We start from the raw sequence: 47,419 nt of genomic DNA, 5'->3' as shown, positions 1-47,419 counted from the left end.
GATACAAAAGGTAGTGCTGCTGATTTAGCATTAAAGGCACCATTAGCTTCACCAACTTTTACTGGTACGGTAACGGGTGTTACTGCTGCGATGGTAGGTTTAGGTAATGTGGATAATACTTGTGATTTAAATAAACCAGTATCTACTGCTACTCAGACGGCTTTAGATGCAAAAGGCAGTGCTGCTGATCTAGCCTTAAAAGCGCCTTTGGCTTCGCCAACTTTTACAGGAACAGTAACAGGTGTTACTGCTGCAATGGTTGGTCTTAATCAAGTCAACAATACTTCTGACTTGGCTAAGCCAATCAGTACTGCAACGCAAGCTGCCTTAGATGCAAAAGGTAGTGCAGCTGATTTGGCGCTAAAAGCACCTTTGGCTTCACCAGCTTTTACTGGTACTGTTACAGGTGTTACGGCTACAATGGTTGGTTTAGGCAACGTTGATAATACCAGTGATGCTAATAAACCAGTATCTACTGCTACTCAAATGGCTTTAGATACAAAAGGCAATGCAACTGACCTAGCTTTAAAAGCACCTTTGGCCTCACCAGCTTTCACTGGTACTGTTACAGGAGTTACTGCTGCAATGGTTGGTCTTGACCAAGTGAACAATACTTCTGATTTGGCAAAGCCAATTAGTACTGCTGTTCAAGCGGCTTTAGATTTAAAGGGCAGTACTGCTGACCTTGCACTAAAAGCATCTTTGGCTTCACCAACTTTTACCGGTACGGTAACGGGGGTTACGGCTACGATGGTAGGTTTAGGTAATGTGGATAACACCAGCGATGCTAATAAACCAGTATCTACTGCTACACAAGCAGCTTTAGATGCAAAAGGAAGTGTAGCTGATCTTGCTTTAAAAGCGCCCTTAGCTTCACCAGCTTTTACTGGTGCGGTAACGGGTGTTACGGCTACAATGGTAGGACTTGGCAATGTGGATAACACTAGCGATGCTAATAAACCAGTATCTACTGCTACACAAGCGGCTTTAGATGCAAAAGGTAGTGCTGCTGATTTGGCGCTAAAGGCACCTTTAGCTTCACCAATTTTTACCGGTACGGTAACAGGTGTTACTGCTGCAATGGTTGGTCTTGGCGATGTGAGCAATACTTCTGATTTGGCAAAGCCAATCAGTACCGCTACGCAAGTAGCTTTAGATGCAAAAGAGCCATTGATCACGACGGGAACTTCTGCACAGTATCTTAAAGGCGATAAGACTTTGGGAACGTTTGATAAAGTCGCAGTTGGTCTTGGTAATGTTGATAATACTTCTGATCTGGCAAAACCAATCAGTACTGCAACTCAGACAGCTTTGGACTTAAAAGGAAGTGTGGCTGATCTTGAATTAAAAGCACCCTTGGCTTCACCAACATTTACAGGGGTAGTAACTCTTTCATCTGGAGCCGTAGGAGTAACTCAAATTGCGGGCAATAATAGTGTAGCTATTGCTACTACAGCTTATGCTGATGCTGCTGTTACAACATCAGCAGCTAATAAACAAAATATGTTAACCAATTCTGCAGGACTTGCAGGGGCTTTATCTGATGAAACAGGAACTGGGCTTGCAGTTTTTGCAACTTCACCAACATTAGTTAATCCAAATTTGGGCACGCCGATAACGTTAGTAGGGACTAATATTACCGGTACTGCCGCAGGATTAACGGCAGGGACAGTAACAACAAATGCAAATTTAACTGGTGAAGTTACTTCAACTGGCAATGCATCCACTATATCCAATCCCGCTGTTATAGGTAAAGTGCTAACTGGCTATACTAGTGGAGCTGGTGTTATTGCTGCAACAGATAATATTCTTCAAGCTATTCAAAAGTTGAATGGGAACAACGCGTTGAAAGCACCTTTGGCATCTCCAACTTTTACGGGGGTGGTGACTTCTCCAACCCTGGAATTATCAGCAACATCCAATCAAATTGAACTTCAAAGTGCAGGAGTTACAGGTACCTTGTCATGGACTCCAACCACAAGTAATAAAGTTATTACCCTGCCTAATGTAACTGGTAACGCTGAGGTCTTTGAAGCAACAACCGCTATGGGGACAACTTCGCAGACAATAACGCCTGATGGTTCTTCGATCTATACAATGACACCATCAGCAAATGCGACTCTTACATTCAGTGGAACTAGTGCTGCTATCGGTTCTAGGGTTTATTTATGTTTTACAGCTACTACAGCGAGTAGGACTATCACTTTTGCTGGAAATTGTAAAAAATTGTCAACTCTTGCAACAGGTACCACCAGTGGTAGAACATTTATGGTATGCTTTATTTTTGATGGAACTAACTGGATTGAGTTTTCAAGGACTGCTGCTTTACAATAGACTCACATTAATTTATGATAAAAAAAATAATACTAATAGTAGTAGCATTTGCTCTATCTTTCAATGTTAAGGCCCAAATCCGACAAGTTAAGCCATTGGTAACAACACCAGTAAAGTTAGCCATGGCATCAGACTCCCTTCAGTATACCCTGGGAGCATTCCTTGGTCAATGGATTATTAATAACGGCTTCACAATAACGAATCCTGAATTATTCCGCAAAGGAATGGATGATGTATTACTCAATAAGGATTTGCTTGTAGATGCATCCTCAGTTTCTGCCCGTTTGGATGCTTATCAGAAAAGACTGATTTCGGAACGAAGTACCCAGCAGGAAAAATTATTATTCGAAAATGTAAGAGGTAAAACAGGGGTAGGGATGCTGCCAAGTGGAGTGGCTTATGTGATATTGAAGGCTGGGAATGGTATTAAACCTCGGGCTACCGACTCTGTGTTCCTTAATGTAAAAGGTTATCTCCCAGATGGGAAATTGTTTGAAGACACCTACGCGAAGAAAAAAGTGTTGACTGGAAAGCCTTTAACCTTTATACCAGGGATGAATGAGATTCTACAAATTATGCCGGCAGGATCCACATGGCGTGTATTTATTCCATCGGCGCTGGGGTATGCAGAAAGAGGTGTCCCTGGATTAGTCCCTGCATATTCAGCATTGATTTTTGATGTGGAGCTTTTAGATAGTCCAGGAATGCTTAAAAATTAAGTGCAATGTTATACGCCAAATACTTTTTTGACTAAAATTTAAACAAGAGACACATGCACAATTAGAATGATCCCTGAGGAATTAAAACAACACATCCTTTTAAAAATAGGATTAACGAAGGTTACTTCCAGAGATTGTAAAAAGATTGCTTTAGCCATCAATCAATCACTAAATAGGAACACTAGTGTAACAACCATAAAAAGAGTATTTGGCTTTGCTAAAAGTAACCATCAACTCTCTAAGTATACCCTCGCTACTTTACACGATTTTGTAGTTGAGCTTGCGCCTGTTTTACCATCTTGTATATCAGGGGAGCAAGTAGTTTCATCTTTTCTCATTAAACATGAAGCTCATCTTTTTGAATTAAATGATCAAGTCGGACTGCATCCCGAAAGACTGGTTATTGATGCCCTGGAAATACTATTCAACCAAGATCATGAGTTCTTGCCTCTTGTAATAGAGGGTAAATGTGTTGGGATAATTTATCTGAGAGATTTGACCTATTTTCTTACACGAGACGAAAAAAAGTTTGGGGCACTTTTCCATAAATTTAATTTCACCTTGGAGTGTGCAATTGATATGTTGAAAGATATAAAGTAACATCGTTGGAGAACGTTGCTTGTCAGAATTTTGTTAAGTAGTTTATAATTGTGCTGTTTTTGTTAAAGTGTTGGTTTTTAGGTGATTCATTGTTTGTTTTCGTATTTTTGATAGCATGTGAATAGTGCTGTAAAATAAGATTCTAATGAACTACATGAAACTAACCTTGGGCGAAAAGCTGCAGTTTTTAAGGGAAAAAGCTAAAAAAACTGAAACGGAAGTAGCAGAACAACTAAAACTGAATTTAACTACTTATCAGAAAATGGAAGAAGATTTTTTATACCCTGCAGATCATGTGATCAGTAAGGTGGTAAGTCTGTATGATATGACCTATGAGGCATTTCTGGCTGTAGGAGAAGACTAATTTTGAAAAACATTTTCATTTGGCGGTTTAAATACTTTTATTTGGAAACATAACCGAACTTTTTATCGAATTGCAGACTTTAGTTTGCTCGATAATTAAAAACCAATCATGAAGAAAATACTTTTTTTAAGTCTCGTGGCAATGCTGAGTGTACAGCTTGCTTTTGCAGCGAAGGTAGATACGGTACTAACCTATAGCGTAGCAATGAAGAAAAATATCAAAGCTGTAGTAATTACGCCAGATAGCTATAGGCAGGGTAAACCTCTCCCGGTAGTTTACCTTTTACATGGTGCAGGCGATTCTTACGATGGGTGGATTAAAAAAGTCCCTGCCGTGCAGAAATACGCAGATGATTACCAAGCTATAATTGTTTGTCCGGATGCAAATGTAACCAGCTGGTACTTCGATAGCCCTATAGATCCGAACTGGAAGTATGAAACCTATGTAGCCACTGAACTGGTCAACTGGATGGATAAAAACTACAAAACCATAAATGACCGTAAAGGAAGGGCAATTACAGGATTGAGTATGGGCGGACATGGTGCCTTGTATCTTTCTTTCAGGCACCAGGATGTATTTGGAGCCGCGGGAAGCATGAGTGGTGGAGTCGATATAACTTCCTTTCCGCTAAATTGGAATATCGCAAAAAGATTGGGAGATTTTGATAAAAATGCTCAACGCTGGAAAGATAATACTATAGTAAACATGACGTATTTATTAGTGCCAAACAGGTTGTCATTAATTATCGACTGTGGCAAGGATGATTTCTTTTATCAGGTAAATATGAAGTTGCATGAGCAACTGAAATACGGTAATATCCCTCATGATTTTACCATTAGGCCAGGTGCCCATACCTGGGATTACTGGGCAAATGCCATAAAATACCAGTTGTTGTATTTTAATGGCTTCTTTAATAAGGGACCAAAATAGGATACTTAAAAAGTTTAAAGGTTGGCAAATCTAAGATAGAAGTAAGATAGATTCGGAATTGACAGTTTTTTCTTATTAAATAATTTATAAATTGTAGTTCGTAAAAATATAGATGATGACAAAAGATCGCAGAAGCTTTATCAAAGACCTTGGCCTGTTAAGCGGAGCGGTAGGTTTGGGTTCGTTACTTCCTTTAGATGCCTTTGGTGCAGGTAAAAAGGAGTTTTTTAGCATTTCGTTGGCCGAGTGGTCATTGCACAATACCTTGTTCGCAAAGAAACTAGACAACCTTGATTTTCCGCTTAAGGCTAAAAAGGATTTTGGAATTGATATTGTGGAATATGTAAGTGTTTTCTTCGATAAAAAAGAAAAAGATCCCGCTTACTTAAAAGAGCTGAAGAGCAGAACAGATGGTGAAGGAATTCAGAACCATCTAATCATGGTCGACAATGAGGGGAACTTAGGGGATGCCGACCCTGCGGCGAGGTTAAAAGCTGTAGAAAATCATTATAAATGGGTTGATGCCGCCAAATACCTGGGGTGTAAAACCATTCGTGTAAATGCTGCTGGTAAAGGAACTGCGGAACAGGTAAAGGATGCAGCTGTCGACGGTTTAGGAAAACTTACAGAATATGGTAAAAAACACAGGATCAATGTAATTGTAGAGAACCATGGTGGTTACTCTTCTAATGGAGCCTGGTTGGCCGATGTAATTAAGCAGGTGAACAGTCCTTTCTGTGGAACATTACCCGATTTCGGTAATTTTGCATTGGGAGGTGGAAAAGAATATGATAAATACCTGGGCGTAGAAGAAATGATGCCTTACGCAAAAGGAGTAAGTGCGAAATCAATGAAGTTTAATGAGAATGGGGAGGAAAGTGATATTGATTATGAACGTATGTTTAAAATCATTAACGCAGCCAAATGGAGAGGAATTGTTGGAATAGAATTCTCCGGTCCGGGATCAGAAGATGAAGGCATCAGAAAGACCAAACAGTTGCTGGAGAAGATTAGAAAAAACTATAAGTAATAGGCCTGTTCAGTCGTTTGTTAGGGTTCGGAGTTTCTTTATATGAAATTTTATCCCGCTGTAATAGTATTAAAAAACGAACTGTCGATTTTGAGTGGTTTCTTAATTTTATGTCAACGTGTTGTTAACTATAGCGAAATGTGTTCCTGCTTATGTAGCCATATGTCTATGCTTTTCGATGTTGTGGTTATTTTCAAGCATCCATGGGCGGTGAATTTTAATATTTAATAGCTAAGCAATATTTTGTAAATCAATTTATTAAATCTTAAATTGTATCATCCAAGCTTTCAAAATATGAAATCACTTTTTCTTAAGACCACGCTTTGTACGGCTTTATTAGGCGGATTTGTGACAGTTGTTCTGGCACAAAAAACAGATGAAACGCAGGGATTTAGTAGGTTTGCGCCTCCTACAATCAAAATTGATGGAAAGAACTTTGAATGGAAAGACATAGATTTTTCTGTTAACAAAAGAACAGGTCTTTCCTATGTAATCTGTAATGATGATAAAAACCTTTATTTGGTTATCAAATCCACAGATGTTGAAAATAATACAAAGATAATGGCAGGTGGAATTACTTTTTCGGTAAATCCAGATGGGAAAAAGAAAGAGAAGGAAAGTATTTCTTTGACTTATCCGTTTGTAGACCAGGTGAGATCAAGCAGTAGTGGAGCAGTTGTAGTGTCTTCTTCTCCTATGCGCAAGGGTTTGAAGGATCCGATGCGGGATTCGATCAGAGTAGCCGGACAAAAAAAGAAACTGGAAAGGGCAAAGGAAATTAAAATCAATGGCTTTAAAAATACATCGGAGACGCTAATCTCTATTTATAACGAGTATGGAATAAAAACCTTCGCCAATATTGAAAAGGATAATAGCTTTTTTTACGAATTAGCAATTCCGTTGGAGGCGCTTGGTGTTTCTGTTGCAGCGCCGACAGAGTTAGCCTATAATGTTAAAGTCAATGGATTACAGATGCCTGGATTAGACAACAGGGAAATCGTAGTTGGTCCTCCGGGTGGAGGTAGTGCCATTGTCGATGTTGCTGTGGGGTCTCAGGCATTGACTAGTTCAACTGACTTTTGGGGAAAATATACGCTGGCAAAACATTAAATCTAACACATAAAAAAAGGGCGTATCATAATTGTGATACACCCTGAATGCGCGGTGAAAATACCCGCCTTTTCTATCGAAAGATTGCTTACACCAGCTTTTTGTATCTAATACGATGAGGTGTTACATCGCCCAAACGTTTTTTACGATTTTCTTCGTAGTCACTGTAATTTCCTTCAAAGAAGTAAACCTGCGATTCGCCTTCGAAAGCAAGAATATGTGTACAGATTCTGTCTAGGAACCATCTATCGTGACTGATTACTACAGCACAACCACCAAAATTCTCTAATGCCTCTTCTAATGCCCTAAGTGTGTTTACGTCAATATCGTTGGTAGGTTCATCCAGTAGCAATACGTTGGCACCCTTTTTTAAAGTAATCGCTAGGTGAACACGGTTACGTTCTCCACCCGACAATACGCCAACTTTTTTCTGTTGATCGCCACCATTGAAGTTAAATTTGGAAACATAAGCCCTTCCATTTACCGCTTTATTACCCAGCTGAATATTGTCAAGGCCATCAGTAATGTTCTCATATACAGTTTTTTCAGGGTCTAAGTCGTTGTGCATTTGATCCACATAACCCAGGGAAACAGTCTCCCCAACACGGAAAGTTCCGCTATCCGGGGTTTCCTGCTCAGTAATCAATCGGAAAAGTGTGGTTTTACCTGCCCCGTTCGGGCCAATAATACCCACAATACCCGCAGGAGGTAGCGAAAAGCTCAGATTTTCAAATAAAATCTTATCACCATATGCTTTCGTTACGTTGTTCGCTTCAATCACTACATTACCCAATCTCGGTCCTGCAGGAATGAATAACTCCAGCTTGTCTTCCCTTTCTTTAGAGTCCTCAGAGGCTAGTTTATCATAGTTAGATAAACGGGCTTTAGATTTTGCATGTCTCGCTTTTGGCGCCATACGTACCCATTCCAACTCGCGCTCCAGCGTTTTCTGGCGTTTGCTTTCTGTTTTTTCTTCCTGAGCCAGACGTTTAGCTTTTTGATCTAACCATGAAGAGTAATTACCTTTCCATGGAATACCTTCACCTCTGTCAAGTTCAAGGATCCATCCTGCAACGTTATCCAGGAAGTATCTATCGTGAGTTACTGCAATAACGGTTCCTTTATAATTCTTTAAGAACTGCTCTAACCAGTCGATACTTTCAGCATCCAAGTGGTTGGTAGGCTCATCTAGCAACAATACATCCGGCTCTTGCAGTAATAGACGGCACATCGCTACACGTCTGCGTTCACCACCTGATAAAACACCGATTTTGGTTTCAGGATCAGGGCAACGCAATGCGTCCATCGCACGCTCTAGTTTATTATCAAGCTCCCAGGCATTAACGGCATCAATTTTATCCTGAAGCTCACCTTGTTTCGCCATCAGTTTATCCATAGCATCAGCATCTTCGTATACCTCAGGTAAACCGAACTGCTCATTAATGGATTCGTATTCTTTTAATATCGCTGTGATTTCGGCTACGCCTTCTTCAACAACTTCACGTACCGTTTTATTCTCATCCAATATTGGCTCTTGTGCAAGATAGCCTACAGTATATCCTGGTGAGAAAACAACTTCCCCCTGGAAAGACTTGTCTAAGCCTGCAATGATCTTTAAAAGAGAAGACTTACCGGAACCGTTTAAACCAATAACCCCAATTTTAGCGCCGTAAAAAAAGGACAGGTAAATGTTTTTTAAAACTTGTTTCTGGGGTGGATAAATCTTATTTACCCCCGCCATTGAAAAGATTATTTTTTCGTCTGACATAATTGCTACTTAACGCGCAAATATCGCCAATAAAGTCAGAACTTGGTAAGTTTTCTGAAATAACGGCAGTCGCAACATCTATTTTCATCGCTATGGCGTAATTGTTGATAAATTAAAAAAAATACGGGTGCTTATTTATAAAACAAATTTTATAGTTTAGAGCATTCCCGAATTAGAAAGGTATATATGGAAGCTAAATTTTCACCACAAGTCAAAGACGTGATCTCCTTTAGTAGGGAAGAAGCCCTGAGATTAGGTCACGATTACATAGGAGCGGAACATCTGTTGTTGGGGCTTATTCGCGAAGGCGATGGTATGGCCATTAAGATATTAAAATCACTGGGTGTTGATACTTCAAAACTTCGTCGTTCAATCGAGGATGCTGTGAGAGGTACGTCCAGTGTAACGGTTAACCTGGGAAATATCCCTTTAACCAAACAAGCCGAAAAGGTATTAAAGATTACTTACCTGGAAGCGAAGATCTTCAAAAGCGACTTGATAGGTACTGAGCATTTATTGCTTTCTATACTGCGCGATGATGATAACATCGCTTCTCAGATTTTACTGCAGTTTAACATCAATTACGAGATATTTAAGCAGGAGGTTGAAGTGAATAAAAACGGCTTTAGAGATGAAACGCAAAATAGCGCATCTACAGGCGGTGACGATGATTACCGCGAAGAAGAAGCATTTAGTAGCCCTAAAAAAGTATCTGACATTAAATCTAAAACTCCGGTTTTAGATAATTTTGGAAGAGACCTGACTAAAGCTGCAGAAGAAGGTCGTTTAGACCCAATTGTTGGTCGTGAAAAAGAGATTGAACGCGTATCGCAAATCTTATCACGTCGTAAAAAGAACAACCCTATACTGATCGGTGAACCGGGTGTTGGTAAATCTGCTATTGCAGAAGGATTGGCATTGCGTATCGTTCAGCGTAAAGTTTCAAGGGTATTGTTTAATAAGCGTGTGGTTACTTTAGATCTGGCTTCGCTTGTTGCGGGAACTAAATACCGTGGTCAGTTTGAAGAACGTATGAAAGCCGTGATGAACGAGCTGGAAAAATCTACTGATGTGATCTTGTTTATCGATGAGATCCACACGATTGTAGGTGCTGGTGGTGCTTCGGGTTCACTGGATGCATCCAATATGTTTAAACCGGCTTTGGCAAGGGGTGAAATACAATGTATCGGTGCAACTACACTAGATGAGTATCGTCAGTACATTGAAAAAGATGGTGCGTTAGACCGTCGTTTCCAAAAGGTAATGATTGAGCCGGCCTCACCGGACGAAACCATCGAGATCTTGAACCGTATTAAAGAGAAGTACGAGGAACACCATGGTGTAACTTATACAGATGAGGCTATTAATGCCTGTGTGGCCTTAACTTCAAGGTACATCACCGATAGATTCTTACCAGATAAAGCTATTGATGCTTTGGATGAGGCCGGATCAAGGGTGCATTTAACAAACATTCATGTTCCTGATAACATCATCGCTATTGAGAACAAAATAGAAGAGATTAAAGTCGAGAAAAATAAGGTTGTAAAAAGCCAGAAATATGAAGAGGCTGCGAAATTAAGAGATACTGAAAAGAATCTTTTAGAGGAGCTTGATCGTGCTAAAGCGGAGTGGGAAGCTGAGACTAAAACAAAACGTTATACCGTTTCGGAAGATAATGTTGCTGAGGTAGTTTCGATGATGACCGGTATCCCTTTACAGCGTGTTGGACAGACAGATAGTGCGAAACTGTTGAATATGTACGATACTGTTTCTGCCAAAATTATTGGACAGGATGAAGCGATTAAGAAGTTAACCAAAGCCATTCAACGTACCAGAGCCGGATTGAAAGATCCTAAAAAACCAATTGGTTCGTTTATCTTCCTGGGCCCAACTGGGGTAGGTAAAACAGAATTGGCAAAAGAGCTCGCTCGCTTTATGTTTGATAGTGATGATTCATTGATTCAGATCGACATGAGTGAGTACATGGAGAAATTCGCAGTATCACGTTTAGTGGGTGCGCCTCCAGGATATGTGGGTTATGAAGAAGGTGGACAGCTGACCGAAAAGGTACGTAGAAAACCTTATGCAGTAATCTTGTTGGATGAGATTGAAAAAGCACACCCTGATGTATTCAATATCTTGTTACAGGTGTTGGATGAAGGACAACTTACTGATAGCTTAGGTCGTAAGGTCGACTTTAGAAATACGATCATCATTATGACTTCCAATATTGGTGCCCGTCAGTTGAAAGATTTCGGACAAGGAGTGGGTTTCTCTACTTCTGCCAAAACAAATCAGGCTGATTCGCATTCAAGAGGGGTAATTGAGAACGCTTTGAAACGTGCCTTTGCACCTGAGTTCTTAAATCGTGTGGATGATGTAGTTGTCTTCAACTCATTAGGTAAAGAAGAAATCTTTAAGATTATCGATATCGAATTGAAATCTTTATTTGGTCGTGTACACAATTTAGGTTATGAAGTTAAGCTGACTGAGAAAGCTAAAAGTTTTATTGCTGAGAAAGGCTTTGATTCGAACTTCGGTGCCAGACCACTTAAACGTGCAATACAGAAATATCTGGAAGATCCGATTGCAGAAGAAATCCTTAAAGGCGAAATCCATGAAGGAGATACTTTGGAAATAGATTACGATAAAGAGAATGATCTGATTGTAGTTGAGAACAAAAGTCCGGGTAAGAAAAAGAAAAAAGAAGAGGGAAGTGTAGAATAATCCCCGGAACTATATAAAGAAACCCTGGTAAGCATTTAGCTTACCGGGGTTTTTTATTGGTACTATTTTAACCTGTTTTACTCACTTAGTGTTCTTTTTACACAAATTGTCAAATTATGTGCCTGTAGATTTTGGTTTTAGGATAAATGCCTCTATTTTAGATATGAAATAGGTTAGGTTAAATATCAATAGTATTAAAATCTTATAAATGAATTCTAAATTATCATTGGCATTGTCTCTTGTTTTCTGTGCCTTTCAGGCATCAGCTCAGGAAAAACACGAAGCCTACACACAGCAGATCAACGGTACCAAGCTGAGCTTTGAAATGAAAGCTATTCCCGCGGGAGAGTTTTTAATGGGCAGTAAGAAAGGGAAGGCGGATGAACAACCAGTACATAAAGTAAAATTGGATTCCTTTTTTATTGGTACCTATGAAGTTACCTGGGATATCTATGAACCATTTTTGTACAAAGATTATGAAACTACACAAAGCATAGGGGCCGTTCCGGCAAATGTTGATGCCGTTACGCGACCAACTAAACCCTATCTGGATATGACTTTTGGTATGGGAAAGGAAAATCATCCTGCCCTTGCAATGACACATTATAATGCGATACAGTTCTGTAAATGGCTTTATGCCCGTACAGGGGCGTTTTATCGCCTGCCTACAGAGGCGGAGTGGGAGTATGCCAGTCGCGCTGGTAGCACAACAGAATATGCTTTTGGCGACGATGCTTCTAAATTAGACGAATACGCCTGGTACAAATCAAATAGCGAAAGTAAAACGCATCAGGTAGGGCAGAAGAAGCCTAATCAGTGGGGCTTACACGATATGTATGGCAATGTTGCTGAGTGGACCTATGATCAATATAAAGCTGATTTTTATGCCACAGTTAAAGGTGATAAGGCTAATAATCCAGTTGCTGTTCCCGATAAATTGTATTCAAATGTAATTCGCGGAGGGTCGTATGACGATCAGGCAAAAGAATTGCGTTCTGCCGCCAGATTAGCCTCTGATCCGGTATGGAAACAGCTGGATCCACAGATTCCAAAAAGTAACTGGTGGTTCCCTGAAGCTCCGTTTATTGGGATGCGATTGGTAAGACCGGTAACTCCACCTTCTAAAACAGAGATCGACGCTTATTACAATAGGGCGCCTATTGCAGATTATTAAGACCAAATGAACTCACAAACCTAAGAACCAAATACCAAACTAACATGAACAACAAAGAATTGCGCGACAAGCGCCGCGAATTTATTAAGGCTTCTGCACTGGTTGCAGGAGGTGTAATGCTAAACCAGTTTGCTTTTGCTGGTGGACATTCTTCAACTGATGATACCATTAAAATAGCTTTAATTGGTTGCGGAGACAGGGGGACAGGTGCCGCCTTTCAAGCTTTAAGCACTAAGGCCAATTTGAAACTGGTAGCGATGGCTGATGCTTTTGAAGATAGATTAAACAGCAGTTATCAGAAATTAGCTGAACGATTTAAGGATAAAGTAGATGTACCTCAAGATCGCAGGTTTGTGGGCTTTGACGGCTATGAAAAGGCAATTGCTCTGGCGGATGTTGTGTTATTGGTAACACCTCCGGGATTCAGACCGATGCATTTCGAAGAAGCAGTGAAGCAAGGTAAACACGTGTTTATGGAAAAACCTGTTGCGGTAGATGCGCCGGGAATCCGTAAAGTACTGGCTGCAGCAGAACTGGCCAAACAGAAAAAACTAAATGTTGTAGTTGGTTTGCAGCGTAGATACCAGGCGAATTACAGAGAAACCTTAAAACGTATTCAGGATGGTGCAATAGGTGATATTGTAGGCGGACAGGTATATTGGAACAGTGGTGGTGTTTGGGTAAAAAAGCGTCAGCCTAACCAAACTGAAATGGAATACCAAATGCGCAACTGGTATTATTTTAACTGGTTATGTGGAGACCATATTGTTGAGCAGCATGTACACAATATCGATGTTGCTAACTGGGTTAAAAATGCTTACCCGGTTTCGATACAGGGAACAGGGAGTCGTGCATGGAGAACAGGAAAAGATTACGGTGAGATTTATGATAACCATGCGGTAGAGCTTACTTATGCAGATGGATCTGTCATCTACAGTCAGTGCCGACATTTCGAAGGTACAGCCAATCGTGTTGACGAGACTTTCCAGGGAACAAAAGGACGCACCTATCTATCCGCGGGTAATAACGGTGTGTTGTGGGATCATAAAGGAAAGGAAATATTTAGCCACCCTACAAAAGGAAATGCTAATCCTTACCAAACGGAGCACGATGAGTTGTTTGACGCGATTAGCAAAGGGCAATTTAAGTTTCAGGATGCTGAGCGTGCAGCGAAAAGCTGTTTTACCGCAATTGTTGGTAGGTACGCTACTTACTCCGGACAAATCATTAAATGGGATGATGCTTTAAAAGCAGAAAATAGCTTAATGCCTGATCGCCTGGCATGGGACGCCAATCCTAAACTGATGCCAGATGGCAATGGCCTTTATCCGATTCCTACCCCAGGTAAAACAAAAGTGGTTTAAGCTGCGGTGCTTTCCATCGGTAAATATATTTTATTGTTATTTCCCCTTCTGGTCTCTTTTTTTTTTAAAGGAAAAGACCAGAAGGAATTTATCATTCGTGGTTACGCCCAGGGAACAGATTATTCTATTAAGTATTTTGCGAAGGATAGTGTGGTCACTAAACGGGCTGTAGATAGCATTTTAAGCGTAATAGACTCATCTATGTCGCTCTACAAGCCATATTCTTTAATCAACCGGTTTAATGAAGCAAACGAAGGCCTGGACCTTGATCCGCATTTTGCTGCAGTGATGCGTAGTGCTTTTAAAGTTTATAAGGCTACCAAAGGTAAGTTTGATGTAACAGTGGCACCATTGGTTCAGGCATGGGGCTTTGGGCCCAAGAGAATTGATAAATTCCCAGATAGCTCGGAAGTTAAACAACTACTGCAATGTGTTGGCATGAATAACCTTCATCTGAAAGGAAATCATCTTACAAAAAGTAAGTCTTGTATAAGTGTAGATCTAAATGGGATAGCCCAGGGCTACAGTGTGGACCTTGTTGCTGACTATTTAATTAAGAAAGGTATTGCTTCTTTTGTAGTGGAAATTGGAGGAGAATTGAGAATGAAAGGGCCTAAACCTGATGGTTCTGCAATGCGTATTGGTATTGAAGGGCCAGCATCATCAGCTCATGCAGAACCGGTGATCAGGCATATCATCAGCATCAATAACGGTGCGATAACCACAGCTGGTAATTACAGAAAATATCTGCAAAAAGGGGCTAAGAAAATAGCTCACCTGATTGATCCTAAAACGGGTTACCCGTTGGATAATGCATTAATTAGTGTAACTATTTATGCGAAGGATGCGGTTACTGCTGATGGGTATGATAGCCCGATTATGGCTATGGATGTTCAGGAAGCACTTGGTTTTGTAGCCTCGAAAAAGGGGATGGAAGCGTATATCATATATCACAAAAAGGATGGAAGTATAGCAGATACATTGACAAAAGGCTTAAAAAAAATGATTGTAGAATAATCATTTCAATAATCAATCAGACACCATTGAAACTAACATATGAACAGAATAGATTTTATTAAGAACAGCTTTGCCGCTGCTGGGGCACTTGTGGCCGGATCATCTTTAAGTGCCGCTGCTGAAGATGGGCCAGGTTTTAAAGCAGATCCGCTATTGGCTGGGAAAACTTTTAATTTAGATTATGCGCCTCACCAGGGCATGTTTAAAAACAATGCCGGTGACAATTTCCTGGATCAGATCAGGTTTATGTACGACCAGGGGTTTCGCTCTATCGAAGATAATGGATTTTTAAACAGGCCTGTAGAAGAGCAAACAAAAATAGGAGAGTTGTTAGCTAAATTAGGCATGAGAATGGGTGTTTTTGTCGTGGATGGCGGAGATAATTGGAAAACATCATTAACAACAGGAAAGAAAGAATTTAAGGATAAGTTTGTTGAAACTTGTAAACTTTCTGTTGAGGCTGCCAAAAGATGCAATGCGAAATGGCTCACAGTAGTGCCTGGTTTCTACGAACGCAAGCTACCCTATGGAAATCAGTTTGCTAACGTTATAGATGCGATGCGTGCAGGTGCAGAAATATTTGAGCCACATAATCTGGTGATGGTTTTGGAAACCTTGAGCGATACACCTGAACTGTTTTTACAGCAAACACATGAGACTTATGCGGTGTGTAAGGCTGTGAGCAGTCCGGCTTGCAAAATACTGTATGACATTTATCATATGCAGAAAACAGAGGGACAGCTCATCGTTAATATGGACAGGTGCTGGGATGAGATTGCCTATATTCAAATTGGTGATAATCCGGGCCGTAAAGAGCCAACAACAGGAGAAATTAACTATAAAAATCTTTTTAAACACATCCATGAGAAGGGTTATAAGGGAGTGATGGGCATGGAACACGGCAATTCAAAATCAGGTAAGGAAGGTGAAATGCGTGTGGTACAAGCTTATCGTGAGTGTGATAACTTCCGCTCTTAATTAGAACTAAAACATACTGAGCTGGACTTTAGGAACTTTGAAGAGACTGGAGTCCAGTGTTGGTTTTACTTCGTTGAGGTGATTTAATCGGCAATGAAGCTTGAAGCTATCTTTAATTAATTTGGCAATATTGCCATCCCCCCTCATTCTGTCGCCAAACCTGCTGTCGTTAACATTGCCCCCATGGCAGGACTGAATCATATGCCATACTTTTTCAAAGCGGTCGGGATAGTTTTTACGCAGCCAGTCTTCAAATATTCCACCAATTGCACCATTTAGTCTTACAACGGTATAACCTGCTGCTATGGCCCCACAATTGGCTATAGTTTTTAAAATAGTTGGAACTTCATGGTCACTTAAGCCCGGTATCAGCGGCGCAACCATTACACCCATAGGTATACCGGCGCTACTCAATTGCTCTACAATTTTAAGACGTTGCTTTGCAGTAGTGGTTCTTGGTTCCATTTTCTGGCGCAATTGCTCGTTAAGACTATTGATGGAGACATACACCATGCAAAGGTTAAGTTTTGCTAGTTCCGTCAGTAGATCTATGTCTCTTAATATCAATGCGTTTTTAGTGATCATCCCAATCGGCTGTCTGTACTCCAGTGCAATTTCCAGCAGCTGTCTGGTTATTCTGAATTTCCTTTCCGCAGGTTGATAACAGTCCGTATTTCCCGAAAGGGAGATCACCGAAGCATCCCAGCCTTTACGCTCCAGAAACTTTTTAAACAGGGCAGGCGCATCTGTTTTTACAATGATCTTACGCTCAAAGTCGAGCCCAGCACTAAAGCCCCAATATTCGTGTGCATTACGGGCATAGCAATAGGTGCAACCATGTTCACAACCTTGGTAGGGGTTTAAAGAGTAAGCCATACCTACATCAGGACTGTCTACTTTGTTGACGATGGATTTAGATTTTCCGAAGATGAAAGTAGTTTTTTGATCTTCTTCTTCCCATTCATCAATTCCCTCATCAAACTCTTTTACATAGTCGTTTTTAGCGAAGCGATTGTGTGGATTAAACTGAGCACCGCGCCCTTTAACGTAATTGTCCGGTTTTTCTTCATCTAAATTCATTAGCTAAAATTACTAATAATATTAGTAATTAGCAAGACGGATAACCGGCTTCTTATTGGTAAGGCTTTCGGAAAAGGACTATTTTTCCGAAAGCCTGATATAGTTTTAATAGACCTTAAAGAATTCTTTAAGGTTTGCCTCAACAACCAAAAAAGTAGTGCTCTTGAGGCTCCCGGTGGGTCTAGCATTTTTTACATCCGTCAGATCAGCCATCAATGTGCCACCTGCTTCGAAATTTACAAGTCTGTAACAGCTTTCGGGTTTTATAGGCATAACCTCATTGGTTGTGATATAGGGTATGTCACTTAATGTACCTCTTTTGACAAATTTGTAGGAATATCTGATACCCGGCTCTGTAGGAGGTAATTCTATCGGCCTGGTAAAAGTGCCATCGGTAGGAACTTCGATGCGGATGTTTGTCGCCGTATGCTCATAAAGCTTGGTTGTTGAGGTTCCTGACAGGAATAAGATGTCTATTGGACCATTATATACATTAACCTTACTTTCAAATTTGGCTGTAAAGAGCATGTTTGTCGGATTTGATGGTGTTGGGAAATTGATGCTTTCATGTACCTTAAGGCCGTCAAAGTAAAATCTTAAATTTTGTACGGCCTCTTCTCCAGAAATTTCTTTTGTCAATAGAATGGCATTGTTTGCCTTGTTACGGATTTGTATCTGATGCTTCTGTTCTGGTTCAAATCCTATGTTTACTTGCTCTGGTGAGTAGTAAGATGTGATTCCACCACCTTCAGCAATAACTTTGCCATCTATAAGTATTTGAAGGGTATGAACTCCTGAATAGCCCTTGAATTTTAGTATTATGGTTTCATCGTAAGCTGTTTCGCCATTATAATAACATTTGATGACCTGCTCAAATTTATCTGCTACAATTTTTCTGGTTGCTAAAATGTCTGTTTGCCCTTTTTTTCGGATTTGTATTTCCGCTTCCGGCTGGTCCAATGTAAGCATAAGATTCATTCCAAATTCACCTTCAGATTTTCCAGATTCTGCAATTACCTTTCCGTTTTTTACAAATTGGAGCGTATCGTTTACTGTACTCCCCCGAATTTCCAACTTGATAATATGAGGTGGATCTTGAACTACCTTTTCCTGTTTCTTGCAACTGAAAAGTAGGAATGTAATCATCGCAATAACAATAGTAGGTGTTATTTTATTGGTTTTTAATAACTGTTTCATATTTAATATTTTTATGCAGTTTTAAGGATTAAAAATTATAATTCAGCTGTAAGCTAAACGTGCGGCCAAAGCGTCGGGTAAATGTTTTTTGCTCTCCAGGCTCGTATTTTTCTGAGGTTTCGGCTTTTAAACCTTCCTTTTTAAATTCGACCGGATCTGGACTGTTTTTGTAAAAAGAGGAAGCTTCATTAAATAAGTTACCCCCATTAAGTTTAACCAATATTCTATTTTTTAGCCATTTGTAGCTCAGTTGAACGTCGGTTTGACTTCTAGGCATTTCATAGTCTATTAAGCTCTCTTCCGCTGCTACGATATAAGTTTTTCTACCGGTTTTGTTATATACTGCATTAAAGCCAAAACGCGTTGCCTGATATTGTAAGCCTATGTTGATTAAGTATGGGGTTTGGCCTGACATGGGGCGTTTTAGTTTCGAAATGATCTTGCCTTCAGTTTTAATCAATGGATCGAACTGGGCTTCTACCTGCGATTTTTGTATGGTGGCATTTCCAAACAAAGTCAAATCACTAAGCCATTTTTTCTCGGCAATGAAGTCCAGATTTTTGCGCATTTCAAATTCCAGACCATAAACTTTAGCCCATTCCGAGTTTGAGATCACGTAATAGATATTTGCATTGGCGGCCTGACTAAGTTCTACTGGTTTATCAAAGTTTTTATAAAATCCACTTACCGAGAACGTTTCACCTAAAGATGGGAACCATTCCGCACGAACATCATAACTGGTGATTTTGGTACTGGTAATACCTACATTGTGGATCATACCATCCAAATAGGGGCTATAGCGATAAAACTGGGTATTGTCCATCAATTCCGGGCGTACAACAGCGATAGACCAGGAAGTCCGTACATTTATTTTAGGCGTAACACTATACGTTAAATTAGCAGATGGCAACCATCTAAAAGCAGGTTCATGTTTAAGCTCAAAGGTGGATGGATTACCAGGGATTATCGGATTACTGCCTGCTGTATATTTATAGTGATCGCCACGTACACCCCAGACTAACCGTAATGTTTCTCCCAAACGGTTATCAAGCATTAAATATCCTGCATCATTTCGACTTTTTCCTGTGTACTCATCATTAAACCACATCTGGAATCCGTAACCATCTACACGCATGTTCTCTGGTTTTTGCATGTCGGCTATAGAAATGAATGCCAGTTTTGGATCCATTTGGGCAGAACTGGAAGTAAACGGTACAATTTTCCAATCAAAGCCTCCTTTTTTGCGATTGCCATAAAAACCAACTTTAAGGGTATTGCGCAAACCAGCAACATTAAATGGTAGGGAGCCGGATACATTCCAGGTGTAATGACTTTCATTGTTATTAGAGTATTGGCTAGATAATGGTGCCGCCTTTGGCTCAGAGTATACCCCTGGATAATACAAATAGAAAAAATTGCCATCAATCAACTGAGGTGCTTGCTCGGCAGTAGTTATTGCTTTTTCCTCACGTTTTATAGCTGTCCTTGCGGCATCCCATTCCAGTTTTACTTTGCCCAATTGATGCTGACCCATTAGTTTATTCTGCATCAAACTTGTAAAGGTGGGGTCGTCATTCTCGCGTATGGTTGGAGGGCGAGAAGTGAGTTCATCAGTTTGATCATTAGAAAATCCTGCTGTACGTACCAGGTCATTATCAAACACCCGGGTATAGGTATTACGCAAACTAAAACGATGTTGGCCTAGCTGCAAGCCCATATTTAACAAGGCACCCCAAGTGGTATTGAAATTATAGGAATTACCATTGTTGTTGTATTCGTAGGCCCATTTCCCTCTATGATAATCATCAAAAGCAACATTGCTTTGTGTATTGCGGTAACTCAAAGCACCAGTAAAGCCCAATTTATATTGCTTATCTGCGTTTAAGGACATTAAACTACCCATGGTAAACTGATAATTCTGATTGGGCATGGCAGGAGCTTCATAAAGCGTAAAATTATCATGCTTAAAGCGTTTGCTTTGTTCGCTAACACGTTGCTTATATTCCAACTCTGTTATCGTTTCAAAGCCACCTATGGTTCCAGGCCCTCTAACGGCACGGTTTGTAATCAGTAAGTTATCCGGTGCGCTGCGCCTTCCATCGTCAAAACCAAGGAAGTCATACTTACCACGTTCGTGGCTGTAAAATGGCTTTCCTGTGGTTTGATCATTGTATGAAGTACCAATAGAAAAACTCGTAAAGTTCTCTGTTGGCATATCTTTAGTGTTGATCTGTATTAATCCACCCCCAAAACTGGTATTCATGTCGGGTGTGATGGTTTTGCTCACCACTATATTATCCACCAGGTTTGAAGGGATCATATCAAAAGAAAAGCTACGACTTTGGGCTTCAGTACTAGGTAAGGCTGTTCCATCTAATACGGCAGCATTATAACGCGCTGTAATACCGCGTACCACCACAAACTTGTTATCCATAGTGCTAACGCCACTGATGCGTTTTAAGCTCTCACCGATGTGTTTATCCGGTGTACGGCCAATTTGCTCGGCACTAATTCCATTGGTCATTTCCGATGCATTTTTCTGGCGGGTCAATAAGCCCTCTACCGAAGTCTTTTTATAATCCGCAGTTACTACAACCCCGGTTAATGTCGCCGAACTGGGTTTCATGCTGATGTTCAATGCCGTATTCTGTCCGCTTTTTACAATTACACCAGTAATTCGTTTGGTTTGATAGCTAACATAACTGATCTCTACTGTGTAGGTTCCTGGATCAGTATTTATACTAAAGGAACCATCAACACTACTACTCACTGAACGTTCCAGTCCAATAATCTTAATTCCGGCCCCAGGCAAAGCTTCACCTTTTTCATCCATAATCCGGCCACTGATTTTACCCGGTTTTACTGGTTCAGGCACTTTATATAACAAGATGGTTTTAGGATCATTGATTTTATAAGCGACCCCGGTTCCTTCCAGCATCTTTTTCAATACTATACCCAAGGGTATTTCTTTAGTATCGATGCTGATCAGTAGTCCGGATTTAAATATAGCCGGGTTGTAGTTGATGGCACAACCAGCCTTCTCTTCTAAAATACCGATCCCTCTGGTCAGGTCAGTTTTTGTTAGTTTTAAGCTGATGCGAATCTCATCAATGTTTTGTCTTGTTGTATTTGCAGATGCGTTATAAGAGATAAAAGAGGTAAGTAATAGCGCTACCATAGCGCCTTGCTTGTTAATTTTATTAAAGTATTCTTTTATTAAAAAGTATAGCATTAACTTCATAGTTTCAAAAGGTTTTTTAATTTTCAAGAGTTACGAAACGTTTTATAAGAACCGCCCTGTTACAGCAGGGTGGTTTTTTATTGTTTAAATTTTAAAGAATGGGTAGCCATTCTTTTTTAGATCATTGGCAAACCTCCCCCCAAAAGGTAATAATTGTGTTGTTAAGATTAAATTTGTAATGTATACCGCCACCACTCATAGTTTGTAGCTGATCGGCAATTTCTTTGATGTTTCGATTAGTGAAGGTGGCATTAAAACGACAGCTCAATAGCTTAGTGTTGTTGATTTTAAAATCAACAGGATAGCTTCGTTTTAAGCTGGCCAGTATATTGCCTAATGTCTCGTTTTTGAAAATGAAACGGTTTGTTGTCCAACTGTTAAACTCAGTAGCCCTTCGTGTTGCAATCGTATATTTTTTGCTAGCTAAGTTGTATACCAAATGCTTTCCGGGGAGCAATAGGGAGAGTTGTTTTTGTCCGCTTTTATTTACTTCCGACACACCAACTTTACCTGTTCGCACAGAAACACTGTATGTTTTGTTGTCTGCATAAGCATTGATGTTGAATGAAGTGCCCAGTACACGGGTTTGTAAGGCTCCACTGTGGACAATAAAGGGGCGGTTAGAATCATGTTTGACTTCAAAAAAAGCTTCTCCTTCTAATTTTATTTCCCTTTTTTTACCAGGTTCAAAACGCTTTGGGAAGCTAAGCTTACTCATCGCATTCAGGTAAACCACAGAACTGTCGGGAAGGAGTAATTTCAACTTTTCACCACGTCTGGTCGTTTTAGTAATCTCGACGGCAGAAGGCTGGCTGTATTCCTGTCGCTGTTGGATCATATGCCATGACAAGACAAACCCGCAAACCAGGAATAAACATGCTGCATATTTTATCCACATACGAATAGTACGGTTTTTGTTTATCGTAATCCGTTCAACAGCCGGTTCATCGATTTCTTCATCCCAAACTTTGTCGATTTCCTCTTGAAACAGGTCTTGCGTATTTTCATGCTTATTGATATAAGCAAAAAGCATAGCTTCCTGTTCCGGCGCGCTTCGCTGATTCAGATATAGCTTAAATATTTCTTTTATCTCTTCTTCGGTATTCGCTTTCATTACTTATGCGGGGCTGATGCCTCCTGTATATAAGTATATATCTCGCTAAATGACCAAGTGTCTAGTCGAAGATGATTTATTTTTAAAATAAATTCAAACAGCTGAAAATTGCCAGTACAGTTTCTGGAGTATGGACCTTAAAATAAGCTCTGATGTGGCTCAAAGATTTTGCAATATGACTGTGAACGGTGTTTTTAGAAATGTTGAGTTGCTCGGCTATACATTCGTAAGATGCGCCTTCATCGCGACTCAGCTTAAATACCTTTTTAGTTTGGGGAGGCAAGCCGTCAATAGCTTTTGCAGCCAGATTGGTATAGTCCTTTAAATTCATGGAACTGTTTATCGGATCATGACCTGGTTCCGCTTTATCATGCGAGAGGTGGTAGGTGGTCAGTTTAGCTTTCCGCTGAAACTCTTTGTAGACCAGGTTTTTGGTAATGGTGAGCAGGTAGGCGTTAAAGTCCTTTTCCTCGTTGATGCTATCTCTGTACTTCCATAAATGAACAAAAGCCAATTGAGTAAGCTCTGCAGCAGATTCATCACACCTTACAAAGCGCCATGCAAAGCGGTAAATTTTGCTCCTATAAAGTGCATACACCTTGTTAAAAGCCGTATTGTCACTCTTCTTTAATAAGATAATTAATTCTTTTAGCAGGCTTTTATCTAGCTGATCCACAGTAATTGAGCATAAATCTATGCTTCAAATGTAGCGGCCTTACTTTAACTGAATGTTAAAATTAGATCAATAGTGTTTACTTTTTTGCCAATGGGATATAATCCATAGGAACCATATCTGCTACTTTTTCATAAGCCCAAAAACCTTCATAAAGCATAGCTCTGGAATCATATACGCTGCCATTTTCATAAAATCGGACTGCGTTTTGCGTTAAATTGGCTACAGATATTTCATAATCAGGTATATTGAGCGGTCGGAACACCCAGAATCCTGTCTTGGAATAGGCCAGGGATTCTTTTTCTTTGGTATAGCTGATGGCCAATGCTCCACTACAGTCCAGCATTTTTAAATTTTGATTAAATGTGGATATCACATTCTCTGCTGAAATTTCTTTGCGGTCCAGATAATCCACGTATTTAGGCATGTCCTGTTGCTTTAGCCAGAACGAGATCATTGCACTGTCTCTTAGCATTGTTCCTTTACTGATGACAGTTGACTTTGCCGGAGTTTTTAGTCTGACAAGGTTTTTATAAATAATGCTGTCGGGATAGCGGTTAGGGTTAGGTATTTTTATCATTTTGTTCATGATAAAGCCCTGCTCGCTGGCATTTCCTGCATACAGAGATCTGAAGAAATGTTGCGAAGAGCCATAATAGGCCGTTTCGCGCTTATCTATGTACTTTTTTAGCTTTGTACCCGAAGCTTTTAATTCTTCAAAAAAAGGATGGCCTGAAAAATAGATGATGCGTGTTCTGGAATTGTATTCAAAGTTATCCAGCATATATTTTAACCGGTAGCCCAAAGCCTTATTTTCAACAATTAAGAATTCGGAGGTTTTTATTGTCAGCAGGCTCTTGGTTACATCGTAATCAATATTTAATACCTGTGGGTTTAATATCTTACACTGGGTAGCATTTGGGCTGGTGCCAATAAAGAACTCTTTAAATTGCTTAATATACTTGGCCCTGTTTGGATCAGCGCGAATCACTACTTCATTTAAAGTTGTGGTACTTTCCTTTAAAATTAGTTCAACCTGAACTGATTTATCTGAGATGATCACACTTTTTGAGTAGGGAAGATAACCAACCATTTGTACCAGTAAATCATAATTTCCCGGCTTAAGGTTACTAATTTTGAATTTACCTTCATTATCGGCTACAGAGGAGACTTTGTAGCCACTTAAATATACACCAGCACCTGGAAGACTTTCTTTTTGGTCTCTAACACTACCTGTTATAGAGAATGAGTTTTGAGAGAAGGCGTAATGTCCTGTTAATAGGTTGAGCAGTAGTATGAACAGGATTTTTTTCATGAAGGCGAATGTACAGAATTAGGATAGGTATGCGTATACCTATCCTAAAAAATATGTTTATTGATCTTCTAATCCCATTTTCTGCATCACTATGTCACTCACTCCTGTTGAAGAGTAACCGCCATCATGGAAAAGATTCTGCATAGTAACCATACGGGTTAAATCAGAGAATAACGTGATACAGTAATCTGCACATGATTCGGCATCTGCATTACCCAATGGAGCAATAGCATTAGCATAGTCATAGAAATCACCGAAACCTTTAATACCCGTACCAGCAGTAGTTTTAGTTGGCGATTGAGATACGGTGTTGATACGTACTTTTTTCTCTAAGCCATAGTGGTAGCCAAAACTACGTGCTATCGACTCAAGCATTGCTTTGATGTCAGCCATATCAGTATAGAAAGGATAAGTACGTTGTGCAGCCATGTAAGTAAGGGCTACCACACTACCACCTTCACTAATGGCATCTAACTTTTTAGCAACAGCAAGCATTTTATGGAACGACATAGCTGAAACATCAATACCTTTCATAAAGTAATCATAGTTTGATTCAGTATAAGGTATTTTTTTACGGATGTTTACGCTCATACCGATAGAGTGCAGTACAAAATCTATTTTACCTCCTAATATTTCTTGTGATTGGGTAAACAAATTAGTCAGCTCATCAACGTTGGTAGCGTCGGCAGGAACAATCTGTGATCCTGTTTTTTCAGCCAAAGCATTGATTTCTCCCATACGCATAGCGATAGGAGCATTTGTTAAAACAAATGAAGCACCTTCTTCATGTGCTTTTTCAGCAACTTTCCAGGCAATGGAGTTTTGATCTAAAGCACCTGTAATGATACCTCGTTTACCTTTTAATAAGTTATACATAGTATTTCTGTTTTAAAACAGGCCGAAGTTAATGAATTTTTCTTTTGCAGAATGAGACATTTAGTTTTTATAACCCAGTAGGTCTTTGGCATTCTCCATGGCCGAAATACCTGGTGTTTTACCGCTCAGCATTTCCGCAATGGCATTTACCCGATCGGCATTGCCAAGCTTACGAATACCTGTTGTAGTACGCTCGCTCTGCTCGTTTTTATACACAAAATAATGAGCATCGCCTTTGGCTGCAATTTGTGGAAGATGGGTAATACAGATCACCTGCATATTTTCTTCAAGCTCTCCAATTACATCTCCAACTCGCAAAGCTGTCTCACCTGAAATCCCCGTATCAATTTCGTCAAAAATCAGGGTAGGCAAGGAGGTATGTTTGGCCATGATAGATTTAATGGCCAGCATTAAACGTGAAAGCTCTCCACCAGAGGCTACTTTACCAACAGGAGCCGGAGGCTGTCCACTATTGGCCGAGAATAGCAGGCTGATCAAGTCTTTCCCATCCTTATTTAATTCTGCAGTGGCAGATTGTTCAATTTTTATTTTTGCATTCGGCATACCTACTTTCTGCAGTACTTTTCCTACACTGGCTTCGGTCGTGAGAATTGCCTTGCTGCGGTTTGCAGTCAGCTTTACGGCCATTTTTTCCAGATCGGCGTGCATCAGCTCTAATGCCTTTATCAGCCGCTCAATCTCTTCGTCACTGCCCAAAAGATTAGCCAGGTTATCGGATATTTGATTTTGTATGCTGAGTAATTCTTCAATGTTATTTACCCGGTGTTTTTGCTGAAGGCTGTAGATCAGGTCAAGTCTGACATTAATCTCCTCAATCCTCGATGGATTAAAAACAATATGTTCCTCCAGAGCTGAAGTTTCAGCAGCAATATCTTTTAATTCTATTAAAGCCGAACGCAGACGGTCAGATAAAGCCTCGTAAGCAGGGTTAAACTTCTCAATGCCTTGTAACATACCAACCACTTCCTTTAAAATAGGTAGTACTGCGGTTTCCTGCTCACTTAGTAAATTGAATCCTGTAAGTAAGCTTCTTTTAATGCTCTCTGCATTGTTCAGCATTTGCAGTTCAGTCTCGTGTTTTTCCTGTTCATCATTTTTCAGGTTTGCACTTTCCAGTTCATTAAACAGAAACTGCTCGTAGTCCTGCTTGTTCCGGGCCTCATTGGCTTTGGTCTGCAATTCTGTTAAATGCTGTTGCTGTTGTTTGTACTGCTTAAACTTGGTGCGGTAATCGGTTAATAAGGACTGGTGATCGGCAAGTGTATCCACAACAGAGAGTTGAAACGAAGGGTCACTAATCTCTAAAGTGGCATGCTGCGAATGGATATCTATCAACCGTTCCCCAATCTGCTTCATTACTGTAAGCGTTACCGGCGTATCATTGATAAAGGCTCTCGATTTTCCATCTGTCGAGATTTCCCTTCTTAAAGTATTCTCTTTATAAAAATCCAGGTCATTTTCTTCAAACAAGCTTTGCAGCTGTTTGTCGGCCAGTAAGAACCAGCCTTCTATAATACATTTCTTATCCTGATTAAAAAAATACTTTGTTTCGGCTCGTTGCCCAAGTATCAGCGATAATGCGCCAAGCATGATCGATTTACCGGCACCTGTTTCACCTGTGATGATGTTTAAACCTTTGTCAAGTTCCAGATCAACACTGTCTATCAAAGCGTAATTACGGATGGAAAGTTTTTGCAGCATATACACTGCTAAATTAGGAAAACTTTAATGACGATCCACAAAAAAAGGCAGAAGATTATCTCCTGCCCTTGATTGTGTGTATGTTATTAAAAAATGGTCATGTTAAAAAGGAACGTTGTCTGGTTCCCTCAGTTTTTTATGCTTTAGTGCTTCCACATCAGCATCAAATTTCTTTTTCAGCTCTTTAAATTCGTTGGAGCTTTCAAGGGCTTTTGCTTCGTCAATTTTTTTCTTAAATGCAGTGGAAGAAAGGTATGCCTGCACATTTTTTGCGCTTTTTTTAGCCTCTTCAATCTGTTTTTTTAAGTTTTCTTTGAATTCAGGTGAGTCGAATTTCAGGCGCAATTCCATTGCATGATCTTTGATTTCTTTTTGCTGTTTTTTCCACTCCCGAGAGTTGAAATGCTTCTTGATCTCCTCAGTTTGTTTCTGAATGTCTATCTGTTGTTTTTTCCATTCTACATCGTGGAATTTCTTTTTAATTTCTTCCGACATGCTTTTCATGTTGGCTTGCCATTCAGGGGATTTCAGGAAGAGCATTTTTTTGCCGAGTACCGAATCCAGGTTAACCTGGAAGTTGTCTAAATGGAAATTATCCATATTTACAAAAGTATCCTTGATCACTTCCTTTCTTAGACTGTCGGGCATTTCTTTAACCGAATTGTATTCCTTTTTATTGCCTTTCGCATCAACAGTCACGATTTTGAATTTATTTTTTTTCTTGGTTGTATCTTGGCACAAACCGGGTACTTTGGACGGTTTAAGCCGTTGTTTTTTGTTGATTTTGTTCTCTTGTATCTGTTGTACAGTTATTTCTTGGTGAGATATAGTCGTTTTTACTATTGCAGGCGCTGTTTTAGCAGGACTGACCCATGCGAGTGAAATTACGGTAGCTATAGTTAGCGTAATGGCAAAGATCTGTTGCTTTGCACTCATGTAATTTGTTTTCATATCTGTGATTCTTTTAATTCGTTGATATAAATGTTGTTCTTTTCCAGCTGCTGCCATGGAGAGGGCAGGAGTGGTTTTATCTTTTAGAATTTCGAGTTTTAGCAAGGCATGGGCATAAGTTAATGGAGTCCCAGTAAGTTTAAGTACCAGGTCGTCGCAGGCATGCTCACGTTCTATATTGATATACTTGTTGCTTAGCCAGATGAAAGGGTTAAAGAACATCAGTGTTTCAATAGCCGTTTTAATTAGGTTAAAGAGGTAGTCATTTCTGCGGATGTGTGAAAGTTCGTGCACGAGTATGGCTTCAACTTCATCAATATCGAGTTGTGCCACCAGTGCGACAGGAAACAAAACTATGGGTTTGAAATAGCCGATCACTAATGGGACATTTACTTGTTCGGAAAGGTAAAAAACGACGGGTCTGAGTATGCCCAGTTTAACACGTAACGCTTCGAAAAGCTTCTGCCAATTTGCGGGAACCGGTGATTTTCCTGATTGCTTTAGTGTTTGGAGCTTTTTATATCCTATGCCAAGGATAAGTAGCTGGAACAGTATCCCAATGGCATATATAGCCACGAGGTAAGGAAAAAGCTGTTCGGTCTGATTACTGATACTTGCTGATAAACTTGCTTCATGTCGTTCAGTAGTCATTTGATCTCCGAAACTGGATCGTACTAACTGCTCATTGTTTGCGGGCCATTTAAAAACAGCGAAAAAGGTTATGGTAAAGGTTGCAAACATCAGGCACATGGCCCCATATGCCAGGTTATGCTTTAATCTCGCGGTCATCTTGGGGAAAATACTCACCAGGGCCAGTAAGATTCCATAAATAATTGCCGCCTGCCATAGGGAGTGAAAAATACCCCAGCCAATGGCCTTGATCAGATTGTTTACAATTGCTTCCATTTTTATTGATTGCTTAATTCATCTAAATATTTCTTTATCGAATCAATCTCATCTTTACTCGCCTTGTGATTACCTAGCGCCTGCATCACCATCCGGGCTGCAGAACCATTAAAAACGTTGTCGATCATTTTATTCACCAAATGCTGCTGGGTTTTTTCCTGGTTTACCAATGCCCGGTAAATGTGCGTTTTAGAAGAAGTGTCTCTGGCTACCAGTCCTTTTTCATGCATAATTTGCATCAATTTAAGTGTGGTGGTATAACCGGCATCTTTGCTTTTTTCTAAAATTTCATGTACTTCCCTAACTGTACAGTTACCCTTGTCCCACAGGATCTGTAGGATTTCAAGTTCACTTTCAGTTGGTCTCGGGCTCGGTGCTGCTGTCATATCTTCCTTCTACGAATTGTTTCGTAATCAAATATACGAATCTGTTCGTAGATGCGAAATTATTTAACATTTTTTTGCAAAATAGTTTAACTGCCTGTTAGCGGTTGCTTCTTAAAGCTTCGTATTTGTTGATATTGGCCGGATCAATTTCTGAAAGCAGGTTAAATGCTTTGATTTTATCCTGAGGATCGGCAGGAGCGAGGAGGTTTACCAGTTCATCCGCCTTAGTGGCAAAATACATATTCGGAAAAATTGATCCTACTTTTTGCTTATCCAGTTGCTTTAAATCTGACAACAGGGAAAGCATCTTTTTAGAACCTTTAGCCGGATCTTCCTGTATCCTGTCGAGACCGTTAAGATGGTAATCGTAAATGAACTTTCTCAGTTCTTCGAATCCTTTATTTTGGAGATTCTCATTTAGCCAATACCTGTTTCTTAAACCGTCGAAAGCTTTCCAGCCTTTATTTCCGGATACCTGAGCAATATTTAGAATATTCTGAGCCTTGTTGTATGAAATGGTGCCACCAAGCTTGTTAAAGCTATCCTTGTCTAACCCAATGATGGTGTAAGCATAAAAACTAAGCAGGGAGCTCAGGTTAGAAATGAAGTTCTGGTCAGAGAAATCCAGAGATTGCCCTTCGTTGTAATTGAAATCAAAATCTTTGTCGCTAATATTAAGTAGGGTGCTGTTATAAGCAGTATTGTAAACGGGTCTGCTTGATTGGATTTGTGCTTCTGCCTTATAGCCTGAGCTACCATCCCAGGCCGTAATGGTGATCACGAAATTACACTCAATACGTTCCAGAGCAGTATAAGTTTCGTTAGTCCATTTATTGTTGTTCAGGAACTCCCTAATTGTGTTTTGAAGCACCTCTAAGTTTCTTTTGTTGATGTTGGGAACTGTAGGTGCCATTACCTGTACTCTTGTATTTAGCTCCTGAGCTACAGTATGGAAATAAGAGAAAAAGAAGATCAGGAAAACATAAGAGCAGCGTTGTTTCATGCTTTAAGCAGTTTTAAAATTTCGTTACAGATATCTGTAGCTACCTCAGTTTTTGATTTGGTTTCAAAAACAGTTTTTTCAGCAGCCTTATTAAATATAGTTATTTTATTGGTATCTATTTTAAAGCCGGCACCTTTGTCGTTTAGTGAATTGAGTACGATAAGGTCGAGGTTTTTCTTTACCAGCTTTGATTTGGCATATTCCTCTTCGTTCTGCGTTTCTAAAGCAAAACCTACCAGTATTTGGTCTGCAGTTTTTAACTGGCCTAATGTAGCCAGTATATCTTCAGTCTTTTTTAATTCCAGACTAAATTCGCTGCTGTTTTTTTTAATCTTCTGATCTGCTTTTTGTACAGGAGTATAGTCTGCTACCGCGGCACTCATCACGGTGATGTCAGCTTGTGTAAATTCTGTTTTACAAGCCTCCAGCATATCAGCAGCGCTTACCACGTCAATACGTTTCATGCTGTAATTGCTTTTTTCAGCGGTAGGACCGGTAATCAGTACTACTTCAGCACCCAAGCTGGCAAACTGATCTGCAATAGCAAAGCCCATTTTACCTGATGAATGATTACCAATGAACCGTACTGGATCTATGGCCTCATAAGTAGGGCCGGCGGTAACCATTACTTTTTTCCCACGAAGTGGAAGTGATGCAGCAACTGTTTCGGCTAAAAATGCAACAATCTCTTCAGGTTCGGCCATTCGGCCTTCTCCGTATAAACCACTTGCGAGTTCTCCACTACCTGGTTGGACCACCTGGTTTCCATAACCTGATATTTTATCAATATTAGTTCTGGTACTTTCGTGCTTCCACATGTCGAGATCCATTGCCGGAGCGACAAATACAGGGCATTTGGCTGATAAATAAACAGCGGTAAGGAGATTGTCACACAGACCGCCAGCCATTTTAGCCAGAGTATTGGCACTTGCAGGGGCAATGACCATGAAATCGGCCCAAAGACCTAATTCAACATGGTTGCTCCAAACGCCGGTTTCTTCTTCGAAATATTGGGTGTAAACGGGATTCTTACTGAGGGTGGCCAGTGTTAGCGGGGTAATGAAATTTGCTGCGTCGGTCGTAAGAATTACTTTGACGTTTGCGCCAGCCTTTACCAGTAATCTTACCAGTATAGCCGATTTATATGCTGCAATGCTGCCGCAAACGCCGAGAATTATCTTTTTATTTTTAAGCATGGTTTTAAGGAATGCATGGATGCAATTTAATCCCTATGCGTAGTTTTATTGTTGCTCTTTAGCAGGATTTCTGTAATAGATCTTATCATTCAGAAACTCATCGATAGCAATTAAGCTAGGCTTAGGCAAACGCTCATAGTGCTTGCTGATTTCGATTTGCTCTCTGTTTTCGAAAATCTCTTCAAGGTTATCGTTAGAAGAAGCGAACTCAGCTAGTTTGCCATGTAACTCTTCTTTCATGTTGTTAGAGATCTGATTAGCCCTTTTAGAAATAATAACTAAAGACTCATAAATATTTTGTGTTTTCTGATCTAAATCATTAACATTTCTAGTAACCGTCGTATTCGGTACAGCTGGTTTATTAGTATTCATTATTTGATGGGGGTTTTTATTGTGGTAGTGGTACTATCTGCTTTAGCATCCTTTGCCAGCAATGCTTTGTATTTTTCTTCGTTTTTAGTGGCCTCAGCAATTAGACGTTTTGCCTGTGATATGCCTGATTCGCTATCTTTCTTCAAAGATTTTGCTTCATTTATGAATTTACTTTTCGGATGAGCTTCTGTAAACTCATCAGCAAAAGCAATGGCTTCATTAAATCTGTCTTCCTGATGAACAGGATAACTGTTTTTTGCATAAGCAAATTGAGATTTAATGATCAGCAGATCCATTTCCTCTACATATTTAATATCCGGGAAATCAATCTGTGCATTTTGTAAGGCAATAACAGCTGCTTTGTAATAAGTTACATCGTAACCACCAAGGTCGTAATATAACTTCGCATTGCTGTATGCTTTATCTTCAAGCTTAGCACGTAGCAAGCCTATATATTTAGCTGCATCAACTGCACGTTCGCTTTTAGGGTAAAAGTTGATGAATAGTTGTAGTGCGTCTATCGCTTTATAAGTGTTTTCCTGATCCAGACTTGGTGCAGGAGAATCCAGGTAAAAGCAATAAGCACCCATATATCTACATTCCTCAGCGTATTTACTGGTAGGGTAGGTATCTGCAAATGATTTGAATTGATATCTTGCAGTGGTGTAATCTCTTAGTTTGTAGAGTGTTAACGCGTAATGGTAGTTAAGTTCTTCTGCCTCAGCTCTTCCCCTGTATTTCTGCGAAAGGTCCTCAAAAAGGATTAACGCTTTAGCGTAGTTTTTCTTACCATACAGGCGCATGGCCTCCTGGTATTTCTTAGCTACGTCATTGCTCAGTCTGATTTTTTCAAACTGGCTTTTGCAGCCCGCAATACTAAGGGCTATAATGGTGAAACTTAATAATAGTACGTGTTTAATTTTAAACATTCTGCAAAGATAAGTTAATAATACGATAACGTCAATTAAAAATAATAGGACGCTAAGCTATGTAAAGGCTTTTATTGTAGCAAGACCTTAACATAATTTAACAAATGACCATTTGTTAGTTAAGCAAGATCCGCTATCGGTTGATTGAAATGCAAACCGGGCTATCCCATTACAGGCAGCCCGGTTTGCATAGATGTAGCTAATATATAATTAGAATTTGTAAGCTATAGTAGTCATGAATTGTCTTGGAGGGATCGGATTAACACTATAGTTCTCATGAACATAATAGTTCAGTTCATTTGTTAGGTTAGACAATTTTCCGAGGATACTGAATTTTTTGAAATTATAACCGGCTGAAAGATCGAAGGTCGTAAAGCCTTTGATAGGAATGATACCGGATGAAGGCTTAGTTAAACTTTTATTTGTATTTCTTCCACCATTACGGTCGCCGGTATAAAATGCTGACCCACCTAGTTTCAAGCCTTTAAGTGTACCATTTTGTACGGTGTAAAACAATGTTCCGTTTGCTGTGTTTTTTGTAGTCCCCACTAAACGTTCACCCTCAACAATTCCTGTTTCAGCTAACGTTTTAGTATAACGCATGTAATTATAGCTGTATCCTGCGATAAAGTTTAGGCCTTCAATAATAGTACCTGTTAGGTCAATTTCCATACCATCACTTTCCGTGGATCCCGAAAATTCTTTTTTGGTTGCATCAGCTAGGGCAGCCTGTGCAAATTTGTTGTTTTTGATTTTATAATAAGTCACATTTGCGGAAAGCTTACCATCAAAAAAGTCATTTTTTATACCTGCCTCATATTGATCAATTATTGATGGTTCCATAGGAGCATTTGTTGCAATGTCAATACCTGCGTTCGATGTGAAATTGTTCGAGTAGCTGGCATAAATAGAGGTAGTTTTAATAGGTTGGTATATTAAACCTGCCTTAGGTGAAAATGCCTTATCTACTTTATCTGCTGTTGTTCCTTTTGCTTCGGTTCCATCTGCCACTGTTTTAATCGTAGTTGTCGGCGTTTTTTGGTAACTCCATCTGACACCGGCTAAAACCTTCAATTGATCACTTAATGCAATCAAATCTTGCACGAAACCACCCATTCTGAAAACAGGAGCTTCAGTGTTGGTAAGTAATGTAGTAGCAGGAATGTTAAAGTTTGTAGGTATATTAAATGATTCCGGGTCAAGAAGGTTTACCTGATCGTAATATTTTACTTTGTCTGCATTTGTTAGCGTATTTGGATTGGTAAAAGCTCCCGTTCTGATAAGGGACTGATCTGCATCGACTCCAACCAATAAAGTATGATTAATGAAAGCCGTTTTAAACGTACCGGTTAAGTTAATCTGCTCGTTGTAGGTTAATTCTTTTATTTTTGAACGTGTAAGTGCACGATACCATAACCCGGCATCAGTAGCAAAGGGACGCTCTGAAGAAAAATAGTTTCTATTATAAGATTGCAAAGAAACAACTGCATTTAATTTCCAATTGTCACTGAATTTATGATTTAGAGCAGCTTGTGCAGTCGCTGTATTTGTTTTGTTGTACGCCCAGTCTGTATTTAAAAATGTATTTCTTCCAAGCGGAGATATTTTGTTGCCAACAGTACCAATACCAAAGTCCGGAGTAAAATCACTTTTTAAGTAATCACCTTGTATCAGCAGGTCGGTATTTTCACTGAATTTATAAAGTAGTGAAGGATTTACATAAAACCTTTCCTGGTTTACATGATCTCTGAAACTCCCTGCTTTTTCATAAGTGCCGATTACCCGAACAGCAATTTTTTCAGAAACAGGACCATAAACATCTACAGTTGGTTTATACAAATCGTAACTACCGAGGCGCATAGAAACTTCGCCACCGTATTCAAATTTAGGCTTCTTAGTTACCATATTTACAACAGCACCACCTGTAACGCCACCATACAATAATGCTGAGCTACCTTTTAAAACTTCTACCGACTCTAAGGTGCTGGCTTCAGGAAAACCTCCAATGGTAGTTCTTGCTCCATTTTTAAATACGTTATTTGCGCCAAGACTGTAGCCTCTGGCATAAAAATTATCACCTACTGAACCTCGGTTAGCTCCTAAAGCTACACCATTTACATTTTTCATGATGTCACTTAAACGGTTGGCTTGTTGGTCTGCAATAACTTGTGAACCAATAATTTGAACAGATTGTGGGAGGTCCCTTGGGGCAATAGCAATTTTACCAACGTTAACTGGTTTTTCATTAGGGGTTTTATAACCTCTGATTGATACTTCATTTAGTTTGGCTGAACTCTGTTTAAGTACAAAATCAGCTGTTGTAGTTTCGCCTTCCGTAACTGAGACGCTTTGGGATTGACCTTGTAAACCTACAAAAGAAGTTTTAAGTGTGTAGGTTCCGCTTTTTAAGTTGTGGAAAGTAAAGTCCCCATCTTCGTCAGATTGAGCCTTTTTGTTGTTTTCAACAATGTATATGGTGACATATGCTGCAGGTTTGCCATCACTTGTTCTTAATTTCCCTTTGATACTTCCCCTTGCTGGAACAGCAGAGGCAAGTTGAGCCGAAACTTTTTGGCCAAAAATGAGGAGTGTACAGGATAATAATAATATGTAAAAATATTTCATATGTTTATTTAGATTAATTCTAACTGGCGGCAAAAGTAATACGTGAAGTTTGTAACACCAAATTTATTTAGAATAAATTTAAATAGAGCGGAAAGGAGAACCGTTAGGCTATTATTCATTGGTAAATGTGACGGTATTTCGGCTTAAACCTATTCTGAGAATAGTTTTCATCTTGGATTATAATAATAGGGATCCGGTTTTATAACTAAGTGAATAGCCTAATATAATAATCCGGAAAACGATTGCATACATTTAGTCAATCATATCTTTTTTTATTAAGACATTGTATAAAGTTTCGCCCTAATCCAAAGTTGGAACATGAAAAAACAGGATTAATCGTTATGGGACGGAGCTACAAGTATAGGAGGCAACTTCCAGGCTGTAGAAGGACAATGGATCGGTGTAATGATTCGGGTTATGCAGATTATGATTGGTTTAGGATTGACAGAAAAATATTTCAGGTACTATGAAGAGGATAATATTATTGTTGGTTTTGATGGTTGCGCTATTTGGAGCAAGGGCGCAGGTTCTGTCATCTTCCATTATTGTGGCCCAGGATGGAAGTGGTAATTTCAAAAGTATACAGGAAGCCGTAAATGCGGTAAGGGATTTAGGAGCACAGCGGGTTAAGATCCTGATTAAAAAAGGAACTTATCGGGAAAAGCTCATTATTCCTTCCTGGAAAACAAATATTTTGCTAATTGGAGAGGATAAGGAAAATACGATCATTACCAATAATGATTTCTCAGGAAAGATGTATCCACAGGGTAGAGATGCGTCTGGCAAAGATAAGTTTGGGACCTTTACTTCATATACCGTGTTGATACAGGGAAATGACGTTAGCCTGGAAAACATTACTATAGCAAATACCTCTGGTGCAGTTGGACAGGCGGTAGCTTTACACGTGGAAGGGGATCGGTTTGTGGCTAGAAACTGTAAGCTAATGGGATTTCAGGATACACTTTATGTTGCAACTGAAAAAAGCAGACAACTTTATGAGGACTGTTACATAGAAGGGACTACAGATTTTATTTTTGGAGAGGCTACTGCTGTTTTTCAAAACTGTACAATAAAAAGCTTATCCAATTCTTATGTAACTGCTGCGGCCACCAGGAAGGGGCAAAAGTTTGGCTTTGTATTCTTCGGTTGTAAGCTTATTGCAGATAAAAAGGTAGAAAAAGTATACCTGGGCAGACCTTGGAGGCCGTATGCGAAAACAGTTTTTATAAACTGCGACCTTGGAAATCATATCAGCCCTGAAGGCTGGAATCCCTGGAAAGGAGATGCTATGTTTCCTGATAAAGAAAAAACTACCTATTACGCTGAGTTTGGAAGTAAGGGCTCTGGAGCCGCTGTAAAAACACGCGTAAGTTGGTCACGCCAATTAAATCTCAAAGAACTAAAAAAATACACCCTGGAGAACATACTGGGGAGGACAGATAATTGGAATCCGATAAATAAATAACAAAATTTATAAAGAGTTTTACGACAATAATGAATTGCCGTAAAATCATTTCTATGACTTTGATTTGTAAATTGTAATTTCCGGGGGGTAAAAATGCCAATAAAGATTGATCACGTGAAAGATTTTAAACTTGAAAACGTAACGATCAATGGCCAGACGGTTAGTAAGTAGTTTTAGTCGCGAATAAACAAGTTGGTATCAATTACCCTATCTTCAAATTCTGTTACAGGATATTTACTTTCAATCAGTTGAAGTAGCATTTCTGTAGCAGTTTTACCCATTTCAAATGCGGGCTGTCTAACTGAGCTTAACGGATATTCAAAAAGATTCAGCACATCGGAGTTGCTAAAACCTGCAAGTGTTATTTCTTCTGGAACTTTAATGTCAAGCTTTTTAAGTACTTCCAGACAGCCTATTGATAAGCGGTCGCCGGCTATAAATATAGCGTCCGGTTTATCTTTTAGGTTAAGTAATTCTAAAACAGCTTGCTCAGTTTCTTCCGGAAACATTCCACCATGTGGACAATGCTTTATATAATCAGGATTTACCTTGATGTCATGTTTGTTTAGTGCTGCTTTATAACCGCGTAAGCGTTCAATACTGATGGAAAGTTGAGCTGAACTGGTAAGGTGGGCAATTTTCCGGCAGCCGGATTTAATTAAATGTTCAGTGGCATCAAATGCACCCTGCTCATTGTTGGCCGTAATTTTATGGGTATGAATGCTTTCTGGAACCCGATCAAAGAACACCATGGGCATTCCTCTGTCATGTAGTTCTTTTAAATGATGGAGATCATTTGTCTCAGCAGAAAGGGAAACCAGTAAGCCGTCGACCGAGCGCGATGCAAGGTGTTGGATATTGATTTTTTCACGTGCATAGGATTCATGAGTTTGGGTAATAATAACATGATACCCCCTGGCGTAGGCAATCGATTCGATACCATTAATAGCTTGTGAAAAATAATGATTGGCCACTTCGCTAACCACAACCCCAATAGATTTACTTCGTCGCTCCTTTAAACTTAATGCGTTGGGATTAGGCTGATAGTTTATTTTTTCAGCATACTCAAGTACTAGCTTTTTTGTTTTTGCACTGATTTCGTAGGTGTCCCTTAATGCCCTCGAAACGGTAGACGTGGATAATCCTAAGGCAGTGGCTATATCTTTTAAGGTAGGTGGCTCGAACATAAGACAAAATAATATGCAATATAAGGTTATTAAGTACAATGTCGTCGGGAACGATTGCACAAATTTACCTGCCTGCTAAAAAAAAACTCTTACAAAAACACTGTAATTTGCTCTTCTAAAGAACTAACCAAATTTAGCGTATTTGAATGAGAAGATTGTTTTTAAGCCTTGCTTACTTATTGTGTTTTTATTCGGCCTTTGCACAAAAAGCTGATTTTGTAGTGGCCGCAGATGGCAGTGGGAATTTTAAAACAGTTCAGGAGGCTATTAATGCAGTACCTGATTTTCGAAATGTAACAACCACGATCTTTATTAAAAATGGAATTTATAAAGAAAAATTAAACCTTTCGGCTTCAAAAAGGAGGGTAAGATTGCTGGGAGAAAACCCTGAGAAGACTATACTGACATACGACGATTACGCTCAGAAGAAAAATAGCTTTGGAGAGGAGGTCGGTACTTCTGGGTCTTCATCTTTTTTTATTTACGGAGATGGATTTACTGCAGAGAACATCACCTTTGAAAATTCGGCAGGTCCGGTTGGTCAGGCTGTAGCCCTATGGATTGCCGCAGATAAAGCCAGATTTTTGAATTGCAGAATGCTCGGTTTTCAGGATACCTTATATACTTATGGCAAAGGAAGCAGGCAGTATTTTTATAAATGCTATATAACGGGGACAGTAGATTTTATATTCGGTTCGGCTACAGCGGTTTTTGAGAACTGTGATATTTCTTGTAAAAAAGCAGGTTATGTTACTGCAGCTTCTACACCTGATACCGCGAAGTATGGATATGTATTTTTGAATTGTAAGATAGGAGGTTCAGCTCCTGATGGATCCGTTTATCTGGGCAGACCATGGCGCCCTTCAGCAAAAGCAGTATTTCTAAACTGTGAGCTATCTGCTGTAATAAAGCCCGAAGGCTGGCACAATTGGGGAAAAGAGAATAATGAGAAAACTGCTTTCTATGCAGAATATAAAAGTAAAGGGGCAGGTGCGGCCGCTACCAAAAGAGTTGGCTGGTCGCATCAGTTAACAGATCAAGAAGTAAAAGTTTATACAACATCACAAATATTTAGAGAATGGGATCCAAAAATAAATTAATAATATCGGCAATGGCTTTGGCCATTCCTTTAATTGCTATATCATTTAGCGGTAATGCACAAAACAAAGGAGGAGATAAAGTCTATTCGTTTGATAACCTACCTGTAGTTGCAACAACTTCTTTTAAAAAGGATACCATTAATGTTCTAAAATATGGTGCGAAGAATGATGGATTGACTTTAAATACTAAAAGCATTAATCAGGCTATAACTGATTGTAATCAACGTGGGGGCGGTGTAGTGGTTATTCCCGAAGGATTATGGCTAACGGGTCCGATAGAGTTAAAAAGTAATGTAAATCTGCATCTTCAAAAGAACTCGCTGCTGCAGTTTACCAAAGATTTTAATCAATATCCACTGGTTGAAGGCAATTGGGAAGGAATTCCTCAAATGCGTAACCAGTCGCCGATATGGGCTGAGGGGCAGGAAAACATTGCCATAACCGGTTATGGCATAGTAGATGGTGCAGGAGAAGCCTGGCGTATGGTAAAGAAAGATAAGCTTACGGAAACTCAATGGAAGAAATTACTGGCCTCTGGAGGAGTGTTAAGTGAGAACCAAAAAATCTGGTATCCATCAGAGAAATCTCTTAAAGGGTCTAAAATCAAAGATCCGGGGTTGATCGCTCAGGATAAGAATGCAGCATTTTATGCAGGCATCAAAGATTTTTTACGTCCTAATCTGCTAGTGCTGACCCGTTGTAAACGTGTATTGCTGGAAGGAGTGACTTTTCAAAATTCTCCTGCATGGAACCTTCATCCTTTAATGAGTGAGGATATCACGATCAGAAATGTATATGCTAAAAACCCGTGGTACGCGCAAAACGGTGATGGCCTAGATTTGGAGTCTTGTAAAAATGTATTGGTAGAAGGGAGTACGTTTGATGTTGGTGATGATGGTATCTGTATCAAGTCGGGCCGTGATGCAGCTGGCCGCAAACGTGCTATGCCTACCGAAAATGTAGTGATCCGTAATAGCACGGTTTATCATGCGCATGGTGGATTTGTAATTGGTAGTGAAATGTCGGGTGGGGCAAGAAATATATTTGTAACAGACTGCACATTTATAGGAACAGATATTGGCCTTCGCTTTAAAACGACGCGTGGTCGTGGTGGTGTTGTAGAAAATATTTATGCCAGGAACATCAATATGAAAGACATTGCAGGCGAAGCTATTCTTTTCGATATGTATTATGCAGCAGTTGATCCTATACCATTGACCGGGGAAAAAAGAGCGATACCGAAGGTTGAACTTTTGCCGGTTACGGAGGGAACACCGATGTTCAGAAAGTTTTACATCACTAATGTGGTTTGTGATGGCGCTTCTAAAGCTGTTTTTGTTAGAGGATTACCGGAAATGAGTATCAGCGATATATACCTGGATAACTTGACCATAAAAGCAAAAGAAGGAATTGATATACAAGAGGCTAAAAATATCCAGATTACCAATGCACATCTGGATGTGGAAAAGGCATTGCCTTTAATCTATATACAGAACGGGAAGTCTATTGGTTTAAAGAATATCGGTTATAGCAATGCAGAGTTGTTGTTAAGAGTGAATGGCAACAAAAACGGGGACATTAAACTTTCCGGTACTGATACCACCAAGGCAAAAACAAAGACAGAATTTGGTCACGGCGCTGAAGCAAGCGTACTGAAGGTTACAAAATAAACAAAAGCGTAATGAAAATTTGCAAGAGCATTATCTATTCACTAACTATTGGCCTCAGTTGTTCTTTCGGAATAGCAAAGGCCCAGTCAGACACTAATTCTAAAGGAACTGCTATAGATCCTGTTGCTGAGAATATGCTGGCTTACCAGCGTAGTGTAGGTGGCTGGCCTAAGGCAATAGGTAAAACGGTAGTGAATTATGATAAGGTACTTTCTGAAAGAGAAAGAATTGCGATTAAGGCGGATTCTTTGCGTAGTGATGCCACAATTGATAATAAAGCTACTTCAAAAGAGATCAGATACCTGATTAAAGCATATAAAACCAAGCCGGATCCACGTTACCGGGCCGCTGTGCAAAAGGGTGTGGATTACCTGCTGGAGGCTCAGTATGATAATGGAGGCTGGTCGCAATATTACCCAGATCATAGTTCGTATCGTGGAGAAATCACTTATAACGATAATGCAATGATCAATGTGCTGAATATTATGCAGGATATTGTAGAAGGAAAGAATGACTTCGATCAGCTTAATCCTGTTTATAAAGAAAAAGCTATGCTTTCTGTAAAAAAGGGAGTGTCTTGCATTTTGAAAACGCAGGTTATGGTTAACGGCAAACTAACCGTATGGTGTGCACAGTATGATGAGCAGACGCTGAAACCTGCAAAAGCCAGAGCGTTTGAACTGATCTCATTGAGTGGCTCGGAGTCTGTAGGTATTACTGAGTTTTTGATGCGCATTAAAAATCCTTCGGAAGAGATCAAGCGTGCAGTCAATAGTGCTGTTAAATGGTTTGAACATTCTAAAATTGTGGCATATGATTTTGCATTTGTAGAAGCCCTGACTTTACCTGGCGGAAAAGATCGGATGCTTGTCGAAAAACCCGGAGCAATCTTATGGGCACGTTTTTACGATATCGATACTAATGAGCCATTTTTTAGTGGAAGAGATAGTAAAAAAGTAAAAACAGTTGCAGAAATAGAGCATGAGAGACGGATTGGTTATGCCTGGTATGGCGCATGGGCAGCTGGTTTGTTAGAAAAGAAATACCCGGCCTGGCAAAAAAAATAGAGACGCTTTCACGCAAACGTTATCGAGAACGTTTGCGTAAATAATTACAGTAAAACAGCATTTTTAACTTATAATAATTACGTAGACTTGTTTTACGACCAGATTAAAATTAGATATGAATTTGTCAAAAGAGACTTTAAACGACATTAAAACTGTCGGCCTGACCTTTCCAAAAGAGGGAATGTTTAACCTTCCTGAAAAGGTACTGCAATTCGGTACAGGGGTATTATTGCGTGGCCTTCCAGACTACTTTATTGATAAAGCCAATAGGAATGGCATTTTTAATGGTAGGGTAGTGGTAGTAAAATCCACTAGCAAAGGTGGCACTAAAGAATTTGACGATCAGGATAGCTTATATACTATATGTGTAAGAGGAATTGAAAACGGACAGCCTGTTGAAGAAAACATTGTTTCTTCAGCAATAAGTCGCGTATTTACCGCTGATCAGAACTGGGATGCTATATTAGATGTGGCGCGCTCCCCGGAGTTAAATCTTATCGTATCCAACACGACTGAAGTAGGAATTCAGCTGGTAAAGGAAAGCATAGACCAAAATTCGCCTGCGTCATTTCCAGCTAAGCTATTGGCAGTATTGTATGCAAGGTATAAGGCTTTAGGTGAAGATCAGAATGCAGATCTTGCTGTCATTGCAACTGAATTGATTCCCGATAATGGAAAGAAACTAGAGGCCATCGTATTGGAACTTGCCGCATTTAATGAACTGGAGGCTTCATTTATTACCTGGTTAGGCAAGCATATCCGTTTCTGCAATTCGTTGGTAGACCGTATTGTTCCGGGTAAACCTGATGCTGCAGCGCTGGCTAGGCTTGAAACTGAACTTGGCTACAAAGATGAACTGATTATTATGGCTGAGCCTTACCGCTTATGGGCTATCGAAGGCGACCAAAAGGTTTCTGAATTATTGGGACTGGAAGCTGCTGATGAGGGTATAATTGTAAGACCTGATATTGAAATATTTAAAGAGCTGAAAGTGCGTTTGTTAAATGGAACGCATACGCTTACCTCAGGTATAGCCTATCTCTCTGGTATAGATACGGTAACTAAAGCTATGAGTAACGAGGCAACTGCCAATTATGTGAAAGGGCTGATGATGCGGGAAATTGTAGGGGCTATACCTTATGCTGTGGATGAGAAAGCTGCAGTGATATTCGCTAATACGGTTATCGATCGCTTTGCGAATCCTAATATTGAACATTTGTGGATCAACATTACTTTTCAGTATACCATGAAAATGAAAATCAGGGTGCTGCCTGTATTGTTGAACTATTACAAATTGAATAATAAGGTTCCTGCGCATATAGCGCTTGGTTTTGCTGCATTTCTGTTGTTTATGAAAGCTGTCAGAAAAGAAGGAAATCAGTATTTTGGAATTTACGAGGGACATGAATATCCTATTACCGACGATGAAGCTGCTTATTTTTACGATAAAATTCAACAAAATGAAGCGGATTATGTAGATTTAGTATTGGGCGACACAGCCTTGTGGTCTGCTGACTTATCTGCTCTTGATGGTTTCAATAAAGCTGTAAAAGAAAATTATAACAATATATTGAATAATGGTGTTGCCTATGCTTTGGAAGCTATGGATCAACTACTACAAGTCTCAAAATAATGAAGCAAAAAATATTAAGGGTTCATCCTAAGGATAATGTGCTGGTTGCGCTTACGGACCTTGTGGAAGGGGAAGAGGTCATTTATGAAGGTCAGTCTTATTTGCTGACTGACAATGTACCTGCTAAACATAAATTTACTACTACCGACCTGGCGGCTGGTGATCAGCTGATCATGTATGGCGTATTGGTTGGGAAGGCACAGATAGATATTCCGGTAGGCTCAATTATAACTACTTCAAATATCAAGCATGCTGCTGCAGAGTTTAATGCGGGTGATGCACATCTGAATTGGGAGAAACCAGATATTACCGAATGGAAGGATAGAACCTTTAATGGTTTTCACCGTACCGATGGTCAGGTAGGAACAGCTAATTACTGGTTGGTTATACCTATGGTTTTTTGTGAAAACAGGAACCTTGAAGTATTGCAGGAAGCTCTGATGAACAATCTGGGCTATGGCAGAAATGAAACATACCAGTCGCAGGCCAAAGAGTTGATGGCACTTTACGAAAAAGGTGCTAGTGTAAATGAGATTTTAAATGCTCAGCTTACCTATTCAGAAAGTGTTGCCAAGCAGAATAGGATGTTCCCGAATGTGGATGGTATTAAGTTTTTAACCCATACGGGAGGTTGCGGTGGTACCCGCCAGGATTCTGAAACGCTTTGTGGTTTGCTGGCTGGTTACATTACCCATCCGAATGTTGCCGGTGCAACGGTTTTAAGCTTAGGCTGCCAAAATGCACAGGTAAGCATCCTTAAGGAAGAAATAGAAAAAAGATCACGCAATTTTGATAAGCCGCTTTATATTCTGGATCAGCAAACGATAGGTAAAGAATCGGAATTGTTGAGTCAGGCGATTAAGCAGACTTTTGCAGGGTTGATACAAGCCAATGCCAATGAAAGGAAACCTGCTCCGTTAAGCAATCTTTGCATCGGATTGGAGTGTGGTGGTTCTGATGGTTTCTCCGGAATATCGGCAAATCCGGCCATTGGTTATGCTTCCGATTTACTGGTCGCACTTGGTGGATCGGTAATTCTAGCTGAGTTTCCTGAGCTTTGCGGTGTAGAGCAGAACCTGAGCGACCGCTGCGTAGATAAGGAAGATGCTGAGCGTTTTGAATACCTGATGAAAACCTATAGTAAGAGGGCTACTGAAGCCGGTTCAGGTTTTGATATGAATCCTTCGCCAGGAAATATTAAGGATGGTCTGATTACTGATGCGATTAAATCTGCTGGTGCAGCTAAAAAAGGAGGTACTTCACCTGTTGTTGCGGTACTGGATTACCCTGAGAAAGTGTCGAAACCGGGCTTAAATTTATTGTGCACACCAGGTAATGATGTGGAGTCGACAACCGCAGAAGTAGGATCAGGCGCTAATGTGGTACTTTTTACCACCGGCCTCGGCACCCCAACAGGTAATCCCATTGCTCCTGTGATTAAAATATCGAGCAATACCAAATTGTTTAACAAGATGAGTGACATCATCGATCTGGATACCGGACCTGTTATTGATGGTGATGAAACCATTAAGGAAGCGGGTAGCCGGATTTTGGATTATGTAATCGGTGTCGCAAGCGGAACAACTACTGTAAGTGCAGTACGCCATATTCAAGATGATTTTATTCCCTGGAAAAGGGGCGTTTCCTTATAAGGGTACTTAAATAAATAATAACATATATATACTATATATAAATAGCATTGCATGAAGAACTTTTTAGACGATAACTTTCTATTAGAAACGAAAACAGCAGAGAAGCTGTTTCACGATTATGCTAAGCAGATGCCTGTGATAGATTATCACAACCATTTGATTCCGGAACAAATTGCCAATGACATCAATTTTGAAAATATAACGCAGGTTTGGCTGGCGGGCGACCACTATAAATGGCGTGCTATGCGGGCAAATGGTGTGGATGAGTATTATATCACTGGTGGGGCTACTGATCTGGAGAAATTTAAGAAATGGGCAGAAACTGTTCCATACACTTTAAGAAATCCATTGTATCACTGGACGCACCTGGAACTGCAACGTTATTTTGATATCCATGAGGTATTGTCGGGCGATAATGCTGAACGTATATATAATGAATGTGCTGCTAAGCTGCAAACTCCTGAGTATTCTGTTCAGAACCTGCTGCGGAAAATGAAGGTGGAAACGTTATGTACCACTGATGATCCATTAGATAGTTTAGAATTCCATCAGAAAATAAAGAATGATGGAGTAGATATTAAAGTATTACCGGCTTTCAGACCGGATAAAGCGATGAATGCGGATGATGTAGCAGGCTTAAATACCTATATCAATAAACTGGCTGAGCTGACAGGAGGGGATATCAATGATTTGGATGTTTATTTGTCAGCCTTAAAGGCCCGTCACGATTATTTTGCTGCGAATGGTTGCACGGTTTCAGACCATGGCCTGGAGCAGATCTATGCGGAAGACTATACTTTAGAGGAGGTGAAAGGGATTTTTGTGAAGATTAGAGCTAATGCTGCCTTAACTTTAGAGGAGGTATTGAAGTTTAAATCGGCAATGTTGTTTGAATTTGCACTTTGGGATCATGAAAAGGGTTGGGTTCAACAGTATCATTTAGGCGCTTTAAGAAATAACAATAACAGGTTGTTGAGTGAGTTGGGGCCGGATACAGGATTTGATTCGATAGGTGATTTTAGTCAGGGTAAACAGCTTTCGAAGTTTTTGAATAACCTTGATTCGCAAAACAGATTGGCTAAGACCATTTTATATAATCTGAATCCTGCTGATAATGAGTTGATGGCGACCATGATTGGAAATTATAATGATGGAACTGTTGCCGGTAAAGTACAATGGGGATCGGGATGGTGGTTTCTTGACCAGAAGGATGGAATGATCAAGCAGATTAACGCTTTATCTAATATGGGACTATTGAGCCGCTTTGTCGGTATGCTTACGGATTCAAGAAGTTTCCTATCTTACCCACGTCATGAATACTTCAGACGTATATTATGTAATTTGTTTGGTGATGACGTAGAGAAAGGTGAGTTGCCAGACAATACGGAATGGATTGGACAGGTTGTACAGGATATCTGCTATAATAACGCTAAAATGTACTTTAACTTTTAGTATTCCATTTTTAATTTTAGATATGCCCTTATGATAGCAATATCGTAGGGGCTTTTTTATGAGGTTTTGAAGCTGTTTTGTGATATTCCGGTTGGTGGTAAAGGATAGTTGATAAAATTCAAAATTGACTATACTGCCAATTTGATGTTTTTGTTTGGGTTGTCTAAACCTCCAATATTCGTCTATATCAAGTGTTTCCATTATAGGACCTTTACAGGTATTTCAAAGGTCCTTCAAAGGACGCCAAACCCTATAAAGGTCCTACGAACATCCTTTAAACTTCCTTTTTTTTACCTTTCGTACTGGGAGGCTGGTTGGAGGAATTGCGCAATTCAACAACATTGTCTTATACGCTTTTCACCTTACAAAATGTCCGATACTGAAAAGACTTTACAGTTGGTCTTATCCGTCTATAACTTTACAGTTTTTGAGAAAAAACTAAGTTTTCGATGAACAAAGAAGTAATGGCAAGGTTAGATTATCCTGCAGAAT

General features: G+C 39.8%; 36 protein-coding genes. 19 read left to right on the top strand and 17 right to left on the bottom strand.

All coding sequences use genetic code 11. The features are described from left to right. From B9A18_RS25340 to B9A18_RS24295, 7 genes are all read left to right on the top strand, one after another. Positions 1-2,334: beta strand repeat-containing protein (locus B9A18_RS25340; RefSeq protein WP_200816436.1), on the top strand; the 2,334-nt coding region annotated here is incomplete at its 5' end. A gap of 14 nt (positions 2,335-2,348) precedes the next feature. Beyond that, the gene (locus B9A18_RS24320; RefSeq protein WP_084292441.1) at positions 2,349-3,053 is read left to right on the top strand and encodes an FKBP-type peptidyl-prolyl cis-trans isomerase; all 705 of its coding nucleotides are present in this window, start codon (positions 2,349-2,351) and stop codon (positions 3,051-3,053) included. A 66-nt stretch (positions 3,054-3,119) separates the two neighbouring features. Continuing rightward, positions 3,120-3,653 carry a CBS domain-containing protein gene (locus tag B9A18_RS24315; RefSeq protein ID WP_084292439.1) on the top strand — a complete coding sequence of 178 codons (534 nt, stop codon included), beginning with the start codon at positions 3,120-3,122 and terminating at the stop codon, positions 3,651-3,653. A 145-nt stretch (positions 3,654-3,798) separates the two neighbouring features. Next, on the top strand, positions 3,799-4,017 hold the full coding sequence (locus tag B9A18_RS24310) for a helix-turn-helix domain-containing protein (RefSeq protein WP_084292437.1): 219 nt from the start codon (positions 3,799-3,801) through the stop codon (positions 4,015-4,017). A gap of 108 nt (positions 4,018-4,125) precedes the next feature. Continuing rightward, positions 4,126-4,947 carry an alpha/beta hydrolase gene (locus tag B9A18_RS24305; RefSeq protein WP_084292435.1) on the top strand — a complete coding sequence of 274 codons (822 nt, stop codon included), beginning with the start codon at positions 4,126-4,128 and terminating at the stop codon, positions 4,945-4,947. Positions 4,948-5,059: 112 nt separating this feature from the next. Continuing rightward, on the top strand, positions 5,060-5,977 hold the full coding sequence (locus B9A18_RS24300) for a sugar phosphate isomerase/epimerase family protein (protein ID WP_144009609.1): 918 nt from the start codon (positions 5,060-5,062) through the stop codon (positions 5,975-5,977). Positions 5,978-6,271: 294 nt separating this feature from the next. After that, complete coding sequence (locus B9A18_RS24295) at positions 6,272-7,087, top strand: hypothetical protein (RefSeq protein WP_084292431.1); 816 nt, start codon at positions 6,272-6,274, stop codon at positions 7,085-7,087. A gap of 88 nt (positions 7,088-7,175) precedes the next feature. Here B9A18_RS24295 and ettA read toward each other — a convergent pair whose 3' ends face one another. Next, positions 7,176-8,855 (bottom strand): energy-dependent translational throttle protein EttA, encoded by a 1,680-nt coding sequence (gene ettA, locus B9A18_RS24290; RefSeq protein ID WP_084292429.1) that lies wholly within the window; start codon positions 8,853-8,855, stop codon positions 7,176-7,178. A 186-nt stretch (positions 8,856-9,041) separates the two neighbouring features. Here ettA and B9A18_RS24285 point away from each other — a divergent pair, with 186 nt between their 5' ends. The 5 genes from B9A18_RS24285 to B9A18_RS24265 all read left to right on the top strand — a co-directional run bounded on the left by B9A18_RS24285 (position 9,042) and on the right by B9A18_RS24265 (position 16,115). Further along, a complete protein-coding gene (locus tag B9A18_RS24285; RefSeq protein ID WP_084292427.1) occupies positions 9,042-11,582 on the top strand; it encodes an ATP-dependent Clp protease ATP-binding subunit in 2,541 nt (846 codons plus the stop codon). Positions 11,583-11,790: 208 nt separating this feature from the next. Continuing rightward, positions 11,791-12,756, top strand: a complete 966-nt coding sequence (locus B9A18_RS24280) for a formylglycine-generating enzyme family protein (RefSeq protein ID WP_144009608.1) — start codon at positions 11,791-11,793, stop codon at positions 12,754-12,756. Between the two features lie 44 nt (positions 12,757-12,800). Continuing rightward, complete coding sequence (locus B9A18_RS24275; RefSeq protein ID WP_084292425.1) at positions 12,801-14,120, top strand: Gfo/Idh/MocA family protein; 1,320 nt, start codon at positions 12,801-12,803, stop codon at positions 14,118-14,120. Positions 14,121-14,153: 33 nt separating this feature from the next. Then, complete coding sequence (locus B9A18_RS24270) at positions 14,154-15,137, top strand: FAD:protein FMN transferase (RefSeq protein WP_235005438.1); 984 nt, start codon at positions 14,154-14,156, stop codon at positions 15,135-15,137. A gap of 39 nt (positions 15,138-15,176) precedes the next feature. Continuing rightward, positions 15,177-16,115 carry a hydroxypyruvate isomerase family protein gene (locus tag B9A18_RS24265; protein ID WP_084292423.1) on the top strand — a complete coding sequence of 313 codons (939 nt, stop codon included), beginning with the start codon at positions 15,177-15,179 and terminating at the stop codon, positions 16,113-16,115. Between the two features lie 6 nt (positions 16,116-16,121). Here B9A18_RS24265 and B9A18_RS24260 read toward each other — a convergent pair whose 3' ends face one another. From B9A18_RS24260 to B9A18_RS24190, 15 genes are all read right to left on the bottom strand, one after another. Further along, entirely contained in the window at positions 16,122-17,195 is a 1,074-nt protein-coding gene (locus B9A18_RS24260) for a PA0069 family radical SAM protein (protein WP_084292422.1), read from the bottom strand. A 105-nt stretch (positions 17,196-17,300) separates the two neighbouring features. Next, entirely contained in the window at positions 17,301-18,392 is a 1,092-nt protein-coding gene (locus tag B9A18_RS24255; protein ID WP_084292420.1) for a hypothetical protein, read from the bottom strand. 28 nt (positions 18,393-18,420) lie between these two features. Next, positions 18,421-21,633 (bottom strand): TonB-dependent receptor, encoded by a 3,213-nt coding sequence (locus B9A18_RS24250; RefSeq protein WP_084292418.1) that lies wholly within the window; start codon positions 21,631-21,633, stop codon positions 18,421-18,423. Between the two features lie 121 nt (positions 21,634-21,754). After that, entirely contained in the window at positions 21,755-22,747 is a 993-nt protein-coding gene (locus B9A18_RS24245; RefSeq protein ID WP_084292416.1) for a FecR family protein, read from the bottom strand. Positions 22,748-22,829: 82 nt separating this feature from the next. Continuing rightward, entirely contained in the window at positions 22,830-23,423 is a 594-nt protein-coding gene (locus B9A18_RS24240; RefSeq protein ID WP_159452741.1) for an RNA polymerase sigma-70 factor, read from the bottom strand. A 76-nt stretch (positions 23,424-23,499) separates the two neighbouring features. Next, entirely contained in the window at positions 23,500-24,735 is a 1,236-nt protein-coding gene (locus tag B9A18_RS24235) for a carboxypeptidase-like regulatory domain-containing protein (protein ID WP_084292412.1), read from the bottom strand. 57 nt (positions 24,736-24,792) lie between these two features. Continuing rightward, entirely contained in the window at positions 24,793-25,611 is an 819-nt protein-coding gene (locus B9A18_RS24230; protein ID WP_084292410.1) for an enoyl-ACP reductase FabI, read from the bottom strand. A gap of 60 nt (positions 25,612-25,671) precedes the next feature. Beyond that, entirely contained in the window at positions 25,672-27,333 is a 1,662-nt protein-coding gene (recN, locus tag B9A18_RS24225; protein ID WP_084292408.1) for a DNA repair protein RecN, read from the bottom strand. A gap of 102 nt (positions 27,334-27,435) precedes the next feature. After that, complete coding sequence (locus B9A18_RS24220) at positions 27,436-29,190, bottom strand: M56 family metallopeptidase (protein WP_084292406.1); 1,755 nt, start codon at positions 29,188-29,190, stop codon at positions 27,436-27,438. 2 nt (positions 29,191-29,192) lie between these two features. Beyond that, on the bottom strand, positions 29,193-29,576 hold the full coding sequence (locus B9A18_RS24215) for a BlaI/MecI/CopY family transcriptional regulator (protein ID WP_084292405.1): 384 nt from the start codon (positions 29,574-29,576) through the stop codon (positions 29,193-29,195). Between the two features lie 97 nt (positions 29,577-29,673). Further along, a complete protein-coding gene (porD, locus tag B9A18_RS24210) occupies positions 29,674-30,579 on the bottom strand; it encodes a type IX secretion system protein PorD (RefSeq protein WP_084292404.1) in 906 nt (301 codons plus the stop codon). Continuing rightward, complete coding sequence (gene coaBC, locus B9A18_RS24205) at positions 30,576-31,775, bottom strand: bifunctional phosphopantothenoylcysteine decarboxylase/phosphopantothenate--cysteine ligase CoaBC (RefSeq protein ID WP_084292403.1); 1,200 nt, start codon at positions 31,773-31,775, stop codon at positions 30,576-30,578. The genes porD and coaBC overlap by 4 nt, the downstream gene beginning before the upstream one ends. Before the next feature lie 45 nt (positions 31,776-31,820). Continuing rightward, the gene (locus tag B9A18_RS24200; RefSeq protein WP_084292401.1) at positions 31,821-32,147 is read right to left on the bottom strand and encodes a DNA-directed RNA polymerase subunit omega; all 327 of its coding nucleotides are present in this window, start codon (positions 32,145-32,147) and stop codon (positions 31,821-31,823) included. Further along, positions 32,147-33,076, bottom strand: coding sequence for an outer membrane protein assembly factor BamD (locus tag B9A18_RS24195; RefSeq protein ID WP_084292399.1), 930 nt, complete (start codon positions 33,074-33,076; stop codon positions 32,147-32,149). The genes B9A18_RS24200 and B9A18_RS24195 overlap by 1 nt, the downstream gene beginning before the upstream one ends. Before the next feature lie 210 nt (positions 33,077-33,286). Continuing rightward, on the bottom strand, positions 33,287-35,701 hold the full coding sequence (locus B9A18_RS24190) for a TonB-dependent receptor (RefSeq protein WP_084292397.1): 2,415 nt from the start codon (positions 35,699-35,701) through the stop codon (positions 33,287-33,289). A 466-nt stretch (positions 35,702-36,167) separates the two neighbouring features. Here B9A18_RS24190 and B9A18_RS24185 point away from each other — a divergent pair, with 466 nt between their 5' ends. After that, entirely contained in the window at positions 36,168-37,166 is a 999-nt protein-coding gene (locus tag B9A18_RS24185) for a pectinesterase family protein (protein ID WP_084292396.1), read from the top strand. Positions 37,167-37,339: 173 nt separating this feature from the next. Here B9A18_RS24185 and B9A18_RS24180 read toward each other — a convergent pair whose 3' ends face one another. Next, positions 37,340-38,353 (bottom strand): LacI family DNA-binding transcriptional regulator, encoded by a 1,014-nt coding sequence (locus B9A18_RS24180; protein WP_084292394.1) that lies wholly within the window; start codon positions 38,351-38,353, stop codon positions 37,340-37,342. A gap of 146 nt (positions 38,354-38,499) precedes the next feature. Here B9A18_RS24180 and B9A18_RS24175 point away from each other — a divergent pair, with 146 nt between their 5' ends. The 6 genes from B9A18_RS24175 to uxaC all read left to right on the top strand — a co-directional run bounded on the left by B9A18_RS24175 (position 38,500) and on the right by uxaC (position 46,927). Next, positions 38,500-39,453 carry a pectinesterase family protein gene (locus B9A18_RS24175; protein WP_084292392.1) on the top strand — a complete coding sequence of 318 codons (954 nt, stop codon included), beginning with the start codon at positions 38,500-38,502 and terminating at the stop codon, positions 39,451-39,453. Further along, positions 39,432-41,123 (top strand): glycoside hydrolase family 28 protein, encoded by a 1,692-nt coding sequence (locus B9A18_RS24170; RefSeq protein WP_084292390.1) that lies wholly within the window; start codon positions 39,432-39,434, stop codon positions 41,121-41,123. The genes B9A18_RS24175 and B9A18_RS24170 overlap by 22 nt, the downstream gene beginning before the upstream one ends. Positions 41,124-41,134: 11 nt before the next feature. Next, entirely contained in the window at positions 41,135-42,190 is a 1,056-nt protein-coding gene (gene pelA / locus B9A18_RS24165; RefSeq protein WP_084292388.1) for a pectate lyase, read from the top strand. Positions 42,191-42,305: 115 nt separating this feature from the next. Next, positions 42,306-43,823: a tagaturonate reductase gene (locus B9A18_RS24160; RefSeq protein ID WP_084292386.1), complete on the top strand. Its 1,518-nt coding sequence runs from the start codon at positions 42,306-42,308 to the stop codon at positions 43,821-43,823. Continuing rightward, positions 43,823-45,475, top strand: a complete 1,653-nt coding sequence (locus B9A18_RS24155) for a UxaA family hydrolase (RefSeq protein WP_084292384.1) — start codon at positions 43,823-43,825, stop codon at positions 45,473-45,475. The genes B9A18_RS24160 and B9A18_RS24155 overlap by 1 nt, the downstream gene beginning before the upstream one ends. 51 nt (positions 45,476-45,526) lie before the next feature. Next, a complete protein-coding gene (gene uxaC, locus B9A18_RS24150) occupies positions 45,527-46,927 on the top strand; it encodes a glucuronate isomerase (RefSeq protein WP_084292382.1) in 1,401 nt (466 codons plus the stop codon). Positions 46,928-47,419 lie beyond the last annotated feature (492 nt).

This window comes from Pedobacter nyackensis (assembly GCF_900176505.1).
Classification (GTDB): Bacteria; Bacteroidota; Bacteroidia; order Sphingobacteriales; family Sphingobacteriaceae; genus Pedobacter; species Pedobacter nyackensis.
Note: the sequence above shows the minus strand (reverse complement) of the source record. Positions and strands in the feature narration are given on the sequence as shown.

Excerpts from the sequence above, each read along its gene's own strand:
- B9A18_RS24315 (WP_084292439.1), top strand. The coding sequence starts at position 3,120 with ATGATCCCTGAGGAATTAAAACAACACATCCTTTTAAAAATAGGATTA.
- B9A18_RS24180 (WP_084292394.1), bottom strand. The coding sequence starts at position 38,353 with ATGTTCGAGCCACCTACCTTAAAAGATATAGCCACTGCCTTAGGATTA.
- B9A18_RS24260 (WP_084292422.1), bottom strand. The coding sequence starts at position 17,195 with ATGAATTTAGATGAAGAAAAACCGGACAATTACGTTAAAGGGCGCGGT.
- B9A18_RS24250 (WP_084292418.1), bottom strand. The coding sequence starts at position 21,633 with ATGAAGTTAATGCTATACTTTTTAATAAAAGAATACTTTAATAAAATT.
- B9A18_RS24275 (WP_084292425.1), top strand. The coding sequence starts at position 12,801 with ATGAACAACAAAGAATTGCGCGACAAGCGCCGCGAATTTATTAAGGCT.
- B9A18_RS24300 (WP_144009609.1), top strand. The coding sequence starts at position 5,060 with ATGATGACAAAAGATCGCAGAAGCTTTATCAAAGACCTTGGCCTGTTA.
- B9A18_RS24305 (WP_084292435.1), top strand. The coding sequence starts at position 4,126 with ATGAAGAAAATACTTTTTTTAAGTCTCGTGGCAATGCTGAGTGTACAG.
- B9A18_RS24190 (WP_084292397.1), bottom strand. The coding sequence starts at position 35,701 with ATGAAATATTTTTACATATTATTATTATCCTGTACACTCCTCATTTTT.
- B9A18_RS24175 (WP_084292392.1), top strand. The coding sequence starts at position 38,500 with ATGAGAAGATTGTTTTTAAGCCTTGCTTACTTATTGTGTTTTTATTCG.
- porD (WP_084292404.1), bottom strand. The coding sequence starts at position 30,579 with ATGAAACAACGCTGCTCTTATGTTTTCCTGATCTTCTTTTTCTCTTAT.
- B9A18_RS24220 (WP_084292406.1), bottom strand. The coding sequence starts at position 29,190 with ATGGAAGCAATTGTAAACAATCTGATCAAGGCCATTGGCTGGGGTATT.
- B9A18_RS24200 (WP_084292401.1), bottom strand. The coding sequence starts at position 32,147 with ATGAATACTAATAAACCAGCTGTACCGAATACGACGGTTACTAGAAAT.
- recN (WP_084292408.1), bottom strand. The coding sequence starts at position 27,333 with ATGCTGCAAAAACTTTCCATCCGTAATTACGCTTTGATAGACAGTGTT.
- B9A18_RS24195 (WP_084292399.1), bottom strand. The coding sequence starts at position 33,076 with ATGTTTAAAATTAAACACGTACTATTATTAAGTTTCACCATTATAGCC.
- uxaC (WP_084292382.1), top strand. The coding sequence starts at position 45,527 with ATGAAGAACTTTTTAGACGATAACTTTCTATTAGAAACGAAAACAGCA.
- B9A18_RS24170 (WP_084292390.1), top strand. The coding sequence starts at position 39,432 with ATGGGATCCAAAAATAAATTAATAATATCGGCAATGGCTTTGGCCATT.
- B9A18_RS24255 (WP_084292420.1), bottom strand. The coding sequence starts at position 18,392 with ATGAAACAGTTATTAAAAACCAATAAAATAACACCTACTATTGTTATT.
- B9A18_RS24295 (WP_084292431.1), top strand. The coding sequence starts at position 6,272 with ATGAAATCACTTTTTCTTAAGACCACGCTTTGTACGGCTTTATTAGGC.
- B9A18_RS24320 (WP_084292441.1), top strand. The coding sequence starts at position 2,349 with ATGATAAAAAAAATAATACTAATAGTAGTAGCATTTGCTCTATCTTTC.
- B9A18_RS24245 (WP_084292416.1), bottom strand. The coding sequence starts at position 22,747 with ATGAAAGCGAATACCGAAGAAGAGATAAAAGAAATATTTAAGCTATAT.
- ettA (WP_084292429.1), bottom strand. The coding sequence starts at position 8,855 with ATGTCAGACGAAAAAATAATCTTTTCAATGGCGGGGGTAAATAAGATT.
- B9A18_RS24215 (WP_084292405.1), bottom strand. The coding sequence starts at position 29,576 with ATGACAGCAGCACCGAGCCCGAGACCAACTGAAAGTGAACTTGAAATC.
- coaBC (WP_084292403.1), bottom strand. The coding sequence starts at position 31,775 with ATGCTTAAAAATAAAAAGATAATTCTCGGCGTTTGCGGCAGCATTGCA.
- B9A18_RS24310 (WP_084292437.1), top strand. The coding sequence starts at position 3,799 with ATGAACTACATGAAACTAACCTTGGGCGAAAAGCTGCAGTTTTTAAGG.
- B9A18_RS24285 (WP_084292427.1), top strand. The coding sequence starts at position 9,042 with ATGGAAGCTAAATTTTCACCACAAGTCAAAGACGTGATCTCCTTTAGT.
- B9A18_RS24155 (WP_084292384.1), top strand. The coding sequence starts at position 43,823 with ATGAAGCAAAAAATATTAAGGGTTCATCCTAAGGATAATGTGCTGGTT.
- B9A18_RS24235 (WP_084292412.1), bottom strand. The coding sequence starts at position 24,735 with ATGAAAAAAATCCTGTTCATACTACTGCTCAACCTATTAACAGGACAT.
- B9A18_RS24185 (WP_084292396.1), top strand. The coding sequence starts at position 36,168 with ATGAAGAGGATAATATTATTGTTGGTTTTGATGGTTGCGCTATTTGGA.
- B9A18_RS24280 (WP_144009608.1), top strand. The coding sequence starts at position 11,791 with ATGAATTCTAAATTATCATTGGCATTGTCTCTTGTTTTCTGTGCCTTT.
- B9A18_RS24265 (WP_084292423.1), top strand. The coding sequence starts at position 15,177 with ATGAACAGAATAGATTTTATTAAGAACAGCTTTGCCGCTGCTGGGGCA.
- pelA (WP_084292388.1), top strand. The coding sequence starts at position 41,135 with ATGAAAATTTGCAAGAGCATTATCTATTCACTAACTATTGGCCTCAGT.
- B9A18_RS24160 (WP_084292386.1), top strand. The coding sequence starts at position 42,306 with ATGAATTTGTCAAAAGAGACTTTAAACGACATTAAAACTGTCGGCCTG.
- B9A18_RS24230 (WP_084292410.1), bottom strand. The coding sequence starts at position 25,611 with ATGTATAACTTATTAAAAGGTAAACGAGGTATCATTACAGGTGCTTTA.